Source organism: Streptococcus jiangjianxini, assembly GCF_040225085.1.
Taxonomy (GTDB): domain Bacteria; phylum Bacillota; class Bacilli; order Lactobacillales; family Streptococcaceae; genus Streptococcus; species Streptococcus jiangjianxini.
Map to the genome: position 1 here is coordinate 1 of NZ_JBEHGL010000015.1, position 57,671 is coordinate 57,671.

At 34.9% G+C, this 57,671-nt stretch carries 35 protein-coding genes and 2 pseudogenes (1 of these 37 running past the window's edge); 7 read left to right on the forward strand and 30 right to left on the reverse strand.

The features are described from left to right. The coding region (locus tag ABP870_RS07325; protein ID WP_350014804.1) for an IS3 family transposase at positions 1-597 on the forward strand (597 nt) is incomplete at its 5' end. 400 nt (positions 598-997) lie between these two features. On the opposite strand, the gene ABP870_RS07330 is transcribed toward ABP870_RS07325, so the two are convergent. The 13 genes from ABP870_RS07330 to ABP870_RS07390 all read right to left on the reverse strand — a co-directional run bounded on the left by ABP870_RS07330 (position 998) and on the right by ABP870_RS07390 (position 28,743). Next, positions 998-1,363 (reverse strand): DUF956 family protein, encoded by a 366-nt coding sequence (locus tag ABP870_RS07330; protein WP_350014805.1) that lies wholly within the window; start codon positions 1,361-1,363, stop codon positions 998-1,000. A 19-nt stretch (positions 1,364-1,382) separates the two neighbouring features. Continuing rightward, on the reverse strand, positions 1,383-2,699 hold the full coding sequence (locus ABP870_RS07335; protein WP_350014806.1) for an RNA-guided endonuclease InsQ/TnpB family protein: 1,317 nt from the start codon (positions 2,697-2,699) through the stop codon (positions 1,383-1,385). 124 nt (positions 2,700-2,823) lie between these two features. Next, positions 2,824-3,486: a 4'-phosphopantetheinyl transferase family protein gene (locus tag ABP870_RS07340; RefSeq protein ID WP_350014807.1), complete on the reverse strand. Its 663-nt coding sequence runs from the start codon at positions 3,484-3,486 to the stop codon at positions 2,824-2,826. After that, positions 3,483-5,879: a non-ribosomal peptide synthetase gene (locus ABP870_RS07345; RefSeq protein WP_350014808.1), complete on the reverse strand. Its 2,397-nt coding sequence runs from the start codon at positions 5,877-5,879 to the stop codon at positions 3,483-3,485. The genes ABP870_RS07340 and ABP870_RS07345 overlap by 4 nt, the downstream gene beginning before the upstream one ends. A 5-nt stretch (positions 5,880-5,884) precedes the next feature. Continuing rightward, positions 5,885-6,862 carry a bis(5'-nucleosyl)-tetraphosphatase (symmetrical) YqeK gene (yqeK, locus tag ABP870_RS07350; RefSeq protein WP_350014809.1) on the reverse strand — a complete coding sequence of 326 codons (978 nt, stop codon included), beginning with the start codon at positions 6,860-6,862 and terminating at the stop codon, positions 5,885-5,887. A gap of 11 nt (positions 6,863-6,873) precedes the next feature. Continuing rightward, positions 6,874-7,260 (reverse strand): aspartate 1-decarboxylase, encoded by a 387-nt coding sequence (gene panD / locus ABP870_RS07355; protein WP_350014810.1) that lies wholly within the window; start codon positions 7,258-7,260, stop codon positions 6,874-6,876. A gap of 17 nt (positions 7,261-7,277) precedes the next feature. After that, positions 7,278-23,144, reverse strand: a complete 15,867-nt coding sequence (locus ABP870_RS07360) for an amino acid adenylation domain-containing protein (protein ID WP_350014811.1) — start codon at positions 23,142-23,144, stop codon at positions 7,278-7,280. Positions 23,145-23,210: 66 nt separating this feature from the next. Beyond that, a complete protein-coding gene (locus ABP870_RS07365) occupies positions 23,211-24,122 on the reverse strand; it encodes a PTS system mannose/fructose/sorbose family transporter subunit IID (protein WP_350014812.1) in 912 nt (303 codons plus the stop codon). Between the two features lie 20 nt (positions 24,123-24,142). Next, the gene (locus ABP870_RS07370) at positions 24,143-24,949 is read right to left on the reverse strand and encodes a PTS mannose/fructose/sorbose transporter subunit IIC (protein WP_350014813.1); all 807 of its coding nucleotides are present in this window, start codon (positions 24,947-24,949) and stop codon (positions 24,143-24,145) included. A 20-nt stretch (positions 24,950-24,969) separates the two neighbouring features. Next, positions 24,970-25,956, reverse strand: coding sequence for a PTS sugar transporter subunit IIB (locus ABP870_RS07375; protein ID WP_350014814.1), 987 nt, complete (start codon positions 25,954-25,956; stop codon positions 24,970-24,972). A gap of 200 nt (positions 25,957-26,156) precedes the next feature. Continuing rightward, positions 26,157-28,022, reverse strand: a complete 1,866-nt coding sequence (locus ABP870_RS07380; RefSeq protein ID WP_350014816.1) for an SAG1250 family conjugative relaxase — start codon at positions 28,020-28,022, stop codon at positions 26,157-26,159. Next, entirely contained in the window at positions 28,009-28,374 is a 366-nt protein-coding gene (locus tag ABP870_RS07385; protein ID WP_350014817.1) for a MobC family plasmid mobilization relaxosome protein, read from the reverse strand. Before ABP870_RS07385 ends, ABP870_RS07380 begins: the two co-directional genes overlap by 14 nt. 9 nt (positions 28,375-28,383) lie before the next feature. Continuing rightward, positions 28,384-28,743 (reverse strand): SAG1252 family conjugative relaxosome accessory protein, encoded by a 360-nt coding sequence (locus ABP870_RS07390; RefSeq protein ID WP_350014818.1) that lies wholly within the window; start codon positions 28,741-28,743, stop codon positions 28,384-28,386. Between the two features lie 337 nt (positions 28,744-29,080). On the opposite strand from ABP870_RS07390, the gene ABP870_RS07395 reads away from it, so the two are divergent. The 6 genes from ABP870_RS07395 to ABP870_RS07420 all read left to right on the forward strand — a co-directional run bounded on the left by ABP870_RS07395 (position 29,081) and on the right by ABP870_RS07420 (position 33,913). Beyond that, positions 29,081-30,838 (forward strand): DUF4365 domain-containing protein, encoded by a 1,758-nt coding sequence (locus ABP870_RS07395; protein ID WP_172070157.1) that lies wholly within the window; start codon positions 29,081-29,083, stop codon positions 30,836-30,838. A 177-nt stretch (positions 30,839-31,015) separates the two neighbouring features. Then, complete coding sequence (locus tag ABP870_RS07400; protein WP_350014819.1) at positions 31,016-31,708, forward strand: XRE family transcriptional regulator; 693 nt, start codon at positions 31,016-31,018, stop codon at positions 31,706-31,708. A 2-nt stretch (positions 31,709-31,710) separates the two neighbouring features. Further along, positions 31,711-31,845: a hypothetical protein gene (locus tag ABP870_RS07405; protein ID WP_003052040.1), complete on the forward strand. Its 135-nt coding sequence runs from the start codon at positions 31,711-31,713 to the stop codon at positions 31,843-31,845. A gap of 4 nt (positions 31,846-31,849) precedes the next feature. Next, on the forward strand, positions 31,850-33,265 hold the full coding sequence (locus ABP870_RS07410; protein ID WP_350014847.1) for a Y-family DNA polymerase: 1,416 nt from the start codon (positions 31,850-31,852) through the stop codon (positions 33,263-33,265). Next, the gene (locus ABP870_RS07415; protein WP_350014820.1) at positions 33,262-33,630 is read left to right on the forward strand and encodes a hypothetical protein; all 369 of its coding nucleotides are present in this window, start codon (positions 33,262-33,264) and stop codon (positions 33,628-33,630) included. The genes ABP870_RS07410 and ABP870_RS07415 overlap by 4 nt, the downstream gene beginning before the upstream one ends. Further along, positions 33,617-33,913: a DUF5960 family protein gene (locus ABP870_RS07420; protein WP_350014821.1), complete on the forward strand. Its 297-nt coding sequence runs from the start codon at positions 33,617-33,619 to the stop codon at positions 33,911-33,913. Before ABP870_RS07415 ends, ABP870_RS07420 begins: the two co-directional genes overlap by 14 nt. Before the next feature lie 35 nt (positions 33,914-33,948). Here the strand turns inward: ABP870_RS07420 and ABP870_RS07425 are convergent, their stop codons facing one another. From ABP870_RS07425 to ABP870_RS07505, 17 genes and pseudogenes are all read right to left on the reverse strand, one after another. Then, complete coding sequence (locus tag ABP870_RS07425) at positions 33,949-34,236, reverse strand: hypothetical protein (protein WP_350014822.1); 288 nt, start codon at positions 34,234-34,236, stop codon at positions 33,949-33,951. 44 nt (positions 34,237-34,280) lie between these two features. Further along, positions 34,281-34,676 (reverse strand): DUF5945 family protein, encoded by a 396-nt coding sequence (locus tag ABP870_RS07430; protein WP_350014823.1) that lies wholly within the window; start codon positions 34,674-34,676, stop codon positions 34,281-34,283. Positions 34,677-34,679: 3 nt separating this feature from the next. Then, positions 34,680-34,904 carry a DUF5965 family protein gene (locus ABP870_RS07435; RefSeq protein WP_350014825.1) on the reverse strand — a complete coding sequence of 75 codons (225 nt, stop codon included), beginning with the start codon at positions 34,902-34,904 and terminating at the stop codon, positions 34,680-34,682. A gap of 53 nt (positions 34,905-34,957) precedes the next feature. Next, positions 34,958-36,046 (reverse strand): DNA primase, encoded by a 1,089-nt coding sequence (locus ABP870_RS07440; RefSeq protein WP_350014826.1) that lies wholly within the window; start codon positions 36,044-36,046, stop codon positions 34,958-34,960. Positions 36,047-36,085: 39 nt separating this feature from the next. Further along, positions 36,086-36,724, reverse strand: a complete 639-nt coding sequence (locus tag ABP870_RS07445) for a peptidylprolyl isomerase (RefSeq protein WP_350014827.1) — start codon at positions 36,722-36,724, stop codon at positions 36,086-36,088. Positions 36,725-36,833: 109 nt separating this feature from the next. Then, positions 36,834-37,124: a DUF5966 family protein gene (locus tag ABP870_RS07450; RefSeq protein ID WP_350014828.1), complete on the reverse strand. Its 291-nt coding sequence runs from the start codon at positions 37,122-37,124 to the stop codon at positions 36,834-36,836. Between the two features lie 14 nt (positions 37,125-37,138). Beyond that, complete coding sequence (locus tag ABP870_RS07455; protein ID WP_350014829.1) at positions 37,139-37,438, reverse strand: DUF5962 family protein; 300 nt, start codon at positions 37,436-37,438, stop codon at positions 37,139-37,141. Positions 37,439-37,507: 69 nt separating this feature from the next. Next, positions 37,508-38,356, reverse strand: a pseudogene (locus ABP870_RS07460) (hypothetical protein); the annotation flags it as partial. Between the two features lie 94 nt (positions 38,357-38,450). Further along, entirely contained in the window at positions 38,451-40,109 is a 1,659-nt protein-coding gene (ltrA, locus tag ABP870_RS07465) for a group II intron reverse transcriptase/maturase (protein WP_350014830.1), read from the reverse strand. A 559-nt stretch (positions 40,110-40,668) separates the two neighbouring features. After that, a complete protein-coding gene (locus ABP870_RS07470; RefSeq protein WP_350014831.1) occupies positions 40,669-46,632 on the reverse strand; it encodes an N-6 DNA methylase in 5,964 nt (1,987 codons plus the stop codon). Between the two features lie 51 nt (positions 46,633-46,683). Then, positions 46,684-47,235 carry a hypothetical protein gene (locus ABP870_RS07475; RefSeq protein WP_350014832.1) on the reverse strand — a complete coding sequence of 184 codons (552 nt, stop codon included), beginning with the start codon at positions 47,233-47,235 and terminating at the stop codon, positions 46,684-46,686. Then, the gene (locus ABP870_RS07480; RefSeq protein ID WP_350014833.1) at positions 47,219-47,413 is read right to left on the reverse strand and encodes a calcium-binding protein; all 195 of its coding nucleotides are present in this window, start codon (positions 47,411-47,413) and stop codon (positions 47,219-47,221) included. Before ABP870_RS07480 ends, ABP870_RS07475 begins: the two co-directional genes overlap by 17 nt. Beyond that, complete coding sequence (locus ABP870_RS07485; protein ID WP_350014834.1) at positions 47,414-52,306, reverse strand: SspB-related isopeptide-forming adhesin; 4,893 nt, start codon at positions 52,304-52,306, stop codon at positions 47,414-47,416. Positions 52,307-52,759: 453 nt separating this feature from the next. Then, positions 52,760-53,224: pseudogene (locus ABP870_RS07490) on the reverse strand (hypothetical protein); the annotation flags it as partial. A 1-nt stretch (position 53,225) separates the two neighbouring features. Then, positions 53,226-54,218: a hypothetical protein gene (locus ABP870_RS07495; protein WP_350014835.1), complete on the reverse strand. Its 993-nt coding sequence runs from the start codon at positions 54,216-54,218 to the stop codon at positions 53,226-53,228. Between the two features lie 115 nt (positions 54,219-54,333). Beyond that, the gene (locus tag ABP870_RS07500; protein WP_350014837.1) at positions 54,334-57,138 is read right to left on the reverse strand and encodes a phage tail tip lysozyme; all 2,805 of its coding nucleotides are present in this window, start codon (positions 57,136-57,138) and stop codon (positions 54,334-54,336) included. Beyond that, positions 57,128-57,671: the 3' portion of a VirB4-like conjugal transfer ATPase, CD1110 family gene (locus ABP870_RS07505; RefSeq protein ID WP_350014848.1), read on the reverse strand. 1,793 nt of this gene lie beyond the right edge of the window; only the last 544 of its 2,337 coding nucleotides appear in the window; the start codon falls outside the window, past its right edge; its stop codon occupies positions 57,128-57,130. The genes ABP870_RS07500 and ABP870_RS07505 overlap by 11 nt, the downstream gene beginning before the upstream one ends.

Consider the following 57,671-nt stretch of genomic DNA (forward strand, 5'->3'; position numbering starts at 1 on the left):
CGTCGGATAATGAAGCGATTGAATCTCGTATCTGTTTACCAGCAGACTAGCTTCAAGCCGTGTTCTAAAGGGAAAAATGAAGCACCCATTCCAAATCTCTTAGACAGGCAATTCAACCAAGAAAGACCACTTGAAGCGATTGTAACTGATTTGACTTATGTTCGTGTTGGTAAGCGCTGGGCTTATGTTTGCTTGATAATAGACCTCTATAATCGTGAAATCATTGGTCTGTCAGTCGGTTGGCAGAAGACTGCAGAGCTCGTAAAGCAAGCTATTCAGAGTATCCCTTATGCACTAACCAAGGTCAATCTTTTCCACTCTGATCGTGGCAAGGAGTTTGATAATCAGCTGATTGATGAGGTGTTAGGAGCATTCGGTATCACCCGTTCACTTAGTCAAGCAGGATGTCCTTATGACAATGCCGTAGCTGAGAGCACCTATCGCTCTTTCAAACTGGAGTTTATTAATCAAGAAATCTTTCATACACTTGAAGAGCTAAATCTTAAAACCAAGGACTACGTCCACTGGTGGAATCATCATCGCATTCACGGCAGTCTCAACTATCAAACACCAATGGCTAGGCGAGTTATCGCTTAACAAAAAACACTTTATAAATTTTGTACAGAAAAGGGTTGCCTTTTCATTATTAAAATGATCAAATATGAGCTGTACCTTTTGTATACACCTTTTACATCAGCTTTCCTCCCAAAAAATAGTCACACTATATCGAAAACTGCCCAGACAAAAATTGTAACCGCCCAATAAGAGAGTATATTGAAAAAGTTCCGGAGTTTATATAACTCTGGAACTTTTTCTATTTGCAATTTTGCAAAATAAACTTTAGGCTTTCTAAATAGAATAGTTTTAACCCATTTTTGAAAAGATTATAAAAGACAGTATATATTTATAATTATTTGGTATGTAAGACTAAAATTTAATAACTATAAAATCATATCTTAAAAATTATTACTAGATATTTTTTAAATGAAATTACAATTCAAAATTTTTTTATAAAAACACGTTTTATAACTTCAAAAAAACTTAATGATTTTACTATTTTTTCAGAACCTAAATATTTTCTCATTACTCTTAAAACTATCTTTGGATTTTTAGAAGCAAATGAATATATCCCATTTCTTTTTGTCTGAATTGCAAAACGTGGAATCCATTTTCCTTTAAAAACTACCGATACTATAACATAATCCATTTCTTGCCATGGAATTTGAATGAAATTTTCTACATTCTGGTCATTAAAAAACTCAAATCCTTTATCACCAACCATAATTTGTCCATAATCTGTCATTCCAGAAAATGATGTTGCCTTTTGGACTATTTCCACATTTTTATTAATTGACTGAACCATAATTAGCCCATATCTATACTTACAATAGATATTTCATCCCTTCTTTTAAAATATTTTTTACTGAATTCTCACTTCTACCAAGTGTAACATTACAGTTAGAACAAGTAAATTTATTCATATTTAAAGAAATAGACTTTTCAAAATCAATTCCACAATTAGAACAGTTTCCATTAGATTTAAATCCTTTAGGTAATACCACTACCCTTTTACCATACAGTTCAGCTTTTTCTTTCAGTAACGTTTCCATTCGATAGTGAGATAGTTGCATTAACTTTCTTGAAAATCGACTCTGGACAATACGATCACCTTTTTTTACGTTTTTATCAAGATTTGAACTTGCCAAACTTTTTACTGATAAATCTTCTAAAAAAATAATATCGTACTTCTCAATAATTTCCTTAGATAACTGTTGTAAGTAATACTCTTTTTGAAATCTTAATTTCTCATATGCTTTAGCAAGTAGCTCTTTATTTTTTTGATAATTTTTAGAATCTTCAAGACTTCTAGAATCTTGTTTAGCAACTATATATTTTCTAGAAAGTTTTTTACGTAAAGAGGCAATTTTATCTATCAAAGAGTGGGTATAAGAAAAGGAAGGAATAGTGAATAATATTTGTTCAGTATCATAACCAATCATATAATCTCGAACACCTCGATCGAATGCAACATAATATCCTGTTTCAGGTAATTTAATCGGAGGATTCACTTTTGACAATATTGTAACAAACCATTTCCCACTGTTAGATTTTTTTATAGTAGCTGCTACAATTTCACCTTCAAACGGTCTATGTTGAACGATTTTTAGTCTGATTTTTTTAGGCATGACAAGAATATTATCTTTCTCAAAACGTATCGAAAACCAATCCCCTTGTTTGGATACAGGAAAACGTACAGATTTTACTGAATATTTTTTTTTAAATTTAGGAAATCCTTTCCCTTTAAAAAAATTTTTGTATGCTGTATCAACTTGAGTAGCTACCTCTCTCATAGCTCTTCCATCATAGCTTTTATTAACCCAAGGAAAATCTGAATTATTTATTGCTTGAGTTATTAATTTTGAAAATTCATTTTTAGAATAAATTTTCACACCCTTTTTAGCTTGCTTTAGCAATTTTTCATAATCACTCTCTGTCCATTTCTGAACTTCCTCGGAATTGAAATTAATTTCTCGAATTAATTTCAAAAAGTTTTCGTCAACTTCTGCATTATATTTTTTTATACTACATGATAGTAAATGATTATAAAGAAATCTATTTACTTCAAAATGTTCCTCAAACCATTTTTTTTGTGTCTGTGTTGGATATATTCTATATCCATAGTTTTTATATATTTTCATAAAACATCATCTTTGTCCATGTTTTCTTACTGCAATAGCTTCGTGGGAAGTTTCATACTTAAATTATAAAATATTTACCACGCTCTACGGATTGAAACAACCCTGATGTACAAGTATTATATTTTTAAACTTTATTATTTGACATGCTACTTAAACAAAAATTTACTAAATCATCATCTGTAACCTCTATGAATATTTTATCTTTGTTTAAACGAGAGCTCGCTAAACAAATTATACCTTTTGAAATGAGTTTATAATCAAAAATTATATCCCTATTATTTGTTTCCTTAATAGTATTATCAATCATGTACAATTCTGTCCTCTTTGTACTATACCAATCTTCATTTTTTAACTTACTCAGTGCTTCTTTTGCAGTCCAAAAAAGAGTAGATTTTATCGGACAATTTTTAGTGATTTCAATTTCTGAATTCGAGTAAGTTATATTTTTAACTTCATCGTCTATATTATCTAATTTTTCGCAATCAATTCCAATATCGAAATTATCTGAAATCGCTATTGCTACGAGTCCCACTGTATGAGATATGGAAACAAATAAATTACTCCCTTCAATATACGGCTTACCATTCTTACCACGTAGGATTTCTAGTCTATATTTTCCAATACTCATGCATAAAATTGTATAAGCTAGCGCCGAATTAAAGGTATTTTCCTTGTGAAAATAGCTTTTAGAATAATTATATCTAGAAATTGATGAAAATTTGGTAAAATTCATTAAAACATTATAATTCTTTATATTATCGTATCTATAAAAATACACTTTAATCATAGTCTACCTTCAATATGTAATAAACCCTGTATAATTGATTTTGTGTGTTCTTCAATAAAAAGGTAATCATGTTTTGAACTTACATCTACAATGGAAACTGAATCAAACAATCTCCGTATTTGTATATCAGTTAGAGGATTCTCTTCAACAATACTACGTACAAACGTGACTTTACTATTATTAATTTTCTTAGGAGTATAATTAAATAAGTCATTAAATACTTCGTGATTATTTTTTAATAAATGTTCAGTTGTTATATTCAGTTTATCCATTCCTTTAAATATATGTGTATTCTCAAAATACTTTCTGTAATAACCGTTTTCCTCTCTTTCAGCTGCTAATTGATAGTCTTTCTCCTCTAAGTAAAATGGAGCATCTAACACTATTAATTCTTCTACTTTAGTATCTGAATCTGCTAACTGATAACACATTTCACTTGCTATCACACCTCCATAACTCCATCCCATCAACTTAATTCTATTACAATCTTTTTCAACGAGAAAAGATTTAATTAATTCAATATAAAATTTAGCAATATTTTCAATTCCATTAATTCTTTCTCCTTGAGACATAAGATTATATGGTTCAATGATATAGATGGGAAATTTAGCGTTACTAATATTTTCAAAAAGCGGTCTATATACATCACTTCCAGTATTACCTGAATGTATCACAAATAAAGGTAATGCATCTCCCATCTTTGGGGATCTTTCAATAAAAGTATAAATTGGTTTAAAGTTATCTTCTAATAAGAGATTAGCTAAATCAAATAATTTTGAATGATTATATATCTCAACAAAATTCACCATTTTACCCAAATCTTGTAAGACTTTAATTCCAAGTTCCATTATTTGCAGAGATGTTGCACCTAGCTTTTTGAAATCACTCTGATAATTAATATGATTCTTTGATATTCCAAGAATTTCACTCCAAGCTACTTTTAAATACTCTTCCATATCAGATACTTCTTTTGACAAAATCCTGTTATCTTGGATAGAAGAAATATTATCTAAAATATCGAATAATTTAGATTCATCTGTTTTTCCGTTTCCATTTAGAGGTAGAGAATCAATTTTTATAATTCTTTTAGGGATCATAATTTCAGGTAATAAATTTTTCAACTCACTTATTACTTCATCTTCATTTACCTTATCTTCTTGAACAATCCAACAAAAAATCAAATTTTCTCGTACAAAAATATAGCTTTGTTCTACATTTGGTAAAATATTTTTTAATGCATTTTCTATCTCACTTAAATCAATTCTTATTCCATTGATTTTATACTGTCTATCTTTTCTTCCAAAATATTGAATATTTCCATCTTCCAAGATTCTAGCAAAATCACCTGACCTATATCCTGAAACCATCTTACCATCAATATTTACACTAATGAATGAGCTTTTAGTAGCTTCAGGGTCCAAATAGTAGCCCGAAGCAATTTGGGATCCAAATAAGAATAATTCTCCTATCTCCCCATTACTTAATACATTTCGATTTTCATCTAAGATAACTGCTCCCATCCCTCTAACAGTCTTACCAATTGTTATAGTATTTGTATCATTAGTAATTTCAGTTGCCGTAGCTGCACCGCATTCTGTGTTACCATATATATTAAAAACTTTATAAGTAATACCTTCTAAGCTAACATTTGGAAATCTTTGACCTGATAAAGTTAAAACTCGCAAGTACTCTAAATTCATCTTTCTTATTATGAATTCTCCAATTGATGCAGTTATATTCATAAATGTTATTTTATTAGAATTTAAATAATTTTCAAGTAAATTGAAATCATGCCTAATTTTCTCATCTAATATATGCAAAGTACATTTTGCATATAGACCTGAAAATAGCTCAATATAACTAATTGCAAAAGAATATGCAGTAAATAAAGCCATGTGATCTTTTTCTGATAACTGAAATAATTCTTTTTCCCAAATTACTGTATTTTCAACATTTTCTCGTGTTATTTCTACAGCCTTAGGTAAACCAGTTGAACCAGAAGTGAAATAAATCGCCCACGCCTTAGTATTATTTTTATAACTATTTATTTTATTTATTGAGTATACACTATTATCATATTTTATAACATAGTTTGCATGTGATATTTCTAACATTTTATTTAATCTCTCTTCAGGTTGAGAAATATCTTGAGGTATAAATGTCACTTCCATCTTCATTAATGCTAGAACTGTTATTACAAACTCTATGCTTCGTGGGAGCTGCAAAGCTACAATTTTATCAGAAAAATCATAATTGCTTAACTCTAAAATCCTTTTTTCGACATTATCTACTAAATCCTTATAACTCAATTTTATGTTTCCATCAATTAAAGCTATTTTTGAAGAATCTGATTGCGAATGCTTATATAAGACGTTTAAAAAATCTTGTTTCATATATACTACTCCCTACAACTTACATGTATCAGTTTTGAAACTATTTCTTTTATATCAACATCAGTAATATCAATATTTGAATTATCATCAATTAAGTTTAAAATAGTGGTATCAAAAATATTAAATTCATTTTTTGCAAAATAAATATTTAAATTTTTATAAAAATCATCTTCATACTGAGGAACTTCAATATATTCATCAATTTTTATACTATTAAATATCTTAATAGTATTTGAAGAATTTGAAATAACCGATGCTATAAATTGATTGTAGAAATCATTTTTTGTAATTTGTCCATTATAGTAACTACTTACTATTGTATCTAAGGGGAAAAAAATTTTCTTATATTCATTCATAATTTTATCCAGAAAATATGATGAGATTATTTTTTTATTTAATTCAGTATTATATTCAAGATAATAGTCTGATAATGTACTTTTACCTCTACAATAAAAGTTATAACTACTCTTTAATAATGGATGAATAACTAATTTTTGATTATCATTCCAAAGCCATTCTAAAAAAGTTTTGCAGCCCATATCTAAAGAAATATTTAACGAATTACTTAAATCATCTAAATAAGGCGGTTTCCCATCACGATCCCAATGAATTTTATCAGCTAAAAATACTACTTTTACAATATCTGAAGCATTTTCAACACATGTAGTATGAAATAATATAGAATCTAAAATATCCTTGTCGTGTATTCCGAATAATTTATTAGCAAAATATGCCCCTTGTTTTGCATGAATTAATAGCGGAAATTCTGTCTCTTCTTTACAAAGTGTAATACCACACATTTCAGCAATTTTTACACGATCTTGATTAGGTATAGCACCACCTAAATCGTGTAGGCTGCCTGCAATAAAGGCAGCCACAGGATTTAGATTATACTCTAAAGCTAATTTAAATGATTCAATACCTACACCAATCGAATGCAAAAAATTTTCTGACACAGGTGTTAGATACTCTCGTTTTTTCATTCTTTCACCAACTATTCTGATAAAACTCCATGTTTTTCATATCTAGCTACTTTAATAATCCCGTTATCATCATTAACAAGTACAACATATGGCTGAGACATTTTAGCTTCTTCCAGAGACATCTGACAATAACTCATGATAATAATCTTATCATTAACAGAAACACATCTAGCAGCCGCACCATTCAAACAGATGATGCCAGAATTTCTGGGCCCAGCAATTACATATGTTTCAAATCTGTTACCATTATTAACATCTACAATTTGCACTTTTTCATATTCAAGAATATTACTCGCTTCCATTAGAGCCTCATCAATAGTGATACTACCAACATAATCTAATTCTGCTTGAACTACAGTAGCTCTATGAATTTTCCCTTTTAACATTTCTACTATCATTGTATTCTCCTTTTATTTTATTCAATAATTGTATTTATTTTTATGCTATTATTTTTTAGTACTTTATACAATATTGTTTCATATATATTTATAAAATTTAAAATCTCCTCCCTATTAAATGTCGTTTTTGCATAGTTAAAATCGATGTTTTGTCCCCAAACAAAAATTGTTAAGTCACTAAAAGCATCTTTTTGAGCCTTACTATTCATCTCTGGTAATGCTTCAAAAATAGTTGAATTTTTTAATGCTTCCCCTTTAAATCCTTGAATACCAAAATAAAGTTTGCATCCACTCAAGTCTAAATCTAGTTTATTTGCTATCATTTCAAAAGGAATATCTTGATTGTTTTGATAATCAATAATTTTAGCATTTAAATCATTTAAGAACTTGTCGTAAGAGATATCTTTGTTTAAATTTATTGTAACTAAAAATTTATTAATAAACAACCCAATTAAATCCTCAACTCCGCTAACATTTCTATTTAGACTAGGAATCATGATAGAAATATTTTTTTGATTACTTGCTTTACTGACTGAAAGGAAGAAAATGCTGAGAAGGAAATTATGTATTGTGGTGCCATATTTTTTTACATATTTGTTAATCTCTTTATACAAACCATCCTCTAAATGTAAATATTCATCTGCTCCATCTTTTGAGTCAATCACTAACTTTTTAGTAGAAAAATATTTCGTTGGCTCATAACTACTGAGTTCATCTTTCCAGAATTTTAATTGTGATTCAACTTTCGGGCTATTCAAGAAGTCTTGTTGACATTTTGCATAATCTTTATATTGGAATTTTAATTCGTCTACAGCTTCACCGTAATAATATTTCTCAATATCTCTTAAGAAAAGCGAAGTAGACCACCCATCAAAAGCAATATGATCAATTAGACATGTAAATATATTATCATATATATTTGCTTTAATCGGACACTCTTTCTCCAAATCGAATATATGTGAAAAATATTTTTCTCTATTTATGGCATTTTGAGTAACAACAAATGGTTCATTTGAAATATACTGATAATTTCCATGAAGTTTAGTTCTCAAAATTTCATGTCTTTCTACCACTTTTTCAAGAGCATAAATTAATTTTTCAACATCAGTTGTATCTTTAATTCTAAACGCAATTTTAACATTACTATATGATGTCTTAGGTGTCGAAATATACTGTTCCTGAGCAAAAGATAAAACTTGATTCTCCACTTTTCCAAATTCTTGTTTACTAACTTTCAGAGTTTTCAGAGTATCAAGAGGAGCATCAGATATAGAAAATGAATTAGAAATTTTTTCAATTGTTTTATTTTCAAAAATCACTTTAATATCAAGACTTTTATGTAATTTTTTATTTAAACTACTAATTAATTTAATTGCTTTGATTGAGTCTCCACCAATATTGAAAAAATTTTCCAAAATAGATAATTTTGAATTATCAATATTCAATATACTTGCTATACAATCTCTGACAATTTTCTCTCCTGAAGTTCTCGGTGCAATATATTCTACAGAGCTAGAATAATCTATTATAGGCAAGGCACGTCTATCAATTTTCCCATTAATTGTTAATGGAAATTCATCAATGTATTGATAACCGGAAGGAATCATATAATCTGTTAAGTATTTAGAAATAATATTTTCTATATATTCCTTAGTCAATTCTTTAGAACCTGTATAATAGACGCCAAGATACTTACTGTCTTCTTCTCCAAGTGACAGAGCTAAAACTTGATTAATTTCTGGTATTTTTAGCATCGCTGCTTCAATCTCACCTAATTCAATTCTGAAACCTCTTATTTTTACTTGGAAGTCATTTCGTCCAATAAGTTCAAATTCTCCATTTGATAAACGTCTAACAATATCTCCTGTTTTATAGATTAGTGAATATTCTTCTATATTATTCAAATTGTACGGATTTTTTCTAAATACTTTTGAAGTTAATTCAGATTTTCCGTAATATCCTCTAGACAATTGAGGACCTCCAATATACAATTCCCCAATAGCTCCATCAGGCAACAATCTCATTTGTTCATCTAAAACATAGTGGACATAATTATTGAAAGGCTTTCCTATATTAGAGTAATTAATATAATTAGAGTCAACTTTCTTCATTGACGTCCATACAGTTCCTTCAGTTGGACCATAGATATTAATTAGTGTGAGGTCTTTAAAACGATTTGCAAAAGCATCGTTCATCTTCTCACCACCGACTAATATTGTCGTCAAATCTGTATTTAATATATCAGAGTCATTATTTTGAAATAGATAACTAATTTTACCAGGAGTTGACTGTAAGGTTGTGATGCGATTGTTTTTCATGTACTGAGGAAAATCTTCTGGCAAACCTGTAAATAAACTAACAGTTTTACCACGTAACAGTTGACCAAAAATCTCTGTTCCGAAAATATCAAATACATATTCCGCAATACATCCAAATTCTATATCTTCAGTCCCATTTGATCTTATTGCAGATAACATATTATCTAAATAATTTAAGAAATTCCTATGTTCAACCATTACACCTTTTGGTTTTCCAGTTGTACCTGATGTAAATATGATATAAGCTAATGCGTTGGGCTTTATCAAAAGATTCAAATTATTAGTATTATTTCTTTCGGTTAGTAAAAGATTAATTACCTTCTCATCAATAACTACTTTAGATTCAACTAACTCTGTAATATATTTAATTCTCTCAGCAGGAAACTTAGGCGACATTGGAACATACGCTGCACCTGCCTTTAAAATACCTAAAATAGCAATAACCATTTTTTCCGATTTTTCCAATAATAATGGAACCCTATCTCCCTCTTGAACACTAAATTTTGTCATCAAATTTCTGGCAAAAATATTTGAAAGTCCATTTAATTGAGAATAGGTTAATTCTATATCATTACATCTCAAAGCAACTCTATCTGGATTCATCAATACTTCTAATTCAAATTTTTCAACAATATTTGACTGGCTATATCTCCCTGTACTAAATCTAGGGACATATTCAACATATGTTAAATATGAAACATTATTAACAATTTGCTTCACTATACTCTTCATGAAATTAAACAGTTTTTCAATTGTTTTTTCCTCAAAGAGTTCATCATCATATTTAAACTGCAAAAATAGATTTTCATTTTTTTCAAAAATAACAATGGTTATTGGATAATCAAGTTTCTCAACTGCTTTAACACTAACTATTTCTAGTTTACCATCTGATTCAGGCAAATCATTTGATTCTATTGGATAATTTTCATAAATAAATACAGTATCAAATAACCTAGTTCTATTAATCTGTAATTCAGCTAAACTGACACCTCCATTAATTAAAGCATTTTGATTAATGGTCTGAAGAGAATTTAGTTCTGATTTTAATCCAGAATTACTATGTTGAAATTGAATAGGTACTGTTTGAATATAAAGCCCCACACTATCTTCAATCCCATTAATTGGGAATTGTCTACCAGAATTTACAACACCAATTGTCGTTTCTGTAATACCTCCATAAACACTTAGAAGTTTATGCCAAGCATACTGCAATATTATATTAATTGTAAGTTCATTTTCTTTAGAAAATTGTTTCAAAGAGTTGTATAGTGAATTTTCTAATGTAAATACCTTGTCTACTGGTTTTTGAATATAATCAATTTCTTCAATTTTAGTTTGATGCTTATCATGCCTAAATAATCCTGAAATATCCGGATGATTTACTTCGTTTAAATTTTCATCCCAATATTTTTTTGCATATGCTAAATTATTGTGTATAAATCTCTGCCCCTCTAAATATGCATTGTCTACCTCAAAAGAAATTTCACTATCAGTTAACAACCCATAATAGAAGTTATGGACACAATTCATCAAAATTGAATTAGACCATCCATCTAAAATTGCATGATGATTAATTAACACGCAAATATACTTATTTTTTGAAGTTTTAATAAGCCTTACTCTGAACAGAGCACCCACTGAAAGAGTAAATAATTTATTTCTTTCATCATTAATTAATTCATCAACTTCATCTGTTTCAATATATTCAAAATCAAGTGTAGCTTTTTTAGGTATTATTTGAACAACTTCTCCATCTACAATATCTAAACACAGTCTAAGACTTGGATATCGCTCTTGTGCTAATTCCCACGAATGCTTATAGATATTGATATCAACAGAATTATTATATTCGAATGCATATGCACATATATAGGCATTGTCATTTTGATAATTATTCAAAGCTTGATATACAAAACCTTGTTGCAATGAACTTGCCGGTAAAATATCAACTACCTCTTCGGAATCTTGAATTTTATCTAAACTATCTTGAGAAATTAAATAATTAATGTCATCAGATGTCAGATAAGTTCTAGATGTTTCATTAAGACCATTAACTAAATTAATAATTTCTTCTCTTAAATATTGAGAAATCAAATCAAGACTATTTATTTTTCCACTTAGTTCAACAAATAATTGTTTTTGATAAATTCCACTATTAATAACTAGATTTTCATTAGGTTCTATATCCGACATACATCCTAAATCTGCTTTTACAATAGACCATTCTGAGTCAGTAACACTAATTTGTCCTAAATAATTAAATAATATTTTAGGTAATTTTTCTGCTCTTATTCCATTTAAAAGTCCATAACCAACCCCTAAATCTAGGTTTTCTTTTCCATACAATTTTGTTTTCACTAAGTCTACAGAGATTTTTTGAGGATAGATGGAAGTAAACCATCCTACAGTTCTTTGTATGTTAATAGACTCATCAATATTTGCTCGACCATGTGACTCTAATTGTACATATGTTTCTTCTGATGGCCATATTCTATTTAGAGCTCTTGCCAAAGAAGTAAGTAAGATATTAATTGTAGATGTATTGTATACTCTATTAATATCGTTCAATAACGTATTGGTTGATTCAGTTGAAAGATGGAAATGAGAAGATTGCATATTCTCCTGAACTTCATATTCTTGGAACTGACTTGGATAGTTATTGTTAAAAGTATTTTTAATACTTAATAATGCTTCTCCCCACTGTCTGTAACTTGTTCCTTTTGGCGGAAGTTGTTGTCCATTGTACAAAGCTTTTAAATCAGATGATATTATTTCCCATGACACCGTATCAATAATTAAATGATGACAAATAACCCCTAAAATATTTTGAGAGCTAATGTAAATAAATTTATACAATTTTTGAGACAATTCAAATTTATTCTCCAGTTTACTCAAAATAGAATCATCATCTATTATTTCTATCTCAACATTCTCTATCTTATTACCATAATACTGTTTATCGTTTTTAAAATAAATCCTTAAAGAATCGTGGTAATTAATCAGATCTTTCAATGAGTGTTTTAATTTTTCTAAATTGACATCTTTTGGTAATTTAATGCCAAATCCTTGATTAAAGCACTCTGAAAAATTATTGTTGAAAAACCACTCCTGAATAGGAAGAAGATTTACCTCACCTGTTAAAAAACCTTGCTCAGAAATAACGTCACTCTTATCTTTTTTAATAACTTTCTTAGCTAAATTTTTAATATTTTTAGCATCGAAAACTTCATTTACTGGTATGGATACATCAAATACTTGTTTAATTTTATTACTTAATTGAATTGCTTTAATCGAATCTCCACCAAGATTGAAAAAACTAGCCAATATATCAATTTCAGACGTAGACCTTCCTAATAAAGTAGCAACTATATTTTGCAATTGGAGCTCAATTTCATTTTCAACAATAGTATTACTAGCCTTTATCTTCGGCGAAGGCAATGCTCTTCTATCCAATTTACCATTAATTGTTAATGGTAAATGTGTCATAAAAATGAATATTGATGGAACCATATATGAAGGTAATCTATCTCTGAGTTGTTCCTTGATTTCATCTTCTTTCAATTCTTGGTCGGCAACATAATACGCAACTAATTGACTATCCGATTTAAGAACGACAGTTTGTTGTATTTTCGAAAGCCCTAAAATCTGTTTTTCTACTTCAGCTAACTCAATACGTAATCCATTAATTTTAACTTGAAAGTCATTTCTACCTAAGTATTCAATATTATTATCGTCAAGAATTCTAGCAAGATCTCCCGTTTTATAAACTCTTCCACACCCTTCTATATCAATAAAGCTCGAATTTGTTAATTTAGGCTGGTTAATATAACCTCTTGCTAATTGAATACCTGAAATAGCAAGTTCTCCTATAGCACCTTTTGGTAAAATTTTGTTTGACTTACTTATGACACAACAATTTGTATTTGCAACCGGTTTTCCTATTAATACCTTGTCAATATCCAGATAATTACAATCAAAATACGTTACATCAATACTAGCTTCAGTAGGACCATATAGATTATGTAATTGAGTACTAGGTAAAAGCTGTTTAAATCTTTTAACACTAGATAGACTTAACGCCTCCCCTGAGCAAAATACATATTTTAAACAACTTAAATTAATTTGTCCATTTTCTGAATATAGCTCAATTGTATCAAGAAATACATCTAACATACTTGGTACAAAATGCATAGTTGTTATTTGTTTTTCTGTAATTTCTCTAGCAAGATATAGAGGATCTTTATGACCTCCATCTTTAGCAAAAACAATTTTTGCTCCCACTATTAGGGCCCAAATTTGCTCCCATACTGAAACATCAAAAACGTAATTAGTTTTTTGATATATGATATCCTTCTCATTTAAAGGATATTTATCATTCATCCATTGAATTCTATTACTTAAACCGGCATGTTCGATCATGACACCTTTGGGTTTTCCAGTTGTACCAGATGTAAAGATAATATATGCTAAATCATTGAGATTTATATCTAGACTTATTTTTGTAATATCGTCAAACATAAAACCTTCAAAATTTTCTTGTATCAAATATTTTGATTTTGACTCATGTAAAATATACTCAATTCGTTCTTTAGGATATTCACTTGTTATTGGTACATAAGCACATCCTGCTTTTAATATTCCCCAAATAGCAATTGCCATTTTTTCACTTCGCGGTAGAAGTATCGCTACATTATCACCTGGACTAACTCCATGAGTTAATAAATAGTTTGCAAAGCTATTCGTCCTATGATCAAACTCTTTATATGTCAATTGAACATTTTTATATTCTATTGCAATATTTTCTGGGGTTTTATCAACTTGTTTATAAAATAAATCAACTACAGAAAGTTTTGGATATTTTTTTATTTCTCCCTCAATAATATTTTCAGCAATAGGAGAATCTGATACTGTAAAATTCCCTAAATTAATAACAGCTTTTATTAATTCAATATAAGATTGTTTGATGGATTCAATAGTTGAATGAGAATAAATATCATTACAATAATTAAAAACTACTAGTCCATTTTCAACCATTACTGATAAATCATATTTGGCAAAATTGTTGATACTTGCTGTATTAAGTATTTTAAAAATATTATTATCTTTTAAAACTTCAGAAGTGAAATCTTGCACACTGAAAAAGACCTGGTAGATAGGATTCCTTGATAAATCATGAGTGTTATTTAAAGATTGTACAATTTTTTCAAACGGGATATCTTGATTTTTTTGAATTTCTAATATTTGCTCATGATTCTTTTTAAGTAATTCATTGAAAGTGCTATCTTGGCTTACTTTGGTACGAACTGGTAAAGAGTTCACGAAAAAGCCAATCAAATTTTCTGTACCTGAGATGTGCCTATTAGCAAATGGACTCCCCACAATAATATCATCTTGATAACTAAATTGTGCAAGAACAATATCTAATATTGTCAACATAACAACATACAAAGTAGTTTTATGTTTCTTTGCAACTTGCTCTAAGCCATCTTTCCACTCTGATTTAAATGTAACTTCAATATTACTTCCACTATATGTATATTCTTTTGGTCTACTGTAATCTACTGGCAAATTAAGCGGTTCATAGTCGTACAATTGATGTAACCAAAATGATTCCTGTTCTTTAAAAATATTTGAATTTAAGAATTCTCGTTGCCAGTAAGCATAATCTTTATACTGAATATTTAATGCCGACTCTTCTTTATTATAGTAATTATCTATTAATTCTCCTAAGAATTTTTCTGTTGACCAACCATCAAATGCAATATGATGAATATTAATTGCTAGTATTTTATCGTACAGATTAACTTTAATAGGAATTTCTTTTGATAAATCAAAAGATTCATTAACGAATGCGTTTAAATCAATTGGATAATTACTAATTGAAAGTTTTTCATCAGTAACAAATTGACGATTATCTTTGATTATAGTTCGTAATACTTCATGTTTTTCAACAATTTTTTGAATTGATTTCACTAATAAATTAGCATCAACATTATCTAAAAGTTCTAGTACTATAGGGACATTGTAAGCTGCTGTATTATTAGAAAACTTATTAATAATCCATAATTGTTCCTGTGATATGGAAGTATAGTAACTTTCTCTTTGAGATATCGACTTAATTAGCTTAGAAGTATTAACTTTATCAACGATAGACATCTGCTTAATAGTCTTGGATTCTATGATTTGCTTAACTGATAAATTAATCTTACTTGATAACTTCAGTGCAAGAATTGAATTTCCACCAATTTCATAAAAATTATCATTAATCGAAACTTTATCGAAATTTAAAAGCTCGCAGACAGCCTCAGAAATTTCTTTTTCTCTTTTAGTAGTTGGTGCTTCAAATTTCTTATTTTCAATTGTAGGCTCTGGCAACTTTCTCAAATCAATTTTTCCATTAATTGTCAATGGAAATTCAGTTAACTGTACATAGTAATTTGGAACCATATAAGCTGGCAAATATCCATCCAATTTATAAGACAAGGTACCTGTATAGTATGCAACTAAAGAGTTATTTTTGACTTGGACAAGGCAACGATTTATAAGAGGCTGTCTCATTAATTGGGTCTCAATTTCTCCAAGTTCAATTCTGAAACCTCTTAGTTTCACTTGAAAATCATTACGACCAATATAAATTAATTCACCATTGTGTAATCTCTTGACCAAATCACCTGTCTTATACAATCTTCCATACAGTGGATGATTAATAAATGCTAATTCAGTTTTTTCAGGATCATTAAAGTACCCTCGTGCAAGTCCTTTACCACCAATATACAATTCTCCAATCGCATTTTCTGGTAGTATTTCATGTGAGGAGTTTAGAACTAGACAATATACATTTTTTTGTGGTGAACCAATATTTTTAGAATTCATTCCTAATTCATATTTTTTAACCGTTGCACACACTGTTATTTCTGTTGGACCATATGCATTAACTATTTCTGTTCCTTGTTTATAGTACGCTTTATAAATTTTTTCAGGTGTATTTTCTCCAGCTACAATTAAAGTTTTTAATGGCAATAAATCTCGTTCATTTAAAATAGCCGGAGGTAGTGTAGCTAACTCAATATTTTTATTTATTACAAATTGTTTTAATAATTTATAGTCTAGTCTGACCTCATTTTCTAATAGATATAATGTTGAACCAGATAATAGACCAATGAATAATTCATAAACAGAAGCATCAAATACAAATTCAGCAAAATGAATAATTTTTGTTGATTGTTTTATATCAAAGTAATTTATTTGATTATATATAGTATTGATAACTCCCTTATGCTCAATCATTACTCCTTTAGGTTTTCCCGTAGTCCCAGATGTAAAAATTATATAAGCTAGATCATTAAGTGAAACATCAATGTCAGGATTTAAATCATCTTCTAACATAATTTCAACCGACTCATCTAAAATAAATGAAGCTCCAGTTGTTTCGATTATATAATCAATTCTTTCCTGAGGATAATCCTTACTCAATGGAATATAGCAAGCACCTATTTTTAATATAGCCAAAATTGCAATGACGTACTGCTCACTTCGATCCATCAATATCGGAATATAGCTTCCTGATTGAATTTTATATTTTTTTATTAAAGTATTAGCAAGTCTATTAACTTTTTTATTTAATTCAGAATATGTTAATACTTCATTACCATACACTAAAGCAATTTCATCTGGATGTTTGGATACTTCCTCTTCAAATAGCTTATGAATCGGAATTTTTGGATAACTAATTTCTTCAACATGAACATCATCTACTGAAAACTTAATATTTTTCAGTAACTGACCGTCATAAATAAATTGCTCCAATACAAACTGATAGGTGTCAGCAAACTGAGCAATTGTATTATCAAAAAATAAACTTTCTGCATAAGTAAAAGTAACTCTATTTTTTGAAAACATTACTGATAAATCAAATTTAGTATTTTCTAATGAATAACCATTTTCAATACTTTCAAATATATCAGTATCTAAAATAAGGGGACTCATATCTTGGAACCCAAACATTATTTGGAAAATAGGATTTCGTGATAGATCCTGTTCAACCTTTAAATTGCTTACAAGATGTTCAAAAGGATAGTTCTGATTCTCTTGAGCATCTATTACTAAAGTTTTATTTTTTTCAATAAATTCTTTAACAGAGAGTTCGTTATCAATTTCTGTCCTAAGTACTAAAGTATTAACAAAATAGCCTATCAAATCCTCAGTTCCTTTTATATTGCGATTAGCAACAGGTGTCCCTAATACAATATCTTTCTGATTTGCATAAGCAGATAACGTGAGTAAAAACGCACTTAATGTTACAACATAAAGACTAGTATCATTATTCTTAGCAAGTTGAACTAATTTTGTATAAAGTTTTTCATCAAGATCTAAGTTTAAGTCTTTACCGATATAGTCAAATTGACTTGGTCGAGGTTTATCAATTGGAAAATCTAAGTTTTCATAACCTTGTAATTTACTTATCCAATATTCTTCTTGTGTCTTTAGATAGTTTGTATCATTATTATGTTGCCAATTAGCAAAATCATTATACTGATACGATAACTCTGGAAGTGATTGATATTTATAAATTTTTTGAATCTCATCAATTAATATGTTAGTTGACCAACCATCAAACGCTATATGATGAACATTAATTAACAAAGTATTTTCAAAAATATTAACTCTGATAGGAATTTCTTTCTTTAAATTGAATGTATAATTAAAGAATTCGTCATAACTAATTTTTTGGTGACTAATGTTAACTGATTTAATGACTGTTCCTGATGTTGCTCCAACTATTGTTCGTAGTACTTTATGTCTATCCAATACCTTTTTTATTGCATCTTCAAGTTTAAATATATCAACTTTTTCATTCAAGTTTATAATTAATGGAATGTTATATACCGAAGTGCCATTTTCTAAACTATCTATGTAAAGTAATTGTTCTTGTTCAAATGAGAGGACTTCTGCATCGTTTGAATTTTTTGTCAAACTTAATGAAGATTTTTCACTTAAAGATGCAGAAATGTTACGTACTGTTTTTTTCTCAAAAATTGTTTTAACAGGAACATTGATATAATTGGCTAGTTCAATAGCAACAATTGAATTACCACCTAATTTGAAAAAACTATCATTAACAGATACACGATCTAGTTTTAAAACATCACAGAAGGCTTTTGCTACTTCCTTCTCAGCCAAAGTTATAGGTTCAATATACTCATTATTTAAATATGGTTCAGGTAATCGTGATTTATCTAACTTACCATTAATAGTTATTGGTAAAGAGTCTAATTTTACAAAGTAATGAGGAATCATATAAGAAGGTAATCTTAATGATAATCTTTCTTCAAAAATTTCATCTGATACACTTTTATCAGAAACATAGTAGGCGACTAAATTATTTTTAAACGATACAACAGCAACTTGTTTTACAATATTTTCTGAAATAATCGCTTTTTCAACTTCCCCCAGTTCAATACGAAAACCCCTTATTTTAACTTGAAAATCTTTTCTACCAAGATATTCATATGAACCATCCATTCTTTCTCGAAGTAAATCACCTGTTTCATACATAACACCCCCGTCAAAGGGATTTGAAATAAAACGACGCTTAGTCTCTTCTGGTTGATTTATATAACCTCTTGAAACCTGATTTCCTCCGATATAGAGATTACCTATTGCTCCCTTGGGTAATGGATTTAAACTATCATCAAGAATATAAGCATATACTCCCTTTATCGGTTTCCCTATTGACGTATCTTGCACATCATTATTGACAAAACTCATAATGGTAGTTTCTGTTGGACCATAACAATTTTTTAATTTTATTTGAGTTTCTCTATATTTTTCAATGACCTCCTGAGTAATAGCTTCTCCACCACAAAAAATTGTTTTCATAGTAGGAACCTTTGTCAGATCCAATTTCCCAGCAAGTGAAGGGGTCATACCAATAGTATTGATATTATATTTTTTTAATTCAAAGATGAATTTATCAATGTCGTATATTAAATCTGTATTAAATATTACACAAGATTCTCCATGTACAAACGGTCTAACTAAATCATGTAAAGAGGCATCAAAAACATATTCAAAAAAAGCAGCATTAATATTATCTGGATTCATCCCAGAGTTCTCTGTATTAACCACCTCAAAACAATAATTACTTAAATTAACATGTTCTACCATCACACCTTTAGGATTTCCAGTTGTACCAGATGTGAAAATTACATATGCTAAATCATGTGAGCTTATTTCTATATTAGGATTTTGATTTGAGTAATCACCGAAATCTTGCGTCATAAACTCATCATCAATAAGTATATCTGATGTGCAAGCTTCAATTATATAATCAATTCGCTCTCTAGGATACTTTTTACTAATAGGTACGTAAGCTGCACCTATCTTTAATACCGCAAGAATTGCTATTACCATTTTATCACTCCTGTCAAGTAATAAAGGTACAATATCACCTTTTGAAATCTTAAGGTAATTAATCATATAATTTGCTACTGTATTTACTTTACGATTCAGCTCAACATACGTCAAGCAAATATCATTAAATCGTAACGCTATTTTTTCAGGATAAACCACAACTTGTTTTTCAAACTCACTAACAACATCTCTGAATTCATTTGCTGGAGCCTTTTCATATTTTTTGACTTCTACTAGAGGAATCTGACCTAAATTATACGTTGTTTCTGAATTTACTACCCTAAGTATTTGATAAAAAATAGATTCTAGATTTTTAATGGTATCCTTACTAAAATAACTACTATCAAAATTGATATATAATACCTTCTTATTTGACAACACCTCAATTTCAAAAGTTAATTTAAATTTAGCATTTGAAGATTTGTAATTAATCTTTTTAGCTTTTCCATCAAAGTAAGTTTGGTGACTATAATTTTGATATACAAACATACAATCAAAGAAAGGATTTTCTGATTGCTCACTTTCGTGAAAATCTGATACTATTTGGTCAAATTGATAATCTTCATTTTCGATTGCAGTAAGTAAAATATTATTAACTTCATTTATATAATCATCTAATTTCGTATTTCCCTTCGGTTTTACTCTTATCGGTAATGTATTTACAAACATTCCAATACTATTTTGATTATTAAAATTTCTACCGCTTGAAACGGTTCCTATTACGAAGTCACTAGAATTATACATTTTGGACAACAAAATAGAAAATATCGTAAAATAAATTGTATACTCACTCACATTATTCGCTTTTGAAAAGTTTTCAACTTTGTTACTCAAATTAGGTGTGATTTCTGATATAAATGTATCACCTTTATGTAAAGTATTAGGGTAGCATTCCAAATCTTTAATTAAATTAAGTCTTTCATAACCTTTTAAATGATTCAGCCACCAACTTTTTGATTCTTGTAACTTATCAACATGTGTAACAGCATCACACAATGATACTGTGTCTTCAATTAATTCTTTATCACTTAAATAAAAATTTGATAAATCATCATAAAATAATTGCTCACTAACACCATCTGTAATAATATGATGCTTATCAATTAACAAATAATCGCTCTGAAGATCATGAAGTACGAAAATTCTCATTGTTAGACCCTTCTCTAAATCAAACGGTCTGATATTTTTCTCAAAATTAGAATTGTACGCTTCTTCAATAAATTCAAAATTTGCCTTATTTAAAACATCACGCTGATATATCCCATTTTTAAAAGAAAAACTAGTTCTTAATATTTCATATTTATTAGCAAGTAATTCTACGGCTTTTCTAAGTTTTAGACAATCTATTTTTGTATTAAATTTAAGAATGGTTTGTTCATTATATAAAACAGAATTAGGATTCTTACTATGTAATATATACATCCTCTTTTCAGTAGGACTCATCGTATTCGTAGTATAAGTAGTAACATCACCATTTTTATAAGGTCCATTTTCAATACGAAGTGATAACATTTTAATAGAGGACGCTGTTAATATTTCACGACTAGAAATATTTTTACTCGTTAATTGATACAATGCATTTGCTAATTTAATTGCTTGTAATGAATTACCACCTAGGGCTATAAAACTATCTTCTAAACTATTAATTCTAATTCCCAATACTTTATTTAATTGATCAACTAATATTGCTTCACTTTCAGATAATTTACCAATATCAAGAGATAACTCTGATACAGAATTAACTACATTTGGTAACTTTGATCTGTCTAATTTCCCATTAGGGTTTAATGGGAACTCATCTAGACGTATGAAATAATTTGGAACCATGTATGGAGGTAATTTAGTCAATAATTCTGTTCTCAAAAAGTTTTCATCAATTTCATTAGGAGAAACATAGTATGCCACTATTTTAGAATCTTTCTCAATAGTCACAACCTTTTCTAGCTTCAGAATATCTACAATTGCTTTTTCTATTTCACCTGGTTCTATTCTTATTCCATTTATATTTAATTGAAAGTCTTTTCGTCCAACAAATTTAATTTCATCATTTTGAAGTCTCACCCCTAGATCACCAGTTCGACAAATTCTTCCTTCTCCAAATGGATTTTTGACAAAATGACTAGAATCCTCTAAATCGTTAGCTAAATAACCTTCAGCTAATTGTTCACTAACTACATAAATTTCACCCTGCTCACCAGTGTCAACCTCACACATTTCATCATCCAATACATAAACCTTGACACCAGGAATTGATTTACCAATACTATTAACGTCATTAACACTCGAAATTATTTTTGCAGTAGCAGCATGGAATTCCGATTGTCCATATACATTTATTAACTTTATTTTACTTTTTTCAGCTTTTCTATAAAGCTGCTGAGAAATTTTTTCTCCAGCTAAAGCAACCATATCTAGACTATGAATTTTAGATAAATTTAAACTCTCTAGAATAGCCGGTGTTGCTTGAAAATAATTAATCTGATTTTCATTAATATATTCAGTCAATAAAGTACTGTTATCTAATAAATTATTATCAGTGATAAATAGCGTATGACCGTTTAATAGTGCTCCAAAAATTTGAGTTGTTGAGACAGAAAAAATAAAATTAACTATTAACAATACATTGAGGTGTTCAGAAGAATCAAAATTAAAGTACTTAGAAAAATTTTCAATATGAGACAAGACACTTTTATGAGTATGCACTACCCCTTTAGGTCTACCAGTAGTTCCAGACGTAAACACTAAATATGCACAATCGGATAACTGGATGTTATCAACTACTTTTTGACTGTTTTTTTCTTTAGACAGTCTAAAAATTTCAAATATTTTGTTATCTAAAACAAAATTTGATTTAACCACTTTTTTTATATAGTCAATTCTGTCTTTAGGATACTTGTCAGATAAAATCACGTAAGCTGCTCCAGATTTTAAAATAGCTAAAATTGCAACAATCACGTTTTCACTTCTATCAACTAAAACTGGTACGATATCACCATTTTTAACTCCACACTCACTTATAATAAAGTTAGAAAGTTCATCTGAAATACTATCTAATTCTTTATACGTCAAACTTCGTTCCTTAAAATAAATTGCTATTCTATTTGGAGTAAGCTCTACTTGTCTATTAAACGATTCAATAACATTAGCCATCATAATATTCAATCTTTCTAAATATAGAAAAACCCAAATCAAAAAAGATTCAGGCTTTTAAACATTAAATTACATCAATCCAATCACATGGAAAACAATACCAGCAACAAATAATCCTAAAATAATTACGATTGGTGATACTTTTTTCTTAAGCAACCACATACATAACAATGTAAGTAATAAGGCTGCAAGTCCTGGAATAAGAGAATTAAAATTATCTTGCAAAGTAGTCACTTTATGATCAGATAATGATAATCCACCTGCCTGCTGCTCTAAAGCAACCTTCACACCTTCAATTCCTGAGGGTAATTTATCCCATTCAATATATGCACCTTTATCTAACTGCACACTTGATACGGTTGGTTTAAATGAAATCGATACCCATCGATTTACCAACGAACCTAAAATAAACATTCCAAGAATTGAAGCACCTTTTGTAATATCTTGTAAAATGCCACCAGATAAATCCTCTGTAATTTTTGAACCTGCTCTATAGGCAAACTCTTGTGTATACCACATGAATGCAAGCCTAATCAAGTTCCAACCTACAAAATAAATTATCGGTCCCAAGATATTACCAGATATTGCAAGCGAAGCAGCAAGAGCACCCAATATTGGTTTAACAGTAAACCAAAATACCGGATCTCCTATACCAGCTAACGGACCCATCATCCCTACTTTGACCCCTTGGATAGTTACATCATCTACCGGAGCCCCATTAGCTCTCTCTTCTTCTAGTGCTAAAGTTACACCAAGTATAGGGGAAGCTACATAAGGATGGGTATTAAAAAACTCTAAGTGTCGCTTCAAAGCTGCTGATTGTTCCTCTTTAGACGTGTACAACTTTTTGATTGCTGGAATCATTGCATACGCCCAACCACCATTTTGCATACGCTCATAATTCCAAGAGCCTTGAATTAAATTCGAACGAATCCACACAGAGATACGATCTTTTTTTGTTAGTTTAATTTGTTCTACCATTTTGTTATTCTCACCTTTCTCTAAAAATCATCAATGATGTTACCAACAGGATCACCAATATTGGAAGAAGTTCCTCCCCCATTAGATCCCTGTTTTGAAAGGGCAAGGTAAATCAACGCCAATGCAACGCCAATTGTACCTAAACCAATCAAAGTGATTTGAGAGACTGTAGCTAAAACAAATCCAATTGCAAAGAATGGCCAAACTTCTCTGGTAGCCATCATGTTAATAACCATCGCATATCCAACTGCAACAACCATTCCACCACCGATAGCTAGACCATCAGTAAGCCAAACTGGCATTGAATTCAATAATGCTTTAACCGGTCCCTCTCCTATGATTAAAATCAAAATAACAGGCAATGCAATACGTACACCTTGCATACATACAGCAATTAAATGCCACATTTCAACCTTGAACATATCGCCTTTTTCTGCAGCCGCATCCATAAAGTGAACAAATGCAGTTGCAATTGTACGACAAATGATCGTTAGGAGTAATCCTGCCACAGCCAATGGAACAGCAATTGCAATAGCTGAAGATACACCGGCCTTACCTTGACCCCCAAGAACTAGAATTACTGCAGAAGCCACAGAAGCTAACGCCGCATCGGGTGCAACAGCGGCTCCGATATTTGCCCAACCAAGAGCAATCATCTGGAGAGTTCCGCCTAAAATCAAGCATGGCAATAGATTTCCTGTCACCAATCCAATTAATGTACATGCAATCACCGGTTGATGAAAGTGAAATTCATCTAATATCCCCCCCATCCCAGCAAAAAACGCAACAACAACAACTAAAACTATTTGAATAGCGCTTAACTCCATTTTTTTCTCCTTATCAATATTTACATTTTATTTAGTTCAGCTTGTGCTTTACTGATAATTTCATCCATATTTGCCTTAGAATCAGTTGGAACTTTGCGAACGTCAAACTTCACACCAATCTGCTTCAATTTCACAAATGTATCAATATCATTTTGATCAAATGCTAGAACTTTGTTCGGTTGCACTTTACCTAAAGTATGTGCCATTGATCCCACATTCAGTGTTTCCAGTGGTACACCGCCCTCGATTAGCCGCAATGCATCTTGTGGATTTTCAAATAAAAGTAATGCTCGTTGACCACCAAAATGTTGGTCATCTTTGGATAGTCTAATCATATGTTCAATAGGAACTACGTGTGCTTTTACTCCTGGGGGCGCTGCCTGCTGAATCAAACTCTTACGAAGTTCGTCTTTTGAAACTGCATCAGAAACCACAATAATGCGTGTCGGAGAGGTCTCTTTTGTCCAAGCAGTCGCAACCTGACCATGTAACAAACGAGAGTCAATACGCGCTAATACATACTCAAATTTCCCAGGTTTGCCACTATTATTCCCATTAGCAATCACACCTTCAGATGCACTATTATTCTGAAGATTTAATGACTCTGGTAGCGCCTTTACTCCATCCTTAGCTTCCTTAATGATGTTCGCTGCTACCTTATCAACTCCCGCATTAGCATCCATCAATCGTTCAGTGTAAGCTTGAATCAACATTGGCAGATTGAGACCTGTTATGATAACAATTTTACGATTTGGATTCTCACCCACTAAACGACTTGCTTGGTTAAAGGGTGAACCAGACCAAAGATCTGCAAGCACTAGCACTTCGTCATCATAATCAAACTGATTGATGGCGTCACTAAGATATGAATACAAATCATCTGGACCTTCACTTGGCATAAAAGTCACTACTTGAACTTTTTCTTGTTCACCGAAAATCATTGATCCTGATTGATAAATTCCTTCAGCAAACTTACCATGGCTGGCAATAATAATACCGATACCCATGTATGAACTCCTCCTTTTTTTTATTTTTCAATTTCATAAAAAATTCTTACTAAAGATTTGGTAATTTTTTATGATACCGAAGTCCGAGAACATTTTCTATTATAAACCGTTTTCAAAAAAAATCAATACTTTTCAAAAAAATGTGAAATATTTTTCATCATGGTATTTTTCATTATTGCCTTTATTTTTGCAAATTTATTTTATAGGGTTAATAATCTTTCTGGCGCTTCGTTACCTAAACTTTTGCTATTATTAAGGACTTTTACTAATATTTCTACCCCAAGTACCTGTTCCCCATACTTATCAAGATAATGTCCTAGTTCCTCTTGCAGCGCTCTTATTTCTTCAGTCACTTGTTCTACTGTAATTGATTCTGTTAAATTCAGTTTTGAAAAGTCATACCTTGCTAATTTTCGACTATTCGGGTCTTCACTCTTTAAGTTGATAAGCACTTCCGCCATCTTGTTCAAGGTGGCGATTTTTTCATTAGTTTGACTTAGTTTGATATCTAGCTCAGCTATTTCTGCGACCAGGTCGTCTTTAACGTCCTGGTATTTTTTGTCTGTCTCTGTTAACTCAATCAAGAGGTTAATCTCAGAAATCTTTTCTTGAAGTCGCTCAACAGTCGGTCGTCTGTATGGTATTAATCGACTATCGTTGGTTAGCTGTCTAATCAAGGTTCGCCCTTTGATGTACTGATTCTTATCCGAATGTTCTTTGTTATAGACAAAGTATGAGGTTGTCTCACGGATATAGACTTTATATTTTGTCTGATTCTCTTCTTCAAGAATATCTAATTGATAGTTGGGAATGAAAATAAGACCACTCTGTTTAACACCTAATGACACTTTGATATAAATGCCCTCATCAACTAACTTCTCAATTTGGTGCTCCGCAAGCTCCACTTCAAATTCGTGGACGGCATCCCGTTTTTCCTTAAATGTCTCAAAGGCCTCCTCAATCTCTTCAGTGGGCCCCTTATCCTTATCTCGTTCTTCTTGAAAAGCATGGTACTGCTCCTGCAAATTCTCTAATCCTTCTGAATCACCGACTTCCATATTTTTAAAGTAATCTTGAAAAAAATTGACATCATATAATTTCTTGTCACTTATTTTTTTATGACTCAGACTTATCTGCTTGCCATTCTCTTCAAGCGTAAAGACAACATTTTTTTGCTTCAAGTCAATGGTTAGATTCAATTCTTTCGCTTTTGTCAGTAATGCTTCTAAAGAATTGACACGCCCCAAAAGAAATTCTAATCGACTTTCAATCTCTTGCTTGGCAAAATGTGTACGAAAAAAGTCTTCATCATATAAATCTCGTTTACTGAGTTGGCGTCCTCGAATTGGCTTTGTCATAGCTCTATCTGTCATCATGAATCGACTATGCTTCTGACTAAAATCAATATGAACATGTAACTGCTCTGCTTTTTCCAAAAAATCATCAAAGGACTTTGAGTGCTGCATCAAAAAATAAAGACGTTGCTTCAATTCAAATTTATGACTAGACTGCCTATATTTTTGATAGTCACGGTAAGAAAAACGCTTCTCAATAATTTTTGCCCCTGCCATTTTAGAAATGCAATCTGAAATCATGCGAAGGTTTCGTTCCAAGGCATAATTCCATATCAACTTTTTATCTGAATTGCGGTCAATAGCATTGATTAGGATGTGATTATGAACATGATCTTTGTCTGTATGAGTTGCTACGATAAACTTAAAGCGACCTCCTGTCAATTCCATCATAGTCTCGTAACCAATACGGTTAATTTCTTCAGGTGTCAGATTATCTTCAGGAGAAAATGATTGAATAAGGTGATGAGCATGAATATTTTGTTGGTGTTTTTTTTGTCGGTCATTTCTGGATTCGTACAACTTGTCGTTATTGGTAAAGTTGACATTGTACATCTCTACCATTTCTGCATGACTAGGGAAGTCTAAATAATTGCTCATGCCAAAATCAGATACTAATTTCAAATTGTCTGTTTTATCTGGATTGAGAATATACTTAATTAAACGCCTGCGATATTTTTTTCCATGTGTTGCAAAGTGTTTAGTGACTACCATAGAACTCCTTCAGTCTTTTCACTTCCACTTGAAATTCTTTCTCTACTCCAGTAATCAACTCACTAACTCCCTTACTTAATTCTTGTAACTGTTCTTGAGAAATCAGATGACTTTGATTTATCGCACGCGCAATTTGATTAATGTTATTTCCAATCCGTCTCAATTCAAATACTAACTGGTCATAGGTATCCGTGTTAATGGTGACAAATGACATATTGGGATTCAGCAACACTTTTCTGGCATAGACTGAAAAATTTTGACAGTGACTCTTGTCGATTCGCTCATTCAATTGATGTAACTCTGAATCTGTTAGAAATACTTTTTTGAGATTGGTACGATAACGATAAACCATAGCGACCTCCTATCTCATGTATTTTTCACGAAACTCACGACTGAGTGGCTGCACTTGATTGACTTCCGCAATCAATTCTTGAACGCAGGTCAATAAGATTGACACGTGTTCTTGAGTCACTTGATGATTCTCTCTTGCGATAATCAAAACTTCATGCATATCTCGACTAATCTGCTCAAACTTTTGAGATTGCCAAAGGCAGAACCAACTTTCAAAAATTCTATCCTGATAATTCTTTTTCAACAAATTTTGACGAAGAAATTCTGAGAAACTATCCAGTTTTTGTTCCCTCATCATTTCTTTTATCTGTTTTTCTTCTTGTCTCGTGATTCTAAATTGCTTACGAATCAACTTAATTTCTTGTCCCATCCTACTATCCTTTCAATATTATTCTTGTCTGACAGTGTCAGGCTGCCTCACATTGTCAGCACGCTTCCTAAAGACCTCACTCTCTTCTTGTTCGGTCTTTGCGAGCTCAGGCATTGTGGTCACAATACCCAAAAAATCATATCGTCAGCCAACCAAAACTTTCCAGTTTTGACAGCCAACGATAAGATAACTTGGTGGCTTCGCCCCCAAACCCCCAGTAGAAAATCAAAACTTAATTTTCTTAGGAATGATATTAGGATAGCAAGGATGATTTGGAAAAGTTATCACAAAAATTGGTATAATGTTAGTATAAAATTACTTATTCAAGAGGTTATTCATGGTTAAATCATCTAAGCAAATTGAAGAAGATGCTGTCGATTATTTGAAATTGGCATTAAAAAAATCTAAACATATTAACAGAGAAATTTCCGAAGGAGATAGAGAACCCATCTGGGACGGTCATATCTATTTTTATAAAAACATAAAAAAGCAAAATATTGATTTAGTTGAGAGAATTCCAGTTCAAGTAAAAGGTAAGGATGAATATTATAAAGAAAATGTTGGATACTCAATAAACAGGAATAATTTGGAGCATTATCTTACAGAAGGTGGTGTACTCTACTTTGTAGTGTATTTAAAAGATGATATCCCTACCGTCACTTATGCTTCACTAACCCCAAAGGTCATTAAGAAAGTTTTATTAGCCAGCGACAAGAAAAAGAAAAAGATTAAGAATATTTCGATTCATATGAAACCTCTCCCTAACAATGAAGATAAATTAAACTTTGTATTTCTTAATTTTATTCAAAAACGCAAATATCAGAAAGGATTTGCTCATATTGATTGGAGAAGCCAAGAATCTCTCTTTGAAAATTTGGAATCATTTGACGGAGACTTAGAGTTTAAATTTATTGGCAAGGATTATCTAGACATTCTTGATTATGCAATATCTGGTGAGTTAGATCTTTATTACAAACCTAAAGGAGCTATGATACCTGAACCTCTCATTGACGATATTGCTAATTTAAAAATATTTGAAGAAAAAGAAATGTTAGTTCAAATTCAGGGAAAAGATCGTGTATATAAGACAACTTTTGCTTATGAAACCAAGAATGACTTCACCATAGATTTTCATAATGGCTGTTCGATAAAAATACAAAAAACACCTGATTTAGTAACACTAACTCTTAATTACTCACTTTCAAATATTCTCTCAAAAAGACTAGATGGATTAGAGTTTATTATAGAGCTTCAAAAAAATAAAGGAATTATTTTAAACAGAAAAAGACTAGAGTTTAGTGATGAAAATATAGCTAAAATTGATTTTAATTTTCTGAAAAAAGCGTTTAATGCGAACATACGTTTAAAAGAATTAGTAGACAAACTTAAAATTTCTACTGACCTTGACAGTACAGGTTGGTCACAAAAAGATGCTAGAACAATTGAATTATTGTATGATGGTATCGTAAATGAACAAGTGGTAACTCTAGATCGTGTAGACTATAATCCTACTCAAGTCATTCAATTTGCTAATGTACATGTATTACTATTTTTAATTCCAGAAAACGAAGGAACTAAAAGCTATAGACTATATAACTTTAGTGATTACGATATGGTACTAATCAACAAAGATAAACAGTTATTTTCAAAATATGAAACAGTTGAATTAGAGCAGCTACTACTTATTGATAATTTTAACATCTCTGATTATCTTTCATCATATTTGTCAAGTGAAAGTAAAATTGAAAATATGGATCTTGGTCTATTAAAACTAATAAACTACGCTGATTCTAAACACGACCAAAATACCTTGCAGTTTTGTTTAAAATTTGCTCAAAAGCTTGTAGATATGGATAAATCTGAAAATAACATTCTCAATCTACTACAAATTAAAAAGCGTTTAAATAATTTAACACAAAAAGACAGTTCCTATCTCCATTCTTTAATGAATCACAACTCAGTAGAAATTAGATTTGCTACAAATTGTATTTTAGGCTACAAAGATCAAGCAATCTACTTATTCGAAAATGAATTTTCCGATGAACAAAGGGAACGTTTTATTGAATATCCTATATACAATCTCTTAAATCTTTGATTACGATACAATATATTCTAAAAACAGAGGAAGCGTATCTCTGTTTTTTGTTGTTTCAAATAAAATAGTACTACTAAAAATTTGTTAAACCTTTCGTGTTAAAAAAACTCTACTACTTGCATCTTAAAAATATTTTGATATAATTGTTGCATAATAAAGCAACAGGAGTTTTATCTTATGTTTTCTGGTAGCCGTCTAAAAGAATGTAGAATGGAAAAACACTATTCTCAATCTGAGCTAGCTAATCTATTAAAAATTAATAGAGCGTCATACAACAAATGGGAGACTGGTAAATCTGTTCCTAATCAAAAAAATCTTTCTGCCCTTGCAAGAATACTTGATGTTCCAACAACCTATTTTGAATCGGAATACAAGATTGTGAATACCTATCTCCAACTCTCTACGGAAAATCAAGGAAAGGTTGATGAGTATGCAGAAGGATTGCTTCAAGCGCAAGAATCACATGATAATGTTATTCCATTGTTTGCTGTGGAAGTATTATCTGATGTTTCACTTTCTGCTGGTCTTGGGGAATCACTCTTTGATGAATACGAGACAGAGACCGTCTATGCTGAGGAAGAACAGTATGGTTATGATATTGCTGCTTGGATTAAAGGAGACTCTATGGAACCCATCTACCTTGATGGTGAAGTAGCCCTTATTCGTGCTAGTGGTTTTGATTATGATGGTGCCGTCTACGCCCTATCCTGGAATGACTCTGTCTATATCAAAAAACTATATAGAGAAGAAAATGGATTTAGAATGGTATCACTCAACGATAACTACCCGGATAAATGGATTCTTTATGAAGATAATCCTCGTATCGTAGGGCTTGTTATAAGTCACTTTATGCCAGTTATAGGAGCCTAAGAATGACAGTTAATGTTAATGAAATGATTTATCTCAAAGACAATCGTATCTATTTTACACCCTATCTCAAAGAGTATGATATTACTGATCATATTCAAGAACTCATGGAACAATTAGAAGAACTAAAAAGAGGTTAAGATGATGGGCTATATCGATTACTCAAGAGAACCTCAGTCTGATATAGCTTTCGTTGACATGAAATCATTCTATGCTTCGGTAGAATGTGTGGATAGAGGATTAAATCCCCTCCATACTTCTCTCTGTGTCATGAGTCGTGCTGATAACGCTGGAGGTTTAATTTTAGCCTCTTCTCCCATGTTCAAAAAGGTCTTTGGAAAAAATAATGTCGGACGTGCCTACGATTTACCTTTTGACATCAGCACAAGAAAATTTGACCACTATAATGCCAAACGTCAAGGCTTAGACATATCACCGCGCTATATTTCCTATATTGAACATTGGGCCAAGCGAACGCTTATTGTTCCACCACGTATGGATCGCTACATCGAAAAAAATATTGACATTCAACATATTTTCCAAGATTATGCGGCTCCTGAAGATATTCTCCCCTACTCCATTGATGAAGGGTTTATTGATTTAACCTCATCGCTCAATTACTTTGTAAGTGATAAACAGATGGATAGAAAGGCAAAATTAGACGTAGTCTCTGCCAAACTACAACATGACATCTGGAAAAAGACTGGTATCTATTCTACCATTGGTATGAGTAATGCTAACCCATTATTGGCCAAACTCGCTTTAGACAATGAAGCCAAGCGTACACCTACTATGCGTGCCAATTGGTCCTACGAAGATGTAGAAACAAAAGTCTGGTCAATCCCTAAACTAACTGATTTTTGGGGAATTGGTTCTAGAACAGAAAAACGCCTTCACAAACTAGGGATTACCTCTATCAAGGAACTAGCCAATAGCAATCCTGATCGATTGAAAAAAGAATTTGGAAAGGTTGGAGTCCAGTTGTGGTTTCATGCTAATGGTGTTGACGAGAGTAATGTTCATCAACCCTATAAACCAAAATCACACGGGCTTGGCAACTCTCAGGTGCTACCTCGTGACTATGTCAAGCAGCGTGATATTGAGATTGTTCTTAGTGAAATGGCTGAACAAGTTGCCATCCGAATGAGGCGGGAACATCAGAAAGCTACCATTGTTTCCATCTTTGTGACCTATTCTAAAACAGAAATGAAAAAGCCAATAAACGCTCAAATGAAGATAGAACCCACTAATCATACACGACTACTTACCGATACCGTGTTATCTCTTTTTCGTAAAAAATACACTTCAGGAGCCGTTCGTGGGATTGCGGTCAATTACTCAGGATTTGTTGATGAAAGCTATGCCTTAATCTCATTATTTGATGATGTCGAAGCAACCGAAAAAGAAGAAAAATTACAACGAACTATTGACCATATCAGAGACCAATTTGGTTTTTTAGCGATTCAAAAAGGAACTGCCCTCTTAGACAGTTCCAGGAATATTGCAAGAAGTAAACTAATAGGAGGCCACTCAGCAGGTGGCTTAGAGGGATTACAATGATTGACCGATCATACTTACCATTTCAATCCGCAAGAGACTATCAAGACGTTAACATGCAAAAGTGGATGGGTTTCTTTTTATCTGAACACACCTACGCCTTATCAGATGATGATAAGCAAACCAGCTACCTTTCTGACCTATCGCTGAATCAAAAATTAATGTTACTCAGTCAAAGTTACGCTAGTCAATTGACCATACAGGTGACTAGAATACAGAAAAATGAGTGTCAAAATATTATCGGCACCATTCCGACACTATCAACGAATGAGGTCATACTAAAAACCAGTGATGGACATATTTCTATCCCTTTAGAAGATATTATATCTATAACCTTAGTTGAGGAGGACTACCATGAATCAGCTTGAATTTTATAAAAACGAATTACAGATGGACTACTTCAGCGATAGCTACCGAAAATTTGAAAAGGACTTCTATCGCTACTCATCACTTGATACACCACTGACTTTTCTAACAGATGACATCATGTTGGCAATGGCAAAATCTGCTAAAAACTATTTCAAGCTTAATAAAGAAAATGCCAAAGACAATCGTGATCATTATTTCATTTTTAAAGTGGAAACCTTAGCTGATGATCAATTAATAAGAAAATATGTCTACCAGCAAGCATCAACCAGTATTAAACACTAAAAGATTAGGCTTTTGTCGTTGAAATCCTACTCTTTTTACCCACTTTTTGGCTTCTTCGCCTGCTTAAACTGTTCTATCCGTTTTTCGAGTTGCTCAGTCTTTAGTTTATTCTCAGCTTCGGTAATGGTCTCATCTAGGGTAGGCTCCTTTAGTATAGCTTTAGGAGTCTTTTTTTCTTCATGGATAATTTGGCTTGTATTATCAAAAATGACATCTAATAATTGGTTGACCTTATGTAAGTCAGCTTCAGACATTTCTGATAAGCGATGAATGAGACGTTTAAAACTATCTTGATGGTGCGTTTGCTTTTTGAATAACCTCATCTTTTCTCCTCATAAAAAGCTACCCTAATGGGGGCTGCTCTCCCTTACAGATCATCAATAGCTGCTGATATGGCCTGTAATTTTTTATTGTGTTTATTCTTTTCATCAATCAATCGATGTAATTCTTCGATTTTCTTTTGACTTTGAGCAATATCCTCATTATTTTGGGTCATGACATTGGCTAGATGCTGTTTATAATCAGTCGTAATACTTGATGAGAGACTCTTTTTCTTAGCTGATTGTTCCTGCAATTCTATCTTTGATATTGCTTTTTTCTTGGCTTCCTGCTGTTCCGATTCAAAGGCTGCGACATAGTCTACTTCCTCAGATTTAACTGATTCTGGCTTATTAAATAATGCAGCAATCTTCGCACGTTCTTCTGTGGAAGATGTTGGTGTTTTATCATCTAAGGGTTGGTCAAAGTTCCAATCTTTGGTCATGTGTTATTCCTCATTTCTAGTATCTGATGGTCTTGGTTCTTGTTCTTGGCCAAAAGCCTGCGTCAATGCTTCATCAAAAGTCCAGGGACTATTTTGTTGGCGTTTGATAAAGGCTTGATACATTGCTGTTTGTAATTGACTGCGATAAGTTTCTAATTTTTCCGTTTCTTTCGCTACTTTTCCCTCTTGCCTAGCTACTCTTTCGGCTAGGCGTTCAATCACACTCATAGGGTATCCTCCTTATCACTTTATAGATTAAGCTAAGAAACTTGATTTTGTTATCACAACTCTAAAATGGTTGTTCTTCTAGGCGGTGGGGTGTTTCTGATAGTCTGTAACCTTACCGGTTGTATCACATCCTTTAGAGAATAATCATTCTGATATTTTACAACATCATTCCAATCTGCTTTAGTTTCCAGTTCCTGTATTAGAGGTAAATCTGTTTCAACGGGAAGTCCTTTTTCAGATAACTTCCGACAAAAGTCTCGCCCTGCTTCATCATTATCAACAGCCAAGGATAGTAATCCTGGGTGGGTCTGAAAGAAGGTAGTCGTATCTTGTATGGCATGAAGGTAATGCATTAATCGACTTGGTTTGATAGTATCTAAAAAATCAAGTTTGCCTTGTTCTTCAGCTGCTAAACGTAGGGTCTGATAAGCAATTACAGAGAGTCTTAAGCCTTCCATAGAGACTAAGCGAACATCCGATAATTGTTTTCGATGTAATTGATAGTAACTCATCATGTCAATAACAGACTCACAAAAAATAAGACGTTTGGGATTCTCTATATCAAAATTCATTCCCACATAACCATGTGAGCCTTTCATGATTTTCTTGAGGTAACCTCTAGCATGTCTCTGGTCGTTTTTAACAAGACCTTGCAGACTTGCTCCCTCTAGTTGACCATGATGATTATAACTCTTAAAGACAAGGACAGATTCTTGAGAGGTTTTGGTCGGATATTGAGCCTGGACTAATAGACCTTGTTTGCCAAAAGCATTGATAACCTCATCACTTAAACCACGTATCTGATTCAAATAGGTTCGTGCTTTTTCGAATGGTTCTTCTCTTAGATAATATCGAAAGGGTTGGTAGGTCTCTTCGATCACCTTAGCCTGTTCAAAGTCTCCGGTTTCAAGATAGGACAGTGCTTCTTTGAAAGATACTCCTGTCATTAACTGAACGAAATCAATCACATCTCCCTGTATGTCACGTGAAAACCATTTAAAGGTATTGGTATCCGCAAAAATCCTAAAGGAATCGTGTTCTGGATGTTCATAGACTTGCCCTGATAGTCGTCTAAAAGAATAACCTAGACTTTCTGCCACGTCTAAAATCGCCTTTTGTTTCACTCTTTCAATTCTTGTCATCTCATCTCCTTATCAAAAAAAGCAGAAGGGTAACTCCTGCTAGTTGCTCACACTTGTAGTAGTGCCTTGAATCTTTGGAATGCGTGAATTTACTTCATCAGAAGGCTCTTTCAACTCCCCTAACTTCCCATTCCAAATGGTTAACTGATTGACAAGGAGTTTATCTGACAATTTGGCATAAGATAGTTTAAGAGAGGTCGTTTCTGTCTGTGTGCTTTTCTGAGCCTTATCGCTGACATCTGACACATAGATAACTTGATAAGTAACTTCCGCAAGGGCTTCATTTTCTTCTGTATTGACATAGATTTGAGAAGACTCAAAGCGATAATCCAACATATAGTCTTCATAGACTTGGTTGATGGAATCTTCTTGACGAGCTAGTTCTTCCTTAAAGGCAGAATCTGTCATATAGGGCTTGATACGGTTGTTATTCTCACCTAGCTTTTCCTTGGTATAATATTGCGTGAGAAATTCCTTGACCAGTTCATCAGAGAGAACACTTGCCTTTTCTTTTTCTTTCTCTTTAGTCAATAGTTTCTGTGCTTCAGTCCGGATTTGCTTGTTAGTATGATTAGTCACGGATTGAGAACCAATGTTGTATCCCATCATCACCATAAAACTAGTCACAGCTAGACCACCAAGACCAATCAAAAGCCTCGCTTTCATTTTGTTTAACATCAATAGTGCCTTCTCCTTTTTTCATAAGATAGCACCATCATAACAAGATTGACTTGGAGAAGTTATCACAAGAAAAAAGGGACTACCTAACTTAGGTAATCCCATTACTCTATGCCATCCGACTTCTAATCACTTTGACAGCAATCCCGAATATAAACAGCACATTAAATCCAATATAGAATGTGGTAAAACTCAAAATACCATTGGTTGCTAAATCCTCCACATAGAGGTATCGTTCTGTAAAAAAGAGGTAAATACCATAGACTTCTATGAAGACTAAAAATCCGATTAATCCAATGATAAATAGGCTTCCAAGCATCTTCGCAATCTGGAAAAGGACAAGTAAAATCAGTCCTATTGCTGCGATAATCAAAAGACTTTGAATGATTTGTTCTATCATATCTGTCTCTCTTTCTACGTTAATTGCTTGCGATAGTAATCAGCCTGTCCCTTGTCTAGATCATCAAGTTGGGCAACCAGATTAAGATATTCTTCTTTAGTCACCTCTTCTAGGTCTGGAAAATCATTCTCACGAGTCGTGATGAGGATGTCTAATTGACCAATGATTTCTCGCTTTGAAAAGCTATAATCGAGGGTTTCATCTTCATATTGCTCCTTTAAGGCTTGATAATTGGATCGATCTTCTGGACTTGTAAAGCCTTGTACTAACCATTCTTCTAATTGATACCGCATTTCTTCTACTGTCTGGGTCATGGTCTGTTCTCCTTTAGTAATTTTTTGATATCATTTTACCGCGTTCATTATTTTTTGTCAGCCTTTTTCTTAAACATCAAGAGAAAGTTGGTGGTCATGTTGTGGTTGGATTGTTTCATTGAACTTAGCTAGTGCTGCATCTATTTCCTCAACCTCTGCTTCTTGTTCTACCAAGGGCGCTAATATGTCATACTTAGCTTTAACCAACTGATAGTTCTCTTCTTTGGGAAAGACCTTTTCCACTTCCACCCTTGCGACTGCTAGCTTATCTTTCAAATTGTTAGTCATTTCTTCTGTCTTTTCTTGGTCCTCTAGAATATGGTCGATGGCATTGGTAATGCGTTGAATGGTTCCCACATCTGATTTTAAGTCTAAAGAGACAGTATACTGATTGCTGCCTGAAATGGCTAAAGACACCATATCTGGCAAGGGTTGACTGGGGCTTCTCGTTGCCATTTTAAGGTCAAATCCCCTAAAAGTCGCAAGCGTTCTTACCTCTTTAGTTTCAGAACGGTTGTAGGTAATGAGTTTTCGCAGATAATCTCCTGCTTCAGCACGGTTATCCATTATCTGATTGTCAAACCGCATGACAAAATCTAAATGCTTGGTTGCTAAGGATTGGGCAATATCACGGTCATATTGACTAAGGCGTTTCTCTAAAACAGGGAGGTTCTGCTCACAGTAGGAAATCGTATGCCGATACTCGTCTTTTGAACGTTTGAAAGCACGTTTTTGGTTCTTTAAGACAGTCAACTCATTTTCTAGCTCCATCTTCAGTTTGAGATAGGGATTACCAGTGGCTAACGCCTTAAAGTCTGAAGCCGTCATGGTTTGTTCGTCAATGTCTTCTGCCGACCTTACGGGATCTTTTGAGGTCATAATCTGCGTGATGTACTTGAGCTTATTCTCTTGTGTCTGGTCGAGTAGGTCAGAGGTCTTGCGACCTCCTTCCCCTCTAAGAACCGTGCATGAGAGTTTCCCCTCACACGGCTCAAGCTTCTATAAGTCCTCGTTAGAGAACCAGCGTGTTTTCTTTTACATTTTTATGACAAGTAGGGTGTACCAATGTTTTTATTGGTTTATGGTTCTTTACTGTTTGATGAACTCGGAAATCTGTTTCTTTGGTAATCTTCAATTCGCAAACTGGACAAATCCCTTTTTGTTTATAGTAAAGTCCGTTAATCACACGTCTTCCTTTTAGTTCTTGTCGCATTTGCTTTTCTTGACGTTCCTCAAAATACAGTTGCCATTGTTCATCAAACGGATTGGCTTCCGCCTTAATTTTAATATGTCGGCGAATATCAGTATCAGAAGCATATTTCAAGCGAAGATAGAATGGCTCGCCATTTTCCATTGTATCAGCAGTTGGAACACTAAAAATCCAACTACGGCTACCAAAGGTATGGAAATATTTATTAGCTACCCACTTTCTCCCTTTTTTAGGATGTCTTCGGACACACCACTGCCATAGACATTGATAAATATCAAAATCAAGTCTTTGAAAGGCTTCTGTTGAAACATTGTGCTTTTGGTAGTTAACCCAACCTATAATAATAGGATTTAACTTACGGATTAACAACTCCTGTTTCATCGACGGATTCTTTTTGATGATATCCCTAATTTTCAAAACAATACTTTCGTAATTCTTTTTGGAGGGTTTGGTTAGTAGTTTTCCGTCGTACATTCTAATGTTTACGCCCAGAAAATCAAAGCCGTCCGTGATATGAGTTATCAATGTTTTCTCTTCAGATAACTCCAAACCACGTTCTTTCAAGAACTGAATAATAACTGGTTTAACCTCATTCTCCAATAGTTCCTTACTAGCACCAGTAACAATAAAATCATCCGCATACCTAACAAAATTGATTTTAGGTGCATAGACTTTACCATTGACCTTTTTCTTTCTGAATGTGATGGAGAGTTTTCTCTCAATACCATCTAGTACCATATTGGAAATGATTGGTGAAATTGGTGAACCTTGAGAACTTCCAAACTCTATTGGAAATAACTTTCGATTTTCAATATAACCACTTTTTAACCATTTTCCAAGTATTGTTTTGTTCATTGGAATGTGTTTCATTATCCACTCATGATTGATATTATCAAAGCATCCTTTAATGTCACCTTCTAAAACCCATTTAGCAGATGTTTGCTTACTCAAAGCTGAGAAACATTGTTCAATCGCATCCTGTGTACTTCTTTTAGGTCTAAAGCCATAAGAATTAGGGTCTGCTGTTGTTTCTGCAATAGGTTCTAAAGCAAACTTAAACAACGTCTGCATTGCTCTATCTGTCATCGTTGGAATACTAAGAGGTCTTTTCTTACCATTTTTCTTAAGAATATAAACCCGTCTTAGTGGTTTTGGACGATAGCCCTTGACCTTTAATTTCTTGATTGCTTGATATTTAGCGTTAGGTGTTAGCCATAACTCTTTATCAACGCCACTTGTCTTTTTACCTTGATTTTCAGTGACACGTTTCACTGCCAAGGCTTTTGCATAGAATGAAGTTGTTAGTAAATGTTGGAGTGATTTCACTCGGTTGAATTTACCCAACTTCCACGCTTTCACAATACGCATTTGTAGTTTTTTAACATAGATTTCAGCTTTCACGAAATCAATACTTTCCCAACTGTTGGCTATGTTAGTAGTAGCACACATTTTACTGTTCATTTGCTTTCTCCTTTCAAAAATTCTACAAGTTCTCTTGTGATTAGAAACCGAATGGAAGTCTGCACTCTTTCGAGTTGAGGCAAATCTTGAACCTCTATCCACCTCATTACAAGATGGCATTCGCTTTTTCCATTTTCCTATACCTGCACTGTTATCAGCATTTCTTACGATTTGCCTTGCTAGAAGCAACAATACAGGCTTACCATGTTCCACTTAATGAACAAAATGATAGGTTAGGCTCCACCTCTCTGCCGGCAGTCATATATCCGTGTAACCCCACTATGGAAAGGGTTATCCGACTGCACACCTTTTGGTTCAGGCTTATCAGCAACTTTAGCCTGTTCAACTTAACGACATTTAACAGTGGTTCACATTTGTTAGCCATACTATCAAGCCTAGCTCCCTAACCGCTTTGTTGCTAGCAGTATCGGTCTCCCCTCACGGTTCGACCTTAAAGTAGGGCTACCTTACGTATCAGCTTACCACATGGCGAACATGCAGTTGATACTTGGCTCAACTAACGGAATAGTTGGTCTGGTCATCATGCCAGACAGTTCAATTAAGCGACTTCATGTCGCACCCAGAGGTAGTTGTCAAATGAGCCTTTTGTGATGTAGTGATAAATATCTACTTCTTGGTGCTGGTTTCCTTGACGAATGAGCCTACCGTTGCGCTGGACAATGTCACTTGGCCTCCAGGGGACATCCATGTGGTGGACTGCTTTCATGCGTGATTGGACGTTTAATCCTGTTCCACCTTTTTCCGTAGAAGCCATGAGAATCCGCACTTCTCCACTATTGACTTTGCGTGATAGAGAGTTTTTCTTCTCATCAGTATTGGCATCATGAACAAAGGCAATCTGCTCTTTTGGAATCCCTCTATCCACTAAGAGGTCTTTTAGTTCATTGTAAACATCAAAGCCTTCTTCCTTACTTTTAGGCGTTCCAATATCAGAGAATATCATCTGCGTGGCTTTCTCATTTTCTCCCTCACGGTAAATGCGTTCCACATTGTCCACTACTTGAAGGATTTTCTGATTGTCCGATAAGGTATAAGCAGGGTCAATGAGACGCATGTCAATGGCTAATTTTCTGGCTTCCCCAGTTATCTTTAACATGTTATCGACACTAGGGTCAACGCTGCCTGACTTGATGGCATCTGAACGGTCTACTAACTCTTCAAGATAGTATTTCTGTGCTTCTGTCAGTTCACTTTCTACCGCAATGACTTTAGCTTCAGGAACAGGTAAATCAAGCATGTCTGAAGTCTGAATGTCAGCTGTTTCCTTATAGATCCGCATAAGTTCAGGCAGATTCACAAATTTCTTGAAGCGTTTCTTGGGTTGGTACTTATCCCCTGTTGGGGCAAGTTCCATTGAGTTTTCGATATTACCAAAAGCTCCAACCCACGAGTCAAAATTAGAGACTTGGTATCGTTCCATGACATCGGGCTGAATGTAGCTCATCATGGTATAAAGTTCACTAATAGAATTTGAGACTGGTGTTCCTGTCGCAAAGACCACATTACGATAGTCGTGTTCTCCTTGAACCTGTCTCACTTTCATTTCCATATCCACGTTCTTTTTAGAAGTGGTGTTGGTAATCCCTGCCACATTACCAAGTCCAGTAATGGGTCTGATATTCTTAAAATGGTGAGCTTCGTCCACAAAGAGAAAGTCAATCCCTAGATTTTCAAATTCAATAAAGGTATCACGTTCCAACTTTTGAAGTTCTTCCAATTGGTGTTCCAAGCCTTTGATAGAACGCTCTGCTTCTTTAACCGTATAATCACTGTCACTACCTTGTTTAATCTCTCGTAATTGGTCCAGCTTATCTTGGATATAGGTGACCTGCTTTTCCCGACTCATAGGGATTTTTTCAAACTGGGAATCCCCAATGACAATGGCATCGTAGTCCCCTGTGATGATCCGTGAGACAAACTGCTTGCGTTTCGCCTTCGCAAAATCCTTCTTGGTTGTCACGTAAACATTCTTGGTTGGGAAGAATTTCATGATTTCTTGACCAAACTGAGCGGTTAGACTAGACGGCACCACATAAAGAGGTTTATGCACCATACCGAGTTCCTTTAATTTGAAACCTGCCCCAAGCATGGTAAGTGTTTTACCTGAACCCACTTCATGAGCTAGAAGCGCTCTTTTTTCTTCCACAATCCGTTGAATGGCATTCTTCTGATGAGGGCGTAAGGAAATATTCTGGGCAAGCCCATCAATGGTTAAATGACTGCCATCATAGACTTTTGAAACCGTACGATTATAAAGGCTATTATAGGTCTCTTCAATCATTTGTTGCACCTCAGGGTAACTGGACACAAAATCTTGGAAGAGTTCTTGAATTTGCATTTCCTTAGCACGAAGAACAGTTGTTTTCTCTACGTCCGTCACATGCTTTTTCTTATCGCCATCTTCCACTTGTTTGGTGATGGTTGGTTGATTGGAATTAAGCAGGTTTTCAAAGATTTTTCGGCCACTATCATAGCGTGACGCAGGCACACCTAGACTTCTATCCGTTGCGGTAGAATACTTGAAGGCAAACTTGGACTGGTAGGACATGGTCCCATCAATCGGACTGACCTCAAGAACAGTCGCTACTTCTTGGTCAGTCAGGTCAAAAGTTTGTCCCATAAAGGTTTCTTGGGCAAATTTTCCATAGACGGCTAGAGGAATCCATCGTGAGCCAATCCGATAATCAATATCAGCTAAGGTCACACGTGGCGGTTTCACTTCTTCTAAGAGAGTTTGATAATAGACCCAAGGAAAATCAGAATTGTCTTCTTTGATAAGCAAATCCACAAGGTCTAACTTCGTCACCACATCGCCTGATAAGAAATCCTGCCGAGACACATAAAACACTTCTTTATCTTTTAGATAGCGTTCTGGGTCTGGAATGACGGCATCTTCCAATTCTTCAATCAAAGTCGCTTTTGAGTCTGTCTGATAAATAGACATCATGTAATCCAAATCCACCCCACGACCATCTGCTAGACTAGAATTAAGAGCATCAAGGGCAGATGAAACTTCCGTCACTTCCTTTTCGGGGCGAACTAGGGCTTTTTCAAAGGCTAGGGACTTGGTATAAATGACTGTCTTACCACTCGGGTCAAGTCCTTCATCCTCTAAACTAGCAAGAAGGGAATACTTATCATCGCTATCAAAGAGGTTACGGTTAACGGTACTATTTAAGTACCCAAAACGTTTGACAAACGTATCATAGGTTTGGTTGAGTTTTCCTAACAAATGATTGAACTCGCCTTTGTCATAGTCATAATAGCGTTGAATGGCGATAACTTCTTGATAGGCGTTACGAATATCGATCATGCCTTTAATCCGTGCCACTTCTTTCTCAGAGAGAGGGGCTTCGTAGAAAACAGTCTTTTTGAAATAGCCCTTAAACCGCCCACGTTTAGTTGTTTCCTCGGCAACATAAACATCAAGAGCTGTGCTATCTGTGACTTCCAAGGCATTAAAACGGTCAATTTGCTTTTGAGAATATTTGGTATCCCAAGCCTTAAAGTTGCCCTCCTCGTCCACATAATAACTAATCTCCTCTGTCTTTGTTCCAACACGGATTCCCTTATTGTCACGGTAATATATCATAGAATCCTTATAGCCAAAACTATATTGGTCTAAAGTGTCTCTGATATCAGGTGGAACAGAGGTATCAATCACCTGCCTTGATATCACATCAGGAGTGATGAAGATGTCAGAGTTATCCACCACTCTATGGGCTTTGACCTGTTTAAGAGCAGTTTGAACATCTTCTATTAGGGTATCCGAATTACCTTTCACAGAAAGTGTCCCACCGTTAAAGTTTCTAACCTCATAGGCCCCAAGAACTTGGCTATTATACTCCCCATCAAAGTAAGGATTGAGCCAAATACGCTCATCCTTGTCGTAACGAATAGCACCTAAAAAGGCAATGTCATCAGCTTGGTAACCCTTATCCATATGTTTTTGGAAGAACAACATGTCTGTTGTGACATTGGTACCTGCAATAGCCTTAAAAGCAGTATCTGGCAAACGCACGCCACCAAGAAAATCAGTTGTTTCACGAATATCCTGGAGAATGTTTTCTGTCCGTTTGTCCATGGTTCCTATTGAGGAAATAATAGCCACTTGCCCACCATCATGCACCAAATCAAGGGATTTTTTAACAAAATAATCATGAATCATATAGGGTTTGTCATAGCGACTATCGGCAATCCTAATATTGGCAAAAGGCACATTTGAAATAACCAAATCAAAGCTATTATCATTAAAAGCAACTGTCTCAAACCCTTTTACCTCAATATGAGCATTCGGGTGGAGGTGTTTGGCAATCGCTCCTGTGATGGGGTCTAACTCCACACCATACAGCTCACTATTTTCTCTCAGGTGTTTAGGCATTGCCGCAAAGAAATTTCCAGTTCCCATCGAAGGATCTAAGATTTTACCTCCTGTAAAGCCATCACGTTCTAACTTCTCCCACATCTGACGGATAAGAGCAGGGTCTGTATAGTAGGCAGTCAGAGAGGACTGTTTCATGTCGGAGTACTCTTTATCTGTGACTAGCGTTTTTAATGCCTCACGTTCCTTAGAAAATTTGGGACTATACTCGTCAAAGAACTCATTAGCTAATCCTCCCCAGCCTACGTATTGGGCAAGGAGTTCTTGTTCATCTGGACTTGCTTCCCTGTTTTCAGATTCAAGAGTTTTAATAAGACGAATGGCCGCCACATTGGTTTCTACTTTGTCCCTAGCTGTTTTGGGATAAAAGTTCGTCAAGTCTTCTGGAAAATGAAAGTCAGAAGCCGGTATCATCTCAATGACTTCAGAACGTTCTGCATCAGTCTCTATTTCAAATGTTTCAGTTTTTTCTTCTTCTCTTTCTATGACTGGTTCCTCTTGACTCTTATCTTCGGTGATAAAAGAGAAAAGGTCGGGCTGTTCTACGCCCTCTTTTTCGTCAACAGAAGGAACATGAAGAGCTTGAGTGATGTCCTCTAAAGTTCGTAGGTAAAGGACTGGATTTTGTTCAATCAGCTCCGATAAATCGTTTTGTAGTTCAATCCGAATGAGATCGTTGAGCTTGGCATCTTCAACAGCCACCACCTGAAACTCCTGTCCCTTATAGGACACCATGGAATCAATTGGATAGCGTTTAAGAGCTTCCTCTACGATAGAATTTTGAGGTGCTGATGGAGACATGATGGTTTCAGGTTCCGATTGCCTTAAATGTTCTCGCCATTCCCTAAAGGATACATCTGGTTGGGACTGTTTATCCCTTTCAAAATTTGTTGCTTCTTCAAGAGTTAGTTCTTCGTGTAAAAAAGCATAGGCAACTGGTCTTAAATCTTCCAAACCCAGCTGACTGCTCAAGAAAAATTCTGTCTTTTCATGAGGTAATCCCATCTGAAGCAATTCTGTCGCAAGGGCTAATTGAGTGACACTTGCTTTAGGATAGCCCCCTAATAAAGCTAGATTGGCATTCTTCAAATGAAAACGCCCTGCAGCATCGATCAGTATCGCACGTTGTTGCTCATCAAAGTTAGCTAAGTCTATCTCTAAACGAGTTAGTTTTTCGGTATTTTCAGCCAAAATCGTTTGACCAATTTCAGTTAATATAACTTCTTCTTGAGGTGTTAGGGAACGTTGTAATTCATAAACTGTCCCATCAGCTTCTAAATAAGTCAATAACTCATCGTCCTCATAAATTGGTATCATTTCCATCTCATGGTCAAACTCCCCACGTCTCAGGTTTGGCGGTTTCGGATAGCTATTTCTCACTTGGTCAAAATGACTCAGTATCTCAAATTTCTGAGCTAAATTCAAATTCTGATAGGCTGGTAAATGTTCTGTTTGCCCTGTTCGCAAATCCAGTTGCGATAGGTCTTCATCAAGTCTTGCGATTATGACAAGCCCCTCTTCACGAAAGGTAATCTCCTGAATAGGTTCTAAGACTACTATCTCTTCTACAACGTCCTCCTTTTCCTCCAACGTTTCCTGAGTACTTACTATTTCAGGTTCATAGGTTAAGAGAAATTGTTCAATATCACGGCTAATACGGTCAGCCAAATTATTGGCCACTCGGTAGACATTAACCAAATTAGCAGCTTTGCCTTTTTCCAAAAGGGTGTTCACTGAAATAGACTGATAGGCTCCTTCTTGATCTAAGAGTTGAAAGCGAGTTGCTAGGTTAAAGAGGGCTACTTCAATCACCAAGGCTTTTTCATCACTTGATAATTGGGGTAACTTCTTTAGTCCAGCTTGACCAAAGGTCTGCGTGTAGCTACTTAGGTCCGTCACTTCGTCAAAAGAGCTTGCCTCGACAAAAGCAGAAACTTCTGTTTCAAAGCGACCCACTTGAACAGGTGAGCTTACTACTCCTCTATGGTTTGTAAAATTGTAAACAATACCGTCCCAGCCTTCATCAAAATGGGCTGCTTGATAGCGTAAAAAAGATGCTAAAAGAATCGGGTCACGTGGCAATCTTGCCCGCAACATCTCGAGTAACTGTTCTTGGGTCATACGTTCCTCCAAATTAAAAAAGGAGCTGAGAGGTATTCTCAGCCCGCTACTTTAGTTTAGGACCAAGGTGCTTTGGTCTTTTTCTTGTGGCCTCTTATCCATCAAGCTAGTTACATAGTGTTGTATGAAATGGCTTCTCTGGTCTAACAAGTCTTTCTGCAAGGCTAAATAGGTCACATCTCCTAAATAATCTTGACTGGAAAGAAGCAAATCTCTTTGGATAATGTCCTGCAAGGTTTCTAAGGTGAGAGATGAATAATCCTCCTCATTCAAAACCTCGTACTGAGCAAGGGACTCAGAAATGTTGTTAGACGCTAGCACTTCCATAATGAAACTACCTCCCTCCCCTGTTCGATAGAGTTTATCCAAGAGGTCTGTCACTTCTTCTTGAAGCTGTTCCTGATAACCGTCTGCTCTTAGGCGTAACTCGTCACTGACTAAAGACAAGTCATCAATGTCCATAAAGTCTTGATAGAGCGTGTCAAGAAGTGACTTGTTTTTGATACTTAACTCCATAGCAAGAAAGACCTTAACCATGTCTTCATAGTTTTCTCGTGCCATATCAGAGAGTGTTTTTGAAATCGTATCATAATTCCAAGTCATAGCTTCTCTCCTTGCGTTGACGGTGAATTGGATTCAAGCCTTGTTGGACTTCTTCAAGGTCTGTCAGTCCATCACTATCTGTATCGCTACTAAAAGGATCGGTTCCTAGAGCTAGTTCTTGAGCATCCGTTAAGCCATCATTATCTGAATCTAGCGTGTAAATACTTTTTGGTTCCATCTAGTTGTCCTCCATTCTTCGTTTAGAAAGCCCATAAGCCAAGCCCAAAAGAAGACCTCCACCAACTAGCGCTAAAAGGGATTGATTCTCTCCTGTATTTGGTAAGACACTTGCTGGAACTGGTGGTTCTTGTGTTAGGATAGGTGGTTGGGGTGGGATTGGTTGATTCGGAGTCGGTGCCTCTGGTTTTGGAGTAGTCGTCTTAACCGTGTTTGAACTGATGGTGTAGCCATTGACGGTATGTAACACCGTATTTTCTACCTCACCTGAAGCAATTCGTTTCATCTGCAAGTAAACATCTGCCTGAAACTCTGATTCTTCTGCTAGTTTTTCAAGGAATTCCTTATCAAACCTAATAGCTACGGTTCCTTTTGACGTGTCTACGTGTTGTAGCGTGTACTTGGTCACTTCTGTCCCTTTTGGTAAAACCGTTCCATCTTTTAGAGTGACATCTACTACAGTATAAGCCTTGTAAACACCATTATAGTCATCATGGCTTTCATCGTAATCATCGTCAAAACGGTACTCGATGAGTGGTGTCGCACGATTACCTGGAATGAGCGCTCCCACCAAACGGTAGTTAAAGACCTGATTCAAGGCAACTTCTTTTCCATCAAGGCCCTTATCCTTTTGAGATAAGTCAAGGACCACATCTTTTTGTGGGTCTAGTTTTGGCACATTATTGACCACAGTCTCTGTCACATAAGCCAAACCAAAGTCAATCTGATAAGCGGTGTTTTCATACTTCCCACCAGTTTTTGTCAGCTCATTCTTAATAGTCATTGGAAGGGTCACCACTAAGGTTTGACCAGTTTTAACATAAGCCTCATAGAACGCTTTTGGATCATCGGCACTTAAAACTTGAATAGCTCCTTTTGGTGTCAACTGACGTTTGGCCATAGCGTCTTGAACCACTTTAGGTGCTTCTGATAATGAGCCATAGGTTTTCACCGAAATCCCTTTGACAAGATTTCCAGCCTTATCCATCACTTGGACACCATCTGTGTTTAGGCTAAGCGCTTCTTCAGGATAGTCATCGACCATGTAAAAGCCTTTAGCAAGAGTATCCTCCGTCACCACCAAATCCTTGTACTGACTGTAATCAAGAGCAATCTTATAGTAATTGACGGTATTAGGAAGAACGGTCTTCCCATCAATAGATACTCCCTCTTTATTGGTATTGAACTTATGTGGCGTTACTTTTGGCACGTGATTGGTCACCGTATTGGTTTCATAGACTTGTCCAAAGTCTATTTGATAAGCCACATTGTCATAAGACTTCCCTGAATTAAGCATGGATTCACGAACAGTCATAGGAGTGATGATGGTGATGTTTTGACCTTTCGTTACATAAGAATCATAGAAAGCTTGAGGATCTTCTGCCGCAAAGACTTGGAAAGCTCCTTTAGGCGAAATCTTTCGTTTCGATAGAGCAGCTTGAAGGGTTTTAGGGGCTTCTGATAAGCTCATGTAGGTTTTTACCGTAACACCTGTGACTGCTTTGCCATCAGCTGTCACAAGTTGAATGCCCGATTCATCTGGTAATAGAGCTTCTTCTGGATAATCATCCACAAAGTAAAAGCCTTTTGCGATTTGAGCTTTATCGGCTTTAATGCCATGGTATTGGTCCAAGTCCCATGACAAGGTATAGTGGTTTTGTGAACCGACTACCATCGGTTTTCCATTGATATCTACCTTATCTTTATTAAGGTTTTGTTTCTTAGGTGCTGGGCTAACAAGAGTATTCGTCACCTCGTCTGTCTCATAGCCATTGCCAAAATCCACTTGGTAAGCCTTATTTCGATAAACCTTCGTCTGACCATAAAGACTATCTTTCACCGTCATTTTTGTGACAAAACTCAAAGACGTGCCTGTTTTGACATACTGGTCATAGAAGGCCTGATTATCTTCAGGCATAAAGACTTGAAAAGCCCCTTTAGGAGAAATCTTAGCATGAGCCAGTTTATCTTGAAGGTTTTTAGGAGCTTCTGACAGCGACGCATAAGCCTTGGCAACAATCCCTGATACGGCTTTGCCATCAGGAGTGGTGATACTTGTTCCCTGGTCTACTAAATCCAACACTTCCTCTGGGTAATCATCTACGAAGAAGAATCCACGAGCAATTGTCTCTTTAGAAGACCTATCACCTTTATATTGATCTAAATCCCAGGTCAAACGGTAATGGTTAGTCGTTCCTAAAGCCACTACCGTATCGTTAATAACCACACCGTCTTCATTTTCATTGCGTTTTTGAGGCTCAATACGGCTAGTGGTGGTTCCATCACCAGGCGTACGCACCGTCACGACATTAGAAGTCACTGTATAGGCATTTGGGGTTTCCTTATTGATGAGGAGCTTATAACTGTTGGAATAGGTCGCTCCATCATTTTGAAGGCTACCATAAATTTTAGGAGCCACCAGTTGATATGACTTGGTAAGGTCTTGGTTGACTTCTTGAAGCAAGGTTTCCTTGGCAGTCAAGGTCACAAAGTTCTTAGCAGCATCAAAGCTTAGGGTGTAATTTCCATTTTCTGCTTGCGTTTTTTCTTTGTCAAAAGCATAGCCTGCTGGAAGGTAATCTTCAAACCTAAGGCTAGTGGTTTTCGCACGATTTGGAGAAAAAGCGTCCACCGTTAAGGGGTAAATGACCGTTGAATCTTTTGCGACAGTTTTGTCATGAAGATTCACTTGGTCTGTATTGACCACTTCTTTCATGATTTCAGGAGTCGTTGTCAGACGATAGTCGTGATAATGAACTGTTGGCACTTGTGGTGCTTTTGGTAGTGGTTCTGGCGCAGGTTCTTTAGGCAAGGTCACCTTGGTGAGTGTCAGACTAGGCTGAGTGACTTTCTCCAGTGGTTGTTCCTTAAAGCTCACAGGTGGCTCTGGGGTAAAGGTCTTTGGAGTAAAGGTTTTTGGTACAACCTTAACGGGTTCTGGAACTGGGTCAAGTTTTGGTGTCACATGTGGTTTTGGGCTATAAGACTTGACGGTTCGTGCGACAGGTAGCGTGTTTAGGGCAAACCAATAAGAGAGACCTACATTTTGAGGCATATCCCCTTGCCCAAAAGTTACGGTGTAGGTATTTCCTGATGTAACCGTTGAGACAATTGCTCCCTTATAAGCATTCTTACTATATGACGTATCCCATTCTTCAGGAAGCTTCAAATCACTGGCACGGTTTGACCCAAGTGAGCGAGCTAAGCCTTCATTTGTTACTTTAATGGTTGAGCCATTGATAGGGACAAACTTGCCTGATGTGTCTTTAACATACTCTAACCCAATGTCATTATGGTTGAGCGAGGAGTGGGTAAAGACACCTGGTTTTTCCTTGGTGAAGCTAACTTGTGAGCCATCTTCTAAGAAATACTTGGCTTTGACACGAAACTCCATCTTGTCTGTTCGCCAATTACCTGTCCCATCGTTACGGTAAGCAATAAAGCCTTCTGTTGGATCGTTTGGCACAACCAACTGCACAGCATTGGTCCCAGTTGGTGACACCAGATTAGTGATGTCATAAGCAACTTTGGTAATCTTTTTACCATCAAAGCTGGCATTTTGAAGGTTTTGATAGGTAAACGAAAGGGTTTCTCCCGTTTTGAAGGTATCATAGACGAAGAAACCAGTAGAATCTAGGATTTTAGAATACCCACCAAGCATAGCATCACCCTTAGCAATAATACGATTTGGTTTTCTGGTATCAGCTGAATGACGTGCTTGCGGTTCCCCATTGTTCAAGTTGAGAGCCTGAGCAAGAGCTTGAGAGATGTAGCCTTCCTCTCCTTTTGAGATGTCAGCTAAGTCACGTTTATAGCGCTCCATTTCTTTGGCATTGTAGGCATCAATGGCTTGATTTTCTTTCTTGGCAGCTTCTTCTTTTTCCTTGTTGCGTTTCGTGATAGCCGCAATCTCAGCTTCACGATCTGTCACCAATTTCTGTTGATCTTTATTGTATTGCTCAATAGCAGCTTGACCAGCCTTATTTTCATCATCCACTGCTTTTTGTCTGGCTTGATTGTGTTTGGTAATAGCTTCATTATCGGCCTTTGCCTTAGCGAGACCCGCTTCATTTTCCTTTTGAATCGCCAAGTTCTTTGCGACAACAACGTCTGCATCTTTTTTCTTTGATTGGTATTCTGACAGATTCTCTTTGTTTTCCTTATCAATAGCTGCTAGCGAAGTTGTGTAAGCCTGATAGCCTGAAACAGTTGAGCCATCTCCTGATGGTACTATTTGAGTTGTGACGGTCACATCATGGCTTTTGATTTTTGAAGCTGTGCTATCCACTAAACGGTTCAAGGTGTTTCCTGCTTGTGTGGCTTCTTTATAGCTAGCCTCTAATGCGGCATTCCCTTTTTCAACACGTGTTTTATCTTGTTCATAAGTTGCTTTATCAGCTTTATACGTATTTGTCACCTGAGTGATGTCCTCAGCTTGTTTAGCAGCGTCCACTTCAGCGGTGCCCAATTGCTTACTGGTATCACTCGCAGAGGTCGTATTGCCCAAATCCATCGGCTTATCTTGAACAGTATTAACCCCTTCAGAAGCTGCTTGATTGACAGCTTGTGTTACCGTATCATGAGGAACGGTAACTGTGATAGCTCCATCTGATTGACCAGTTGACGCAAGGCTATCAGTCTGTTCCGCAACTGGTGCGGGTTGAGCTTCTGGTAAGTTGGTCGCAGGATTTTCCGTTAACTGAACGGTTTTATCTAGCAAGGGTGTTACCACTTCGTCAGCCTGTGCTACTTGGCTACCCCAACCGACAACAGCTGTCACCATAGTTCCAAGAGCTACCGAACAGAGTGTTCTGTACTTCTTACTTTTACGGAAGACATGCTTTTCTGCTTTTTCCTGATTGACTAAAAAGTGATGATGACATTGTTTGGTCATAAAAAGTCCTTCTTTTCTTTTGATAAGTAGCAACCATCTGTTACTCTTTCCCCATCATAGAAAAGACGACTTGATTTTGGTATCACATCAAAAAAGGACAAAGAAAAAAAGCCACCCACAAAAAGTGGATGACTAACTGACAAGAATAAAACGTTAAAATGCTTACCTTGTTAAAAAGTCTCTTAAAATATCAAAAACCTCAGCTTTTGTAAGCATAATATCTGAATTTTGAGGAATTGATTCAATGTTCAAAGCCAATAAATCAATGAATCTAATCATATCTTTCTTAACGGTATCAGGCACTTCTAAATCTGATAAACGTTCCCCTTCATGGAGGAGAGCCGCAAGGCGTGTCACATCGTTCAAGTGCTTTTTAATTTTCTTACTTAAACCTTGTGCCCCATTCGTTACACGATCCGTCATATCTAACCAAGCTTTTGCCTTAAAGACAATTAAACCTCTATTACTCAAAACTGAGTATCCTTCTACCACTTCTCGTTCCTTTACCAGCAATTGATAATAGTCCTCATCTAATAATAAGGCGGATAGGCTGGCATCTTCATCAAAATGAACTGGTGTTTCTCGACCAAGTTTTTTCAAAGGATATTCAGGCAAAATACTAAACAGTTCAATCATTTCTGGAAAACCAGCTTTCTTAGTTGTAAAACGAAAGAGTTGAGCCTTATTATCTTTTTGACTACCTTCATATTCACCAAGTTCCAAGAATTTAATCAATGTGTTATAAAAATCTTTATTTTTTAACTCATCAATAATGACCATATCGTAGTCTTTTGTTGTACGACTTTCGAATCCTTTCGCATCTAAGACAATAGAGGTTGCTGTTCCACCAATTAGGACATAATAATCTTGATAGTTATGAAACATTTCTTGAAAAATGGGTTTTAAATTTGCTGGCATGTTATTCTCCTAATAAGTTTAAAATTTTATTATCTAGCAGTTCAACTTCCTCTTCAATTCGGGGGTCCTCATCATCTTTTAGGATTAAATAGAGAGAAATTGGATCAACTAAGGTCACATGTGTATCACCAATCCATTTGTTTTTATTGTAATCAAAAGGAACTGGATCATAATTCCAAATTTCAAGTCGATGACCTTGAAGGATATGTTGCTGAAGGCTCGATTCGAAGTCCTTATATATTTTTCTTGAAATCGCATAGTTTCCATATTTTTCTGAATCCGCAAGCATACTAAGACACGATAAGGCTTTAACATAACTCGTTTTAAATAAAATCTTATCTTTTAATTTTTGAAAATCTTTATCACTAATCGTAATAACTTCCCTGATTGGACTATCCAAAAACGCTTTAGATTCTTCAAATACGACACTTTTTGGCTTCGCAAATTGGTAAGACTTCTGCTTATTTTGAAGCCAACCACGCTCTTTAAAACTTCTAAAATATCGATATAAACTGGGCACAGAGAGAGAAGTTAACTGACTGATTTCTTCCATGTCAATGATTAAACCTTTAGTATGCAGTAATAAGGTAATCAATAACTTTTGTTCAGACGCAGATAACAGATCATGAGGCTCAAATTGTTTCGGTGTTTTAGAAAATAAAAAACCTAGTTGTGGGACAAACACATTTTCTTGATAATCAAGATAAGAGGCTCCAATCTGCAATAATTTCTTCTTCTGCTCGTCAGTGAGTTTATTAAAAACAAGAACAATATCTTGTTCAACTTGCTTTTGAATAAATTGAACCTGTTTGACAAAGTTTTCTAAACTTCCTGGCCTTTTCTCTTTAATTAAAAGAAAGGTGTTATCCTGCACAGTTAAAGTTGAAAATTCGTATCTTCTTTGGAAAACGATAGGCAACTCTAGGGTTATTGGCTGTATTTGAGCTTCAAAATGAAAAGCACTTATGACACTCTTGATTTTAAAAATATCCATTATCAGCTCCTTATTATCATTATAATTGTATTTTATCAAAATCAATGATAAAATACAATTTTTTTGATAAAAAACAATATGCTAACAAATATATGAGTTGTTAGCATATTGTTTTTTATTTCGTTGTATAAGCAAAACTAATCGTACTATCGACTCCTGATAACTTACGGAAAGTATAGTTAGGATTCCCATTGACATTGGTCTCTGAGATAAGAAAAGACCCATCAGAGTAAACCTTCTCCACAAAAGCCACATGACCATATGCTGCTAAAGTTCCATGACTACCCCCTGCAAAGGAGATAATAGCACCTGCTTTTGGAGTTGTTCCAGTCTCTCCACCAAGTTGCGCTGCAGTCCTTACCCAATCTTGACCATTTCCCATGGTGCTTATAATTGAGATTTTCTCACCATTTCTTCCTTTGAGTTTCAAGCCCAGCTGGTTGATACGAGCGGCAACTCCCCAGGTACATTGACCATAAGCATAGCCCATACCGTCACCACCACCTGGAACGGAGTTATCATAAAGGTCTCCTCGAACAGCTTCTAAAGCTTTCGGATCACTTTGAGCAGTTCCACCATTGGGTTGGCTAAAGCCTTTCTCAATTTGGTAAAACCATTCCGTTGCCCTTGTTTGACGTTCTAGGAGCTTATCACCACTATTTCCCTCCCAGTAGATGAGAAAGACTTGGGCAAGGCTGGCTGGACTGCCTGAGTTTTTGAAGAAAGTTTTTAACCAGTTGGTATAGTAAGGATTATCCCCATGCAACATGAAATCCAGTTGTAACCCTAAGTCATACCACTTCTGGTTTTTTCGTTTGGCATATTCTAATAATAAGGTGTGTCTGCGCGACCCATCTGCTGTATCTGTCCACTGCCCTAAGCCTAAGCCACGTCTTAGGATATTAGAGTATTGCCCATTATAGATGGCTGGACCATTAAGGGACAGCCACCCCTCATCGTCCCAAGAGCTGGCAGTTGCCCCAACAGGAGGAGACAAGTAATCTCCTTCTGCACGTTTCGGGTTAATAGATGATTCTACTGACCAATTTCCTAAAATAGCTGCGATAGCTTGATTGGTCGCCCCTTGACTCTTCAAATACTCATAGATGGCTTTGGCTCTCGCAAACTCATCGCCTCCAAATTGACCAATAGTCGGAAGAATCGTCGTTTGGAGTTGAATGACTTTAGGAAAGTAAAAGGCTGGATTGACGTAAACCAGTTTCTCTGAATCATCGTCAACCTTTTGATAGGTCACTTTTAGACCAGTACCATCCTTGGTTTGACCAATCACTTCCCCTGCTTGGACTTTCTGACCGTCTGTCACTCGGCCAGTATGGATATTAAATAGGGTGAGTTGAGCTTTGTTTAGCCCCTTACCTGATGTGATGATGATTCTTTCCCCATTAATAGAAACCTTCCCACCCATTGGAGCCACAATCAGTTGATTTTCTTTTGCTTCTAGAATGATATGGTGATGAAGCGTTGGCTTGTCATCGATCACCTCATAACCATAACGAACTGTCATGGTTAGAGCGTCTTCTTCGGTTTGTCCTTGAAAGGGATTATCCAATTCTTGGAGGGCAAGATAGGTCCCTTCCTCACTTAATTCCTTCAAATCTTCCCTATCGTCATCAGAGATTTTGTAGGCAGGTTCCTTGCTTAATGCAAGCATGTTTTTTAAAGAATCCCCACCGTTCAAGTCCTGCCAAAGCTGACTCAAATAAGCTTGATAAGTTTTATCCTCTTCTTCCATAACCTCTTCTAAAGCATAATCCTGATACTTGAAATTCATAAAAGCCATGACCTCATCAATCTTGGTGTAGTAAGTAATGCCCGTATCGTTGGTTCGAGTGTGCTCCGCATCTTCCCAAGTCATGTGCGTATAAGCTTTGGTCAACTCACTCTCGTCCTGTTGAATGAGACTAGAACCTGAAATTCCAATGACAAAACTCATCATCAGAAGCAAGAAAAACAAGAGACCAGATATCACCCAAGTCATGGGATTGAGAGCAATCGTTGAAAAGAAGGTCAGGCTTCCCTTAATGGCTTGAATAAGTCCCTTTATTCCCGACGTACTGTGTCTTCTGACCTGTTTGAGAAAGGTGTGATAGCGTCTTCTTGGTTTCAAGAGTTTTTGACGAGTGAATCCTTTTCCCTTTTTGAAATTCTGATACCGTTCTCTGCCATGAGCGACTTTCGTCTTAGTAAACCAAAGACCAGTCTGTCCACTTTTTACAAGCAATTTCCCTGATTGATAGGTAAATCTCCCATAACGTCTACCCTTGATACTGGTATCTCTCAGTGTCCTGATTCCCTCTAAATCATCGTCTTGAGACACGACGTCTGCGGATTCTGAAGCTATAAAACGCACCCCCCGTTTGACTTTGGTGGACGGTTTCTTAGCTTTATGAGCTCTTTTCAGCTGCTTCACTTCGTGTTTAGCTGATTTCACCTCTTTTTCAGCCTGAAGGCGCTCAAGAGGTTTCTCTTTTTGAAACTGAAATCGTGACGTTTTTGGTTCTGTTGAATTTTTCTGATAGGTAAACTTAGAGGTAACAGACTCCTCTTTTTCGGCCATCTTGACCTCTGCCAAGTGTTTTCTCGCTACTGCTAGACGGTGTCTGGCTTGAGGAAGCCGATACTTCTTAATTTCCTTACTTTTTAACCATCTGGGAGACACATAGGAGATCGCTTCCTTAAAGGTATCTGTCGCTAGGTCTTTTTCCTCCTGATAGGTTTGTTTCAGAGCCTGACGTTGTTCCCTTGTTTCAGCTTTCTCAGCTCGGCGCATGATAAAGCGTCGTTTCGGAAGAGAGCGTTTTAGCCCCTTCTTCTCCCTGCGGTAATGGATTCGACTAGCTTTTAGGTTGCTTTGAAAGGTTTTTCGAGCAGCTTTTACTGTTTTCTTATCAGTCTTCATTACTTCCCCTCATCTTTTCTGGATCGGTACTCATGATGTCAAAGAGTTTGGTTTGATGTGGCATTTTGTTCCTAAAAGGAACAACCGTTGAACCAGCCTTGATCAGCCCTGCTCCTTTTTCAGGATTGACCAAGTATTTCTCCAACTCTTTGGATAACCCCAAAAGATGAACCAACTCTTCTCGGTCATTCTTAGCCTGTTTTAAGAGAATCATAAACTCACTATTGGCAATAATCCGCCTACCGTTAGCGTCAAGAAGTAAGGTTTCTACGTTTTGGGTAATACCTGTTGGGGTTGCCCCATACTTACGAACACGGCTCCAGAGCTTAAAGAAGAAATCAGAGGCATACTTATCCAGCAAGAGAAGCTGCATCTCATCAAAGTAAATCCAGGTTTTCTTACCAAGTTTTTGGTTCTTAACCACACGATTCCAAATCTGGTCAAAGATGACCATGAGGGCAATCTGCTTCAACTCATCACCTAACTTTTTAACATTATAAATGAGAAAATGACTATCGGTTTTGATATTGGTT

What these genes read in the sequence shown, in the direction of transcription:
- ABP870_RS07330 (WP_350014805.1), bottom strand. Translation starts at nt 1,363, where the DNA reads ATGGTTCAGTCAATTAATAAAAATGTGGAAATAGTCCAAAAGGCAACA.
- ABP870_RS07335 (WP_350014806.1), bottom strand. Translation starts at nt 2,699, where the DNA reads ATGAAAATATATAAAAACTATGGATATAGAATATATCCAACACAGACA.
- ABP870_RS07340 (WP_350014807.1), bottom strand. Translation starts at nt 3,486, where the DNA reads ATGATTAAAGTGTATTTTTATAGATACGATAATATAAAGAATTATAAT.
- ABP870_RS07345 (WP_350014808.1), bottom strand. Translation starts at nt 5,879, where the DNA reads ATGAAACAAGATTTTTTAAACGTCTTATATAAGCATTCGCAATCAGAT.
- yqeK (WP_350014809.1), bottom strand. Translation starts at nt 6,862, where the DNA reads ATGAAAAAACGAGAGTATCTAACACCTGTGTCAGAAAATTTTTTGCAT.
- panD (WP_350014810.1), bottom strand. Translation starts at nt 7,260, where the DNA reads ATGATAGTAGAAATGTTAAAAGGGAAAATTCATAGAGCTACTGTAGTT.
- ABP870_RS07360 (WP_350014811.1), bottom strand. Translation starts at nt 23,144, where the DNA reads ATGATGGCTAATGTTATTGAATCGTTTAATAGACAAGTAGAGCTTACT.
- ABP870_RS07365 (WP_350014812.1), bottom strand. Translation starts at nt 24,122, where the DNA reads ATGGTAGAACAAATTAAACTAACAAAAAAAGATCGTATCTCTGTGTGG.
- ABP870_RS07370 (WP_350014813.1), bottom strand. Translation starts at nt 24,949, where the DNA reads ATGGAGTTAAGCGCTATTCAAATAGTTTTAGTTGTTGTTGTTGCGTTT.
- ABP870_RS07375 (WP_350014814.1), bottom strand. Translation starts at nt 25,956, where the DNA reads ATGGGTATCGGTATTATTATTGCCAGCCATGGTAAGTTTGCTGAAGGA.
- ABP870_RS07380 (WP_350014816.1), bottom strand. Translation starts at nt 28,022, where the DNA reads ATGGTAGTCACTAAACACTTTGCAACACATGGAAAAAAATATCGCAGG.
- ABP870_RS07385 (WP_350014817.1), bottom strand. Translation starts at nt 28,374, where the DNA reads ATGGTTTATCGTTATCGTACCAATCTCAAAAAAGTATTTCTAACAGAT.
- ABP870_RS07390 (WP_350014818.1), bottom strand. Translation starts at nt 28,743, where the DNA reads ATGGGACAAGAAATTAAGTTGATTCGTAAGCAATTTAGAATCACGAGA.
- ABP870_RS07395 (WP_172070157.1), top strand. Translation starts at nt 29,081, where the DNA reads ATGGTTAAATCATCTAAGCAAATTGAAGAAGATGCTGTCGATTATTTG.
- ABP870_RS07400 (WP_350014819.1), top strand. Translation starts at nt 31,016, where the DNA reads ATGTTTTCTGGTAGCCGTCTAAAAGAATGTAGAATGGAAAAACACTAT.
- ABP870_RS07405 (WP_003052040.1), top strand. Translation starts at nt 31,711, where the DNA reads ATGACAGTTAATGTTAATGAAATGATTTATCTCAAAGACAATCGTATC.
- ABP870_RS07410 (WP_350014847.1), top strand. Translation starts at nt 31,850, where the DNA reads ATGGGCTATATCGATTACTCAAGAGAACCTCAGTCTGATATAGCTTTC.
- ABP870_RS07415 (WP_350014820.1), top strand. Translation starts at nt 33,262, where the DNA reads ATGATTGACCGATCATACTTACCATTTCAATCCGCAAGAGACTATCAA.
- ABP870_RS07420 (WP_350014821.1), top strand. Translation starts at nt 33,617, where the DNA reads ATGAATCAGCTTGAATTTTATAAAAACGAATTACAGATGGACTACTTC.
- ABP870_RS07425 (WP_350014822.1), bottom strand. Translation starts at nt 34,236, where the DNA reads ATGAGGTTATTCAAAAAGCAAACGCACCATCAAGATAGTTTTAAACGT.
- ABP870_RS07430 (WP_350014823.1), bottom strand. Translation starts at nt 34,676, where the DNA reads ATGACCAAAGATTGGAACTTTGACCAACCCTTAGATGATAAAACACCA.
- ABP870_RS07435 (WP_350014825.1), bottom strand. Translation starts at nt 34,904, where the DNA reads ATGAGTGTGATTGAACGCCTAGCCGAAAGAGTAGCTAGGCAAGAGGGA.
- ABP870_RS07440 (WP_350014826.1), bottom strand. Translation starts at nt 36,046, where the DNA reads ATGACAAGAATTGAAAGAGTGAAACAAAAGGCGATTTTAGACGTGGCA.
- ABP870_RS07445 (WP_350014827.1), bottom strand. Translation starts at nt 36,724, where the DNA reads ATGTTAAACAAAATGAAAGCGAGGCTTTTGATTGGTCTTGGTGGTCTA.
- ABP870_RS07450 (WP_350014828.1), bottom strand. Translation starts at nt 37,124, where the DNA reads ATGATAGAACAAATCATTCAAAGTCTTTTGATTATCGCAGCAATAGGA.
- ABP870_RS07455 (WP_350014829.1), bottom strand. Translation starts at nt 37,438, where the DNA reads ATGACCCAGACAGTAGAAGAAATGCGGTATCAATTAGAAGAATGGTTA.
- ltrA (WP_350014830.1), bottom strand. Translation starts at nt 40,109, where the DNA reads ATGAACAGTAAAATGTGTGCTACTACTAACATAGCCAACAGTTGGGAA.
- ABP870_RS07470 (WP_350014831.1), bottom strand. Translation starts at nt 46,632, where the DNA reads ATGACCCAAGAACAGTTACTCGAGATGTTGCGGGCAAGATTGCCACGT.
- ABP870_RS07475 (WP_350014832.1), bottom strand. Translation starts at nt 47,235, where the DNA reads ATGACTTGGAATTATGATACGATTTCAAAAACACTCTCTGATATGGCA.
- ABP870_RS07480 (WP_350014833.1), bottom strand. Translation starts at nt 47,413, where the DNA reads ATGGAACCAAAAAGTATTTACACGCTAGATTCAGATAATGATGGCTTA.
- ABP870_RS07485 (WP_350014834.1), bottom strand. Translation starts at nt 52,306, where the DNA reads ATGACCAAACAATGTCATCATCACTTTTTAGTCAATCAGGAAAAAGCA.
- ABP870_RS07495 (WP_350014835.1), bottom strand. Translation starts at nt 54,218, where the DNA reads ATGGATATTTTTAAAATCAAGAGTGTCATAAGTGCTTTTCATTTTGAA.
- ABP870_RS07500 (WP_350014837.1), bottom strand. Translation starts at nt 57,138, where the DNA reads ATGAAGACTGATAAGAAAACAGTAAAAGCTGCTCGAAAAACCTTTCAA.